38 protein-coding genes are annotated in these 45,575 nt (G+C 47.9%); 15 read left to right on the top strand and 23 right to left on the bottom strand.

What is annotated here, in order from left to right; genetic code table 11:
* Positions 1-107: zinc ribbon domain-containing protein (locus ACR2PX_RS12725; protein ID WP_433999696.1), on the top strand; the 107-nt coding region annotated here is incomplete at its 5' end.
* A gap of 48 nt (positions 108-155) precedes the next feature.
* Here the strand turns inward: ACR2PX_RS12725 and ACR2PX_RS12720 are convergent.
* From ACR2PX_RS12720 to ACR2PX_RS12695, 6 genes are all read right to left on the bottom strand, one after another.
* On the bottom strand, positions 156-1,058 hold the full coding sequence (locus ACR2PX_RS12720; RefSeq protein WP_433999732.1) for an SPFH domain-containing protein: 903 nt from the start codon (positions 1,056-1,058) through the stop codon (positions 156-158).
* A gap of 144 nt (positions 1,059-1,202) precedes the next feature.
* Positions 1,203-2,396 carry a quaternary amine ABC transporter ATP-binding protein gene (locus ACR2PX_RS12715; RefSeq protein ID WP_433999731.1) on the bottom strand — a complete coding sequence of 398 codons (1,194 nt, stop codon included), beginning with the start codon at positions 2,394-2,396 and terminating at the stop codon, positions 1,203-1,205.
* Positions 2,389-3,285 (bottom strand): ABC transporter permease, encoded by an 897-nt coding sequence (locus tag ACR2PX_RS12710; RefSeq protein WP_433999730.1) that lies wholly within the window; start codon positions 3,283-3,285, stop codon positions 2,389-2,391. The genes ACR2PX_RS12715 and ACR2PX_RS12710 overlap by 8 nt, the downstream gene beginning before the upstream one ends.
* A gap of 12 nt (positions 3,286-3,297) precedes the next feature.
* A complete protein-coding gene (locus tag ACR2PX_RS12705) occupies positions 3,298-4,305 on the bottom strand; it encodes an ABC transporter substrate-binding protein (protein ID WP_433999733.1) in 1,008 nt (335 codons plus the stop codon).
* Between the two features lie 242 nt (positions 4,306-4,547).
* On the bottom strand, positions 4,548-5,555 hold the full coding sequence (locus tag ACR2PX_RS12700) for an ABC transporter substrate-binding protein (RefSeq protein WP_433999729.1): 1,008 nt from the start codon (positions 5,553-5,555) through the stop codon (positions 4,548-4,550).
* A 249-nt stretch (positions 5,556-5,804) separates the two neighbouring features.
* Positions 5,805-6,284 carry a MarR family winged helix-turn-helix transcriptional regulator gene (locus tag ACR2PX_RS12695; protein ID WP_433999728.1) on the bottom strand — a complete coding sequence of 160 codons (480 nt, stop codon included), beginning with the start codon at positions 6,282-6,284 and terminating at the stop codon, positions 5,805-5,807.
* Between the two features lie 196 nt (positions 6,285-6,480).
* Between ACR2PX_RS12695 and ACR2PX_RS12690 the strand changes: the two genes are divergently transcribed.
* The gene (locus ACR2PX_RS12690; RefSeq protein WP_433999727.1) at positions 6,481-8,442 is read left to right on the top strand and encodes a BCCT family transporter; all 1,962 of its coding nucleotides are present in this window, start codon (positions 6,481-6,483) and stop codon (positions 8,440-8,442) included.
* Between the two features lie 49 nt (positions 8,443-8,491).
* On the opposite strand, the gene ACR2PX_RS12685 is transcribed toward ACR2PX_RS12690, so the two are convergent.
* The 10 genes from ACR2PX_RS12685 to ACR2PX_RS12640 form a co-directional block, all read right to left on the bottom strand.
* The gene (locus ACR2PX_RS12685; RefSeq protein ID WP_433999726.1) at positions 8,492-9,325 is read right to left on the bottom strand and encodes a heme ABC transporter ATP-binding protein; all 834 of its coding nucleotides are present in this window, start codon (positions 9,323-9,325) and stop codon (positions 8,492-8,494) included.
* Positions 9,325-10,374 carry a FecCD family ABC transporter permease gene (locus tag ACR2PX_RS12680; RefSeq protein WP_433999725.1) on the bottom strand — a complete coding sequence of 350 codons (1,050 nt, stop codon included), beginning with the start codon at positions 10,372-10,374 and terminating at the stop codon, positions 9,325-9,327. The genes ACR2PX_RS12685 and ACR2PX_RS12680 overlap by 1 nt, the downstream gene beginning before the upstream one ends.
* A gap of 35 nt (positions 10,375-10,409) precedes the next feature.
* On the bottom strand, positions 10,410-11,324 hold the full coding sequence (locus tag ACR2PX_RS12675; protein WP_433999724.1) for a heme/hemin ABC transporter substrate-binding protein: 915 nt from the start codon (positions 11,322-11,324) through the stop codon (positions 10,410-10,412).
* Entirely contained in the window at positions 11,321-11,749 is a 429-nt protein-coding gene (locus ACR2PX_RS12670; RefSeq protein ID WP_433999723.1) for an ExbD/TolR family protein, read from the bottom strand. The genes ACR2PX_RS12675 and ACR2PX_RS12670 overlap by 4 nt, the downstream gene beginning before the upstream one ends.
* Complete coding sequence (locus ACR2PX_RS12665; RefSeq protein ID WP_433999722.1) at positions 11,746-12,432, bottom strand: MotA/TolQ/ExbB proton channel family protein; 687 nt, start codon at positions 12,430-12,432, stop codon at positions 11,746-11,748. Before ACR2PX_RS12665 ends, ACR2PX_RS12670 begins: the two co-directional genes overlap by 4 nt.
* 66 nt (positions 12,433-12,498) lie before the next feature.
* The gene (locus ACR2PX_RS12660; protein ID WP_433999721.1) at positions 12,499-13,212 is read right to left on the bottom strand and encodes a TonB family protein; all 714 of its coding nucleotides are present in this window, start codon (positions 13,210-13,212) and stop codon (positions 12,499-12,501) included.
* A gap of 541 nt (positions 13,213-13,753) precedes the next feature.
* On the bottom strand, positions 13,754-15,163 hold the full coding sequence (locus ACR2PX_RS12655; RefSeq protein WP_433999720.1) for a sodium:solute symporter family protein: 1,410 nt from the start codon (positions 15,161-15,163) through the stop codon (positions 13,754-13,756).
* 258 nt (positions 15,164-15,421) lie between these two features.
* A complete protein-coding gene (locus ACR2PX_RS12650; RefSeq protein WP_433999719.1) occupies positions 15,422-17,422 on the bottom strand; it encodes a TonB-dependent hemoglobin/transferrin/lactoferrin family receptor in 2,001 nt (666 codons plus the stop codon).
* Between the two features lie 372 nt (positions 17,423-17,794).
* Positions 17,795-19,837, bottom strand: coding sequence for a TonB-dependent hemoglobin/transferrin/lactoferrin family receptor (locus ACR2PX_RS12645; RefSeq protein WP_433999718.1), 2,043 nt, complete (start codon positions 19,835-19,837; stop codon positions 17,795-17,797).
* A 299-nt stretch (positions 19,838-20,136) separates the two neighbouring features.
* Positions 20,137-21,234 carry an outer membrane beta-barrel protein gene (locus ACR2PX_RS12640; RefSeq protein WP_433999717.1) on the bottom strand — a complete coding sequence of 366 codons (1,098 nt, stop codon included), beginning with the start codon at positions 21,232-21,234 and terminating at the stop codon, positions 20,137-20,139.
* A 166-nt stretch (positions 21,235-21,400) separates the two neighbouring features.
* Between ACR2PX_RS12640 and ACR2PX_RS12635 the strand changes: the two genes are divergently transcribed.
* The 9 genes from ACR2PX_RS12635 to ACR2PX_RS12595 all read left to right on the top strand — a co-directional run bounded on the left by ACR2PX_RS12635 (position 21,401) and on the right by ACR2PX_RS12595 (position 30,725).
* Complete coding sequence (locus tag ACR2PX_RS12635; RefSeq protein WP_433999716.1) at positions 21,401-21,838, top strand: hypothetical protein; 438 nt, start codon at positions 21,401-21,403, stop codon at positions 21,836-21,838.
* Complete coding sequence (locus ACR2PX_RS12630; protein ID WP_433999715.1) at positions 21,771-22,802, top strand: amidohydrolase family protein; 1,032 nt, start codon at positions 21,771-21,773, stop codon at positions 22,800-22,802. Before ACR2PX_RS12635 ends, ACR2PX_RS12630 begins: the two co-directional genes overlap by 68 nt.
* Before the next feature lie 140 nt (positions 22,803-22,942).
* Positions 22,943-23,986, top strand: a complete 1,044-nt coding sequence (locus ACR2PX_RS12625) for an endonuclease/exonuclease/phosphatase family protein (RefSeq protein ID WP_433999714.1) — start codon at positions 22,943-22,945, stop codon at positions 23,984-23,986.
* Positions 23,987-24,259: 273 nt separating this feature from the next.
* A complete protein-coding gene (locus ACR2PX_RS12620; protein WP_433999713.1) occupies positions 24,260-26,488 on the top strand; it encodes a TonB-dependent hemoglobin/transferrin/lactoferrin family receptor in 2,229 nt (742 codons plus the stop codon).
* 393 nt (positions 26,489-26,881) lie between these two features.
* Positions 26,882-28,378 (top strand): heme anaerobic degradation radical SAM methyltransferase ChuW/HutW, encoded by a 1,497-nt coding sequence (gene hutW, locus ACR2PX_RS12615; RefSeq protein WP_433999712.1) that lies wholly within the window; start codon positions 26,882-26,884, stop codon positions 28,376-28,378.
* Between the two features lie 189 nt (positions 28,379-28,567).
* Positions 28,568-29,074, top strand: a complete 507-nt coding sequence (hutX, locus tag ACR2PX_RS12610) for a heme utilization cystosolic carrier protein HutX (RefSeq protein WP_433999711.1) — start codon at positions 28,568-28,570, stop codon at positions 29,072-29,074.
* A 26-nt stretch (positions 29,075-29,100) separates the two neighbouring features.
* The gene (locus tag ACR2PX_RS12605; protein ID WP_433999710.1) at positions 29,101-29,484 is read left to right on the top strand and encodes a nitrous oxide-stimulated promoter family protein; all 384 of its coding nucleotides are present in this window, start codon (positions 29,101-29,103) and stop codon (positions 29,482-29,484) included.
* Entirely contained in the window at positions 29,481-30,326 is an 846-nt protein-coding gene (locus ACR2PX_RS12600; RefSeq protein WP_433999709.1) for an NAD(P)-binding domain-containing protein, read from the top strand. Before ACR2PX_RS12605 ends, ACR2PX_RS12600 begins: the two co-directional genes overlap by 4 nt.
* Positions 30,327-30,725, top strand: a complete 399-nt coding sequence (locus ACR2PX_RS12595; RefSeq protein ID WP_433999708.1) for a YbaN family protein — start codon at positions 30,327-30,329, stop codon at positions 30,723-30,725.
* Here the strand turns inward: ACR2PX_RS12595 and ACR2PX_RS12590 are convergent.
* From ACR2PX_RS12590 to ACR2PX_RS12580, 3 genes are read right to left on the bottom strand one after another with little or no spacing between them, the layout of a single operon-like run.
* Positions 30,718-38,514, bottom strand: coding sequence for an RING-HC finger protein (locus ACR2PX_RS12590; RefSeq protein WP_433999707.1), 7,797 nt, complete (start codon positions 38,512-38,514; stop codon positions 30,718-30,720). The genes ACR2PX_RS12595 and ACR2PX_RS12590 overlap by 8 nt on opposite strands.
* A 57-nt stretch (positions 38,515-38,571) precedes the next feature.
* The gene (locus ACR2PX_RS12585; protein ID WP_433999706.1) at positions 38,572-38,745 is read right to left on the bottom strand and encodes a hypothetical protein; all 174 of its coding nucleotides are present in this window, start codon (positions 38,743-38,745) and stop codon (positions 38,572-38,574) included.
* A gap of 2 nt (positions 38,746-38,747) precedes the next feature.
* Entirely contained in the window at positions 38,748-39,236 is a 489-nt protein-coding gene (locus ACR2PX_RS12580) for a hypothetical protein (RefSeq protein WP_433999705.1), read from the bottom strand.
* A gap of 360 nt (positions 39,237-39,596) precedes the next feature.
* Between ACR2PX_RS12580 and ACR2PX_RS12575 the strand changes: the two genes are divergently transcribed.
* Genes ACR2PX_RS12575 through ACR2PX_RS12565 form a run of 3 tightly spaced genes read left to right on the top strand, consistent with a single transcriptional unit; the run spans position 39,597 to position 41,265 of the window.
* Positions 39,597-40,196: a YceI family protein gene (locus tag ACR2PX_RS12575; RefSeq protein WP_433999704.1), complete on the top strand. Its 600-nt coding sequence runs from the start codon at positions 39,597-39,599 to the stop codon at positions 40,194-40,196.
* A gap of 59 nt (positions 40,197-40,255) precedes the next feature.
* Entirely contained in the window at positions 40,256-40,765 is a 510-nt protein-coding gene (locus ACR2PX_RS12570) for a DUF2878 family protein (protein WP_433999703.1), read from the top strand.
* Positions 40,762-41,265 (top strand): chalcone isomerase family protein, encoded by a 504-nt coding sequence (locus tag ACR2PX_RS12565; protein ID WP_433999702.1) that lies wholly within the window; start codon positions 40,762-40,764, stop codon positions 41,263-41,265. The genes ACR2PX_RS12570 and ACR2PX_RS12565 overlap by 4 nt, the downstream gene beginning before the upstream one ends.
* Positions 41,266-41,289: 24 nt before the next feature.
* On the opposite strand, the gene ACR2PX_RS12560 is transcribed toward ACR2PX_RS12565, so the two are convergent.
* The 4 genes from ACR2PX_RS12560 to ACR2PX_RS12545 all read right to left on the bottom strand — a co-directional run bounded on the left by ACR2PX_RS12560 (position 41,290) and on the right by ACR2PX_RS12545 (position 44,759).
* Complete coding sequence (locus ACR2PX_RS12560; protein ID WP_433999701.1) at positions 41,290-42,120, bottom strand: hypothetical protein; 831 nt, start codon at positions 42,118-42,120, stop codon at positions 41,290-41,292.
* A gap of 349 nt (positions 42,121-42,469) precedes the next feature.
* Positions 42,470-43,174, bottom strand: a complete 705-nt coding sequence (locus tag ACR2PX_RS12555; protein ID WP_433999700.1) for an HAD family acid phosphatase — start codon at positions 43,172-43,174, stop codon at positions 42,470-42,472.
* The gene (locus tag ACR2PX_RS12550) at positions 43,175-44,299 is read right to left on the bottom strand and encodes an HAD family acid phosphatase (RefSeq protein WP_433999699.1); all 1,125 of its coding nucleotides are present in this window, start codon (positions 44,297-44,299) and stop codon (positions 43,175-43,177) included. It abuts the gene before it with no gap.
* 271 nt (positions 44,300-44,570) lie between these two features.
* Positions 44,571-44,759, bottom strand: coding sequence for a hypothetical protein (locus ACR2PX_RS12545; protein WP_433999698.1), 189 nt, complete (start codon positions 44,757-44,759; stop codon positions 44,571-44,573).
* A gap of 429 nt (positions 44,760-45,188) precedes the next feature.
* Here ACR2PX_RS12545 and ACR2PX_RS12540 point away from each other — a divergent pair, with 429 nt between their 5' ends.
* Positions 45,189-45,479, top strand: a complete 291-nt coding sequence (locus ACR2PX_RS12540) for a hypothetical protein (protein ID WP_433999697.1) — start codon at positions 45,189-45,191, stop codon at positions 45,477-45,479.
* Positions 45,480-45,575 lie beyond the last annotated feature (96 nt).

Raw genomic sequence — 45,575 nt, 5'->3', positions numbered from 1 at the left:
GGGTCTGTTCAGAGTGCGGAGCTGAACATCTGCGTGACGTAAACGCAGCAAGAAACATTCTTGCGGTCGGGCATGACCGTCTAGCTGTAGGAATCCCCGTCCTTTAGGGCGGGGAGGATGTCAAGTCCCTGAAGATTGAAGCTTTGATGAGCGGATCATTGACCTGTTTTTCTGACTTCTTTTTCAAATATCGCTTGCTGAAGGCCTAACGTGCCCAGTGCTTCAACGGGAATAAATACTTTATTGTCAGAACTGGCCATCTTATCCAGAACTTCCAGCCCGCGATAAGCAAGGAACTTGTCGTCTACTGATTTGGCCAGAATATCATTGACCTCTCTGGTGGCTTGAGCTTTCTCCTTCTCGATAGCTCTTAACATCTTGGCTTCTTCCAACTGCCTTTCCAGCTGAATTTTCTGGATTTCGAACTGAGCCTGTTCTCTGGAGATTTGCTCTCTTCTTTCTGCTGCCGCTTCTTTTGCCCGGGTAATAACCTCGGGGAACTGAACATCGGCCAATCCAAATCGCTTGACCATCAAAGGTGTGCCTTCCAAAGCTTTTGAAACACCATCGAAAAGTTCACCACTGATTTTTTCACGGCTGGAGGCTACTTCGTTGATTTGATATTCAGCCACGATCTGTCGAACGACATCACGGATAATAGGCTGAGCATAAGTCAGATAGATTTTGTTAAATGGAATCCTGTCATTATTGGGAGGAATGCGATCAAAAATTTTGTCGATCATTCGGTTATCCACAGAGACCGTCATTCGAACTTCAAACTCCATGTTCAGCTGATCTTTCGGCATAAATAGCTTGAATCGCTCAGCCAGTCCCTGGTCGGATACTTCCAGTAAAATCATTCTGTCGCAGTAAGCAATACAGGCATCCAGTCGAAACTTGGATGGACTGACATTAGTGCTTTTATAGCCGTTTTTAGTGAGAATCTTGCCAACATGTGCCGGTGGCACTTCAACTTTCTCACCAATAAGATAGCAACCACTCAAGGCAAGAGTAGACAATATCAGTAAGGAGAATCTGATCAGCTTGGTTAAATACATACCTGTCCCTGTGACTTCTTTTTATAGTATCGAGCGCTGGGGGAGGTTACTAAAAAACAGTACAGTTTGGGAAGTTTTCACAAAGCAGCTATTGGTAGCCGGGTTGGCTGCCAATAGCTGAGGTTTTGAGAATAGAGTGTGGTATCAGGCGGCCTGACTGGACGTTTCTCCCAGTACTTCTATGAGGCTGGAGCGCGACAGTTCACCCTGTAACTCTCCTTCTTCATCGACCACGGGCAGTGGATACTCTGTTTCCAGGGTGTCGGGAATCACACTTTCCAGAATGGCATCGGGTGAAACGGCTTCCAGTTCTTCCACCATCTCTTCTCCCAGTGTGTCACCGGCATTGGTTTGAGCCGCTTCCTCCAGAGTATCCTGAAGAACAACCCCCTGATACCCCTCATCGGAGACATAATAGCCGTATCTTTCCGGTAGCTTTTTCATCTGCTCCAGCGCACCTCCAATGGTGCTGGCGCTGATCCGGCAGACAGGGGGTTGCATGACGGTTTCTACAGTAAGCGCTCTCGCACGATTTACGTCTTTAACAAAGGCTTCAACATATTCTGTAGCGGGGTTGAGCAGAATTTCTTCCGGTTTGCCCAGCTGGACCAACTCACCATCTTTCAGAATGGCAATGCGATCCCCGAGACGCAGCGCCTCATCCAGGTCGTGGGTAATAAAGACGATGGTTTTCTTGAGTTTTTCCTGTAGCTCAATCAGTTGATCCTGCATTTCACTGCGGATCAATGGGTCAAGGGCAGAAAACGCTTCATCCATGAGCAGGATTTCTGCATCGGTGCACAGGGCTCTGGCTAAACCAACCCGTTGTTGCTGACCTCCGGAGAGCTGAGAAGGGAACTGTTCTTCGTAACCTTTCAGGCCTACTGTTTCCAGCCACTGTCTGGCTTTTTGAAGACGCTCATCTTTTTTAATGCCCTGAACTTTCAGACCGTAGCTGACGTTGTCCAGAACGGTGCGATGAGGCAGTAACCCAAAGCGTTGGAACACCATAGACATTTTGTGACGTCTGAATTGTTCGAGCTCCTTTTTACTGAGCTTCATCACATCCACACCGTCGACAATGATCTCCCCTTCAGTGGGATCAATCAGCCGGTTGAAATGTCGAATCAGGGTGGATTTCCCTGAGCCTGACAAGCCCATGATGACGAAGATTTCCCCTCGATCAATGGTCAGATTGATGTCTTTCAAGCCCAGACTGTGACTGAACTGATTCATCAGTTCATCTTTGCTCTGGCCTGCCTTGACCCGTTCTACAGCTTTCTCGGGCGATTTGCCAAAGATCTTATAGAGGTTGCGTACCGAGATCAGCTCAGACATGGGAACCCTCACGATATTGTTGGCTTCGTTTTGCCCAGGCTTGGGAAACTCGGTCAAACATGATGGCCAGGGCCACAATGGCCAGACCATTCAAGAGGCCAAGAGTGAAGTATTGGTTGGTGATGGATTTCAGAACAGGCTGCCCCAGTCCTTTAACACCGATCATGGAAGCGATGACGACCATGGCCAGAGCCATCATTATGGTCTGGTTGATACCAGCCATGATGTTTGGCATGGCCAGTGGCAGCTGAACGCCTACCAGACGCTGCATAGGGCTGGCACCAAAAGCAGTGGAGGCTTCCAATACTTCTTTGTCCACCAGTCGTATACCCAGATTGGTCAGGCGAATGACGGGTGGAATAGCATAGATGATGACGGCAATCAGTCCCGGAATTTTGCCAATACCCAGCAACATCACCACCGGAATCAGATAGACGAAGGCTGGCATGGTCTGCATGACATCGAGTATGGGGGTGAAAATCTTCTGTACCCTGTCAGAGCGGGCCATCAGTATGCCGATGGGGATGCCCAGCATGATGGCCAGTACCGTACAAACGGTGATCATGCTGAGAGTCCGCATGGTATCTTCCCACATGCCAAAGTAACCAATGGCAAGCAGAGAAAGAGCGATGGCTCCGGACAGTTTCCATGAACGACTGGCAGCAAAGGCCAGACCGGTAATCACAGCCAGTACCAGCCACCAGGGCGAATTCAGCAGTAACTGTTCAAATCCGGATAGGAAGCTCAGTAGAGGATCAAAGAAAGCCTCTATTGAGTCTCCATAAGCGCGCGAAAATTCCCGGTAGGCACCGTCCAGCGTTTTTCTGATCGAAATAAGGTCGCTGCGATCCATTTCTGGAAATTCAGTCAACCAGGATTTTTCAGCCATAGTTTGTTTTCCTTAAAGGCGTGACAGAGCTTTATTAACTTTTTTAGCGGTGGCTTCTGAAACCCAGGCCTGCCATGCCTGTGGATAATTTTTCAGAAAGTGTTCCATCGCCATTTCTCCGTCCGCTTGATTGTCTTCCATCCAGGCCAGCAGCTTGTTCATGTCTGCATTGGTGAATGATCTTTGTTGTATGTATTGATAAGCCTCAGGGGCTTTACTGGCAAAAGACTCAGTGGTGACAGAATGAACTGGCAGGGGTGGATACATGGTGACTTTGGGAGCCTTGCAGTCAACCTTAGTCGTGCAATTCTTGTATTCGTCAAAATGCACGCCACTGCCGAAGTCGACCTTCACCATCTCGTATTTTCCAAGCACCGGTGTGGGTGCCCAGTAATAACCAAACCAGGGTTCCTTGCGCTCGTAAGCTCTGGCCAGTGATGCGGAAAGGGCTGCACCTGAGCCTGGGTCAATCAATTCAAATCCTTTGTCTTCCAGCTTCAGGGCTCGGAACAGGTTGTCTACAGTGATCTGGCAAGTCCAGCCTGCAGGGCAGCCATAAAATCCAGACATACCCGATTCTTCTGGGTGTTTGAACAAGGACGCATTCTTGATGATGCCCTGAATGGTCGCCAGAGAAGGGTCTTTGTCGACCATATATTTAGGGACCCAAAAACCTTCTTCTCCACCCTCAGAAAGAGATGCTCCGGCAATTCGCAGGCGTTTTTCCTCTACGCCTTTATCCAGAGCGTCCTGAATGAAGATAGTCCAGAGTTCAGGGGCAATATCCGGCTCACCTTTCTCGGTCATGGAGGTGCTGGTGGGCATGGAATCTCCAGGCACGAGTTCTGCATCACAGCCAAAACCATTGTTAAGGATGAACTGGTCAACATGGGCCAGCAGAGTGGCTGAATCCCAGTTCATATCTGCAATGGAGAGCTTGCCGCAAGTATTGGCAAGAACAGCAGTGCTGGAAACAGACAGAAGAATAGTGGCCCCCAGAGTCCGGATGGCTTTTTGCATTGTGGTGATACCTGGATGATTAGAAATTAGACGTTGTAATCTTTGCTGGTGGAGACGATGAGGTGCTTTTGTGGGGTCAAATAGGTGCATTTTCAGCACTTGCCTACAGCTTATAACATCGTTCGGCGCAAATAGATTACAGACCTGATTCCAATAGTTCAAACCAGTCAATGGCCAGGTAGTTTTATTGTTGCCCATGGCTGTTACAGGCATCGTGCTAGTTACAGCCATGGAGAACTCCATTAGAGACTGGACAGGGCTTTCTTAACTTTCTTGGCGACAGGCTCTGACACCCAGGACTGCCAGATTTGTGGGTAATTCTTCATAAAATGTTCCATCGCAATCTCACCATCGGCCTGGTTGTCTTCCATCCATGCCAGCAGTTTATTCATGTCGGCATTTGTGTAGGCGCGTTTGCCAATATACTCGAATGCTTCAGGCGATTGAGAGGCAAAAGACTCAGTGGTAACCGAATGAACGGCTGAGGGTGGATACATGGTGACGGTTGGAGATTCGCAGTCCGCCTGGCTGGTGCAACTTGTAAATTCTTTTTTATCTATCCCGCTACCAAAGTCGACTTTGACCATTTCGTATTTGCCAAGAATAGCGGTAGGTGCCCAATAATAGCCGAACCAGGCCTCTTTGCGTTCGTAGGCTTTTGCCAGTGAGCCTGACAGACCGGCACCTGAACCGGGATCGATCAATTCAAAACCTTTGTTTTCCAGATCCATTGCACGAAACAGGTTGCTGGCGGTAATCTGGCAGTTCCAGCCCGCCGGGCAGCCGTAAAAAGCACCCAGGTCAGAATTTTCCGGGTGTTTGAATTGTTTTGCCTTTTTTACGATGCCATCAATGGTGGACAGGGATGGGTCTTGATCCACCAAGTACTTGGGAACCCAGAAGCCTTCTTCTCCACCGTCTGAGAGAGCGATCCCGGCCAGGCGCAGACGTTTTTCTGATACGCCTTTTTCCAGAACTTCCTTGACGCCATTGCTCCACAATTCAGGAGCGATATCCGGCTCACCCTTTTCTGCCATAGAGGTACTGGTAGGCATGGTATCGCCTGGTACCAGCTCGGCATCGCAGCCATAACCATGGGTGAGAATGAACTGGTCAACATGAGCCATCAGGGAGGCTGAGCTCCAGTTCATGTCGGCAATGGAAATATCTCCGCAGGAGGAAGCAGAAACCGTTGTGCTGGATAGCGAAATAAGAAGGGCTGCACCCAGAGTCTTCGCGGCTTTTTGCATTGAGTTATACCTTTAATTCTTATTTTTTAAGGCTTTCATCATTGGTGAGATGAAACATCTTTGTCTGCATTGGCCTATTAAGATGGATAGGTCTATGCATTTAAGGCTTTACAAGCTGTTCTACCGCAGTTAATCCACATACGGGTAACTTGATTGAAAACGACACTTTTTGCCTATAAACAGGTTTTATTATAAATATCGGGCATATAGGTTACAGCTCTAATGATAAGAGTTCAAACTAACTGGCTTTCAAGAAGCCAGTGTTCCAACATCGAGAACAGGTGCAGCATCAATGCTTTCTGCGTCCATCATGGTGGCTACCCGTTGCAGGGCAGAGAGTAGCTGTGTTTTTTCCCAGTCTTCCAGAGACTCAAAACGCTCGATGAATTTTTCATGGAGTAAGGGGGGAGTGGTTGCCAGTACACTGCGTCCTGCCGTCGTCAGGCGAGCGTTAACAATGCGTTTGTCTTTGGTACTCCGGACTCTCTCGATATACTCCCGATCTTCCAGACGGTTAAGAATGGTCGTAACGGTAGCCTGGCTTAGCGACACGTTCTGAGAAATTCTTTTGACAGTAACGTCGCCCAGGGTTGCTATTGCCCTGAGTACCATGACCTGAGGGATGGTCAATCCGCATACTTTGATCATTCGCTTTGAATGAAGGTCTGTAGCCCGGATGATTTGCCGCAGTGAAACAAGAACATCGTTCCAGTAACAGGATTCGGACATATTGATCTCTTGATGTCATTAGATATTTGATCCGCTTATTTGCCATAAATTGATCAAAAAAACAAACATGGTTTGACCACTAAACATTAGACATATAATATTTTTCGGCTATCTCGTCTGAAATTGTCTATTGTTGTTACTACCTCAAAGCCTTCAGTCAAACGTTGTACCCTGACTCCAGGAGCTTCCCATCTCTATGTCTGACCCTTCAGAATCTCGTCATAGTCTTAATTTGCCTGTCTTTATAGGCGCAGCCAGCATCATTTTGCTGGTAGTGGCCTGCACGGCCCTGTTTCCTGAACAGGCAGAGCGTTATTCCACAGCCCTGCAGAGTGGCATAATGACCAATGCCAGCTGGTTTTATGTGGCTTCTGTAGCGATTATCCTCATTGGTGTTGTTGTCGTTGGCTTGTCTCGTTACGGTGATATCAAGTTAGGCCCAGACCATTCAGAGCCGGATTTCAGCTTTGGTTCCTGGTTTGCCATGCTGTTTTCAGCAGGTATGGGCATAGGTCTGATGTTTTTTGGCGTGGCAGAACCTGTCATGCACTTTCTCTCACCGCCTGTGGGAGATCCGGCATCCATTGAGTCTGCCCGCGAAGCCATGAGAATCACCTTCTTTCACTGGGGGTTTCATGCCTGGGCTATCTACGCCATTGTGGCTTTGATCCTGGCATTCTTTGGTTATCGCCATAATCTGCCCCTCACTTTGCGGTCTGCCCTTTATCCCGTTGTCGGTGATCGTATTCACGGAGTGATTGGCCACGTCATTGATATCTTTGCCATTCTGGGCACAACTTTTGGTGTGGCTACAGCACTGGGATACGGTGTACTCCAGGTCAACTCAGGCTTGAATTATCTGTTTGATATTGAGGTCAGTACCAATGTTCAAGTTGTTCTGATTATAGTGATCACCGGACTGGCTACATTGTCAGTAGCCTCTGGGCTTGATAAGGGCATTCGTCGTTTATCTGAGATCAATCTGCTGCTGGCGCTGTTGCTGATGGCCATGGTCATTATTCTTGGGCCAACCATTTTGCTGCTTCAGTTACTGGTGCAAAATATCGGTGGTTATCTCTCTGACATTGTGGATAAAACGTTCAACCTGTATGCCTATGATCCCACCGACTGGTTAGGCGGCTGGACACTGTTCTACTGGGCCTGGTGGTTGTCATGGTCACCTTTTGTCGGAATGTTTATTGCTCGTATTTCCAGGGGCAGAACCATTCGCGAATTTATCAGTGGCGTACTGTTTGTACCTGCAGGTCTGACCTTTATCTGGATGACAGTATTCGGAAACACTTCCATCGATCTGATTATGAATCATGGTGCGACAGATCTGGCGGAAATTGTTCAGGACGATGTCTCTCTGGCACTCTTCAAGTTTCTTGAATACTTCCCTGCTACAGACTTCCTGTCTGGAATAGCGATCATCATGGTGGTGGTTTTCTTTGTGACTTCTTCCGATTCCAGCGCCATGGTTATTGATATGCTGGCTTCCAAGGGGGAGGGGAAAACACCCGTCTGGCAGCGAGTATTCTGGTCTACTCTGATCGGTTTGGTTGCTCTGGTACTGATGCTTGCCGGAGGACTTAAGGCGCTTCAAACGGCAACAATTGCAACGGCTTTGCCATTCGCTGTGGTGTTAATGGTGTCTGGCTATGGACTGTTAAAAGCCCTGGCTATAGACGCAGCGAAAAGAGAGAGTCTGTCCCAGACGACTCTGGCTCCCAGTGGAGGGCATACCGGTATTCCCTGGCAGGATCGCCTGCAGAATATTACCCATTTTCCAGAGCGGAAAAGTGTTCGGGTGTTCATGAGAAGCAATGTGCTTCCAGCGCTGAAATCCTTGTCTCGAGAATTGGAAGAGCAAGGTGTGGAGACTGAAGTCGCTTTTGACAAGACCAAGTTTGTTGCGTCTCTGACCGCTTTTCATGGTGAAGAGCAAGACTTTGTCTATAAAGTGATTCCACGATCCTACTCTCAGCCCAGCTTTGTCATTGATGACGAAGAGGACAGTAAATATTACCGGGCTGAAGTGTTCCTGAGAGAAGGGGGTCAGGATTATGACATCATGGGTTGGTCAAAAGATCAGGTGATCGGCGATATCATCGATCAGTACGAGAAACACATGCACTTCCTGCATATGGTTCGCTGATCTATCAAGCCTGCCGGACAGTTTGTCTGGCAGGCTATGAACTGCTTTCTTAGTTGTTGATAACCAAAGGACAGTGATGGGCAGGATGCTCAGAGATGGTGACATCGACATTGAATACGGCTTTTACCGTTTCAGTCGTAAGCACTTCATGAGGTGTTCCTTGAGCGGCAATGCCTCCCTCCTGTAAAATGACCAAACGGTCTGAGTAGCGGGCTGCCAGGTTCAGGTCATGCAATATCACCAGAACACCTACCCCTTTTTCAGCCTGCTTTCGGGCCATTTTCAGAGTCAGTTGCTGATGAGCAGGGTCAAGTGCCGAGGTAGGCTCGTCCAGCAACAGATAGCGTTTACCAAAATCCGGTTCATCCCAAATCTGGGCGAGCACCCGTGCCATATGAACCCTTTGTCGTTCACCACCTGACAGGGTTGTGTACTGACGATCTTTCAAATGCAGGCCGTCAACTTCACCCAGGGCTGCTTCAACAATCGCAAGATTTTCTGCCCGATCTGTCGCACAGGGAATACGTCCCAGAATGACGACTTCTTCAACTGTGAATGGAAAGCTCAAAGAGGAAGATTGAGGTAATACTCCAAGCATCAAAGCCTGTTGTTCCAGCCCCCAATCCGTTCTGTTATTCAATACAACGTTGCCTGAAGAAGGCTTTTGCTCACCACTGATGACTTTCATCAGTGTACTTTTACCGGCACCATTCGGGCCCAGTACGGTCACTACTTCACCGGGAGCGACTGAAATACTGACATCATTGAGCAGTATTTTTTCACCTATACGAACGCTAGCGCCTCGCACTTCGAGCCGGTTTTTTTCCGGAGCCTTCTGCTTCTCTTCATAAGGAGCCTTCCGCTTCTTGTCATAAAAAGTCATCAGGCAATCCTCTTGCGTTGTTGCCACAGCAAAGACATGAAGAACGGGGCACCCATCAGAGCAGTGACAATACCGATCGGCAGTTCTGCAGGAGCAACAGCAGTTCTGGCAACCATATCAGCCGCCAACAACAGAATACCGCCCAGCATGGCTGAGGCAGGTAACAGCGTTCTGTGGTCCGGGCCAACCATGATGCGAATAAGGTGAGGCACCACCAGGCCAACAAAGCCGATAATACCGGCTACCGAGACAGAGACACCCACTGCCATGGCCGTGACCAGGATCAGTTTTAGTTTGGTTTTCTGGACATCAATTCCCAGATGTCTGGCTTCTGATTCACCCAGTAACATGGCGTTGAGAACCTGTCCGTAACGACAGAGCATGAAGATGACAGGGCCCAGCAAAGTAAAGCAGAGCAGAACCGAGTTCCAGTTGGCTCCACCAATGCTGCCCATTTGCCAGAAGGTCAGATTTCTGAGGGTAGCATCATCCGCTATATAGTTGAGAATGCCCATGCCGGCACCGGCGAGAGCCGATATAGCGACACCTGCCAATAACATCGTGGCTACCGAAGTGCCGTTATTGGTTGTGCCCATCTTATAGACGATCCAGGTCGTTAAGACACCGCCGGCGAAGGCAAACAGTGAGACGCTGTAGTCCAGTAAGAGAGTATTGGATACGCCCGAAAATAGAACACCGCCCAGAACAATCGCGATACCCGCTCCCAGAGCCGCACCGCTAGAAACACCGATGATACTGGGGTCTGCCAGAGGGTTTCTAAAAAGTCCCTGCATTGAGGCACCGGCCACGGCCAGTGAGCTACCAATCATTACGCCCATAAGCGTTCTTGGCAGGCGAATAGACTCGACAATCAGGCGGGTTTGATCAGTAACCGAGCTGCTGGTGATGCCCAGTCGATCAAGAAAGATAGAGACAATATCCATGGGCGATATGGCAACAGGTCCAGTACCAATGGACAGCACAATTACGGCTGGCAGGGCCACCGCCAGCACGGTCAGTAACAGCGCCGATTTACGACTACGGTTCATTCTTTTTCTCAGAAAGTTGTTCTCAGTGGCGGTGATCAGGATTCTGGATAGAAGGCCTTGGCCAGGTTGAGGGCCGTTTCACCTGTTCTTGGACCCAGTCCACCCAACAGCAGACGGCCGTCCACAGTAATGACACGGGCATTCTTTCCTGCCGGAGTCTGCTTCAGGACTGGCTGGCTGTCCAGTAGTTGCTCCATGGTCAGACCCCGACCGCGATCAGAATAGATGATGATGTCCGGAGCCATGATCAGTAAAGACTCGTTAGAAAGAGGCTTGTAGCTGCTGAACTGTTCTTCAGCCGGGTTGAAACCACCGGCCAGTTTGATCAGTGCGTTGGCTTCAGTACCTGAACCAGAGACTGAAGGTGTCCTTCCTTCCATTGCTAACAGAAACAAAACTTTGGGCTTTTTCTTGCCCTCTGCCAGTTCTTCAGCGGCTTTCAGATCGCTGCTTATGGACTGCCAGAGTGCTTTTCCTTGCTCTTCTTTGCCCAACAGAGTCGCCATTGAGCTTATACGCTTGTGGATATTCTCAGCAGAATTACTGGTGCCGTAAGACTCAACTTCCAGACCCGCCATCTCCAATTGGGTGATGGTTGATTTGGGTCCCATATCGTCTGTACCAATCAACATGTCTGGTTTCAGGGCGAGGATACCTTCTGCAGAAAGCTGTTTGTGGTAACCCAGCTTGGGCAGTTTATTGACCTGGGGAGGGTAGTTGCTGGTCAGATCCACAGCAACTAGTTGTTCACCAGCGCCCAGTGCGTAAATAATTTCAGTGATACCGTTGCCTGCAGAGATAATGCGTTTTTCTTCAGCAACACTGCTTTCCTGAGGAGCATTGATCACTGTTGCCATTGCTGATAGTGGCATTAATAGTGGCATTAATAGTGGCATTAAGACAGCCATCGCCAGAGGTGCCAGAAGTTTCTTTCCAAGAGCTTTGTTCATGGACTTTTCTCCTCCATAAGGACTTGTGCAGCAGTGATTTCGTGCTCACTTAAAAAAATCATCAATTCAACCAGATTGCCCAGGGGGGCTGCCTGGTCACCTGCCACCAATACGGTGGTGTCAGGAGCTTCCTTGACGCTGGTCAGCAGGTCCTGACTGAATGTCTCGAAAGTGTCGTATTTTTTCTCTTCCAGCGCCCAGGGCTGACCCTTGGCCAGAATGCTGACCGTCAGGGTTTTAGGTTCCTGGGTCAGAGTGGCTTCCTCGCGACTGGCTTCAGGCAGGTTCACTGGCAGGCTTAAAGTTTGCACATTGGCCGTGAACAGCAGGAAAACCATAACGATGAAAACGACGTCCAACAGAGGGGTCAGATCCGCAGCAGTAAAAGACGCGCTGGTTTCTTCGTTGTCGGAGATACGAATCATGCTGGTACCGCCTCGGGGCAGGCACCGGTCTCCTGGGTGAGAGCAATGCCATCGTCGTTCATTCTCAGACCTTCCAGCAGCAAGTTGGCATGATTCAAGGCAAACTCCAGCTTGGAGACATAGTGGTTAGCCCAGATGCCAAAGCTGTGAGCTGCCGCCAGAGAAGGAATAGCGACCATCAGGCCAAAAGCCGTGGTGAACATGGCTTCCCAGAGACCACCGGCCAGAACGTCTGGTGTGACCGGACCCTGAACTTCAGAAATACCCTGGAACATGCCAATCAGACCCAGTACGGTGCCCAGAAGGCCCAGCATCGGGGCCAGAATGCCGATCAGCATCAGCGGTTTTAGCCAGGCTTGCAGGGCATTTTTCTGCTTAAGAAGCCATAAACCGGCTACTTCTTCACGCATTTCTTTTTCACAGTCATTGTGGCTCAGCAAAATAGCGACACCCTTGCGAACCCCTTTGCCAGCGACAAGATTCTTGCAGAGCTTGTTTTGGCTGTTATTGCAGTGAGAGCAACCACGAACTTCATTGAGCAGGGTCTGCATGCTTTTTTTGTTAAGGCTGGGCAGCAGGATAAAAGTAACCAGTCTTTCCAGAATCAGAGCCAGGCTGATGCAGGAAACAATGGCCAGGGGCCAGCCCATAAGTCCTAAGGAAGATATCTGTTCCAATAACATCAATTAATACCTGCTAATAATCTTGAAAATCTTCTATCGCTCACGGTGGGTGTTAGCCACAAGCGGTTAATTTAGTTGGAATGCCACGGGGATATGGACCCGGGAGGCTACCAGTTGGTTATTGCGCTTCTGGGGCTCGAACTCCCAATCTTCAACAGCGGCTATGGCGGACTTATCCAGAATGGTGAAGCCGGATGATTCCAGTACTTTTATGTTCATGGCATTGCCTTCGGTATCCACGACCACTTCCAGCATGACAATACCCTGCTGATTTCTTCGTTGAGCAATGCGAGGGTAATTGGGCTGAATGGACTTACGAATGGCTGGCTGAGAGACAAAAACAGGCTCATTACTGACACCTTCTACTTTTGTTTCTTCAGTGGCAGTTTTGACTACCTGAGTTTCTGCTGGAGGCTCTTTCTGGGGCTGCTGGGGTTCAGGCTCTTTCTTAACCACCGGCTTTGGTTCTGGCTTTATTTCAGCTGAAGGCTCTTTTTTGACTTCAGGTCTGGGTTCGGGCTCAGCTATCTTGACGACATTTTTTTTGGGTTTCTCCACCGGCTTTGGTTTTTTCTTAACGGGCTTGGGTGTTTCCCTGACCGGTTCTGGCTCAGGCTGAGGCGCCGTCTGTTGTACCGAGGAGAAAGTCATGCTGATGGGGGCCTTGATGCTACCCATGGCAAGCTTATGTTGCTGATCTTCTTGCTGACCATTGTATACCGCCACTGCGACATGGGCGGCAATGGAAATAATCAATGTGAGTATCAGCGTTCGAGACATAATGAATGCCCATAGCGTAAGAAAATATTCTGCATTACCTCATTCCTTATGAAACAGTCAGAGATAATGTTTTCAATAAAAAAGTACTTGTGCATTAGCTGGTGAAGAGTACTGCAACTTTAAGTCGTATTCAATAAACTAAATGATAATAATTCGCATTTATTTGATGTTGAACAATAAAGCCCAACTGGCTGAAAAGATTGAAATTTCAGTCATAGAATGGGGTCAGAAGGTTTATGTTTCCTGACTTGAGGAGCCTTGATCAGACGCCTGGCCTTCCAAACCGGATTGTTCTTGCTGTTTTTTTACAGCGCTATTATTCATCAGATGTGAATGATTGGGGTATCAGGACATCATCACTTTGCATAGACAGAATCCGAAGTATTGCTGATGACTGGCAGGCTCTGACTGGTTGAGATTGTGATATCTATCCAGGCAGTCCGGTGTTTCCACCGGAACAGGCTTCAGAGCCAGGCTCCCTCTGACTCTGCTTTTTTAGAAAGTCCGAAGACTTTGAAGGTGGTCGGGCGGACTTCGTTCATTACTGGACAAAAGCCGCTTTTTTTGGAGTGCTTCGTCTCTGGATCATGACCAGCAGAAGGCTGCACAGGCTCGATACCAGTACCAAAGGAACCACCGGTGCAATGCCGGTGTTTAGAATGGAGTAGTCTGCAAAGCCCTTTACCAGTGCATGCATAAAGAAACCCAGCCAAAGAACGACAATCACAGCCAGACTGGCGTTAAAGAGAATCTTGTTAACAGAAGTCTGACGTATACAGACCATCAATAAAGGAGTCATTGCCGCAAAACCGGTTAATGACCAGACACCCATCTGGAAAATACCACCGGTTGTACAGATAGCTAATGCGTAGCAAAGCAAGATCATGATAGCCAACGGCATTTTGTCGATGCTTTTGCGACTTTTCTGGAAGATCATACTGGCGCTGAGCAGCTGGGAATCCAGTGATGACATAATAGCCGCCAGAACACTCACCGCAATGGCACCGGCCACAAACTCGTTATTCAGGCTGCCGATCAGGGCAATGATTACCGGGTCGTCAGGTTTTTGAGAAAACTCCAGATTGGACAACATGCCTATAAAAGAGCTGCTTAACCACAGAATGATAATGCAGGCAGGATACAACCGAATGCTGCGATTGAAGCGATCAGGGCTTTTTGCCGTACACCAGTGACTGAAAATATGAGGGAAGGCTCCAACAGAGAGAGCGAGAAAGGTCAGAGAGATCGTGTTACCCGGATTGGCCAGGTAATCAGAAGGACTGAAAAACTCAGCTTTCTGTGATTGCAGTAATTGCAGACTATTAGAAAAACCACCCCATTTTGAAAACAGATAGGTAGCTATATAGACGGCGCCCGCCATAAAAATAACCGCCTGGATCGAATTGATTTTTGAGGTGGCATTCATTCCGCCAAAAAAAACATAACCAAAGACCATCAGTGCAATCATTCCGGTGCTCAGGTATTCCGGAATGGCCAATTGATACGAGGAGAAAATCAGAGACAGGACATCGCCTCCGCCCTTCAGACCAATAATGATGTAAGGGATCAGAAACAAAATGGAGATCGAAGAAATCATGGCTCCACTGGATTTTGAGCCGGTTTTGAGATGAACCAGGTCACCCTGGGTCAGGAATCCGTGCTTTTTGGATTGCTCGCAGACCCTTCGCCCCATGGTGCTGAACAATAAAGGGACAATGAAGGCTGTGGAAAGGCCCATGGAGATAAACACCATAAAGCCAGAATCAAAAGCCTGGCTGGGTACACCAATCAAACTGATGGATGTCATATTGGTCGCGAACAGGGTGAGCAGTAGAACCCAGGAGCCAGTCCTTCTTCCGCCACTGAAAAACTCTTCTCTTCGTGCACCTTTCATGGAGCCATAAGCAACTATCGACAACATGGTCAGATAGAGTGCCAGTAAAATTAACATGATAAACGACTTTATACTTCTTAATCGGTGCGCGGATTATCAGGCAAACGGGGTCGAATAAGAAAGACTGATTTTAAGATATCTGACGATTTGTTCTTTTGAAGGATATGTGGGAGGAATTTCTGTAATTGCTCCAGCGTTATTGAGATACCATACGTCCATGTCTATAAATGCCGGACAGGTGTCCGGCATTTACAGGTGGATCTATTAGCTCAAGGTTCTCTACCAGCTCAAGGTTCTCTACCAGCTCAAGGCTGTTTAGAACATGTAGCGAACGTTAAGCTTCACATTGCGACCTGGTTCGTAAAGTTTTTCCCAGGCGCTGACGTAGTACTCATCTGTCAGATTGTTAACAGTCAGGTCGGTCTTAATACCTTTGAGAGCACCACTAGCCGGTTCATAGCTGACGTAAAGGTCAACTAGGTCATAGCTGCCGTAGGAATCAATGTTGTCAAAGTCGTAATCATCACGGATGTCATCCTGAGCTCGAACATGGGTGTAGCGAGAACCTATTTTCAGATCACCCTGCAACATTAGGTAGGTAACGTCTGCAACGACTTTGTCGGCTGGGATATTATCCAGATACTCACCAGCCTTCTTGTCTTCACCACGAGTTTGGCCATAGGACAGGCCAAACTGCATATTCTGATAGCGGTACTGACCGGCCAGTTCAAAGCCCTTCAGTCGAGCTTCATCAACATTTTCCCAAGTAGTGGTGGTACCTGAAACGATCTGATTGATGAAGTTATCTACATCGTTCTGGAAGACATTGGCAGTAACGGTGAGTTCGTCATCGCCCAGAATATCAACGAAATTCATCCGGGCCGAAAATTCCTTGTTCTTGGCTTCTTCCGGTTTCAGGTCTGGGTTGGGAACAAACCGGTTGATGAAGGGGCCTGCAGCAAAGTGAGTGCCTGTCGAGAACATTTCTTCCATGCTGGGGGCACGGAAAGCTTCGTTGTAGCTCGCAGTCAGGGTCAGCCAGTCTGTGGTATCCCAGATCAGGGCAACAGAAGGTGATACAGCATCGTCGTTTTGCTTTTTCTCTTCAATGTCTGAGTCAGGGCGGTTGTCCTTGGCTTCAAAACGGTCATAGCGAACACCTGTCTGAAGAGTCCAAGCTTCAGCCAGTGGCACATCGGCCTGTACAAAAGCGCCTACGGTTGTGGACTCTCCATCCAGGTTTTCGGGACGGTTACCTTCGTTACCGGTGTCGTCCCGTTTGGTCTCAATAGTATTCTTGTAAGCATCCAGACCATAGGTCAGGTCAAAATAATTCAGCTTGGATTCGTTAGTAAAAGCTGCGCCCAGCGTTTTATAACGAGTATTGTCTGTTTGTTTGTCTTCAATGCGATATTCATCGAATTCAGTGTCGTTGTAGAACAGCTGGAACTTGCTATCGACCAGAGCACTGTCTGGATTAAAAAGATAAGCAGCAGACAAGTTAGTGTTGGTAGATTCCTGAATAATCAGAGGGGAGTCGGTATCAACTGCCGTTGATGGGTTGCTCGGAACTTTGGCGTTGGTTTGAGCCTGTTGAGCTTTGAACTCAAGACGACTGTCGTCATTCAGTTGCCAGCCCAGTTTGGCCATGCCGCCCTGTTCTCGGGAGCCGGAGTTTTCTACTTCGTCACCATTGCCTTTGCCGCTGGTACCCGTTTCATAGTTACCACCATCGTTGTAATAGCCGTTGAGCAACCAATCGAAGTTATCAGTCACACCATAGAGTGAGGCACTGGTCCGAGATTCATTATTATTACTCTGGAACCCCTGGGATATGTAACCGCCAAAGGTTTCTCCAGGTTCCAGCAGTTCTCCAGCCGTTTTTGTGTTCTGTACAACAACACCGCCAATTGCGCCTGAGCCCCACAGGTTACTGGATGGGCCTTTCACAACTTCGATGGATTTCAGCAGTTCAGGATCAGTGAAGTAAGTGCCACGATGACCGTTGTTGAAGTTCTGACGAGCGCCATCAACGATCTGAAGAACCCGGGTGCCTTCCAGGCCACGAATGTTGATGCTCTGAGAGTTGGAGCGAGGCCCACCACTGACGGAAACGTTTGGAAGAGACTTGACTGCTTGAGCTACAGATTCCGGCTGATCCTGCTGGATCTGATATTGATCTACGACTTCGATGGTCTGGGCAACATCATTGATATTTTTTTCGGATCGGGTGGCAGTAACTGTCACCTGATTAAGGAGAGTTGTGTCAGCTTGTGGTGCATTATCTGCGTATACAACACCGGAAGACACTGCCATTACAGCAATTGCCAGTCTACTTCTGGTAAACATCATTGTTGGCCTATATGTACTGCTTGATGGGTCTGAATAAAGTCATTCACACAAGCGCGATATTTTGAAACCCCGAAGCGCTTGTGTTGACGGGGTTAGATAATATGTAAAACACAAGCTAAATACAAATCATTATCATTTGGTTTTTTGAGTTAAGTCAAAAAATGATCTGTTCGGCAAACCGTTCTTTTGACTTATGCCCGTAAAGGAGTAGCGGGATTGGCTGAGTTTGTAACTGATTGCATTAGAGACTTTTGATCATTCGTCGCACTCAGATTGCGGTGAATAGTCTTTCACCCCTGTTGAGATGAAAGACTATTTCTGTCGCTTAATAGCGGTTTAGAATTGATAGCGAACATTCAGTTTGATATTGCGACCCGATTCGTAGAGCTGCTCCCAGGCTACCCGGTAGTACTCGTTGGTCAGGTTATTCACCGTGAGGTCTGTCTTGATCCCTTTCAAGGCCCCGGTGGCAGGCTCATAACTCATGTAAAGGTCGATCAGGTCATAACTGCCTGAGTTTTCTGGTCCGGTGTAGCTGTCGCTGACTTTATCCTGAGCCTTGACGTGGGTGTAACGCGAACCAAATTTGAGATCTCCCTGGAAAACCAGGTACGCAATATTGGCCACCACTTTATCCGCTGGAACGTTTTCCAGATAGTCTCCAGATTTTTTGTCTTTGCCTCGTGTCTGACCATAGGAGAGTCCCAGCTCGACGTTCTCATATCGATAGTCACCAATGATTTCAAAGCCTTTCAGGCGGGCTTCGTCCACATTGTTCCAGGTGGTTGTGGTCATGCCGACGGTTTGCTGGATGAAGTTATCAATATCGTTCTGGAAAATATTGGCTGTCAGAGCGAGTTCATCATTACCCAGCAGATTGGAAAAGTTCATCCGGGCTGAAATTTCTTTGTTTTTGGCTTCCTCGGGCTTTAAGTCCGGATTGGGCACAAAGACATTGCTGAAGCTGAAGCGAGGGGTAGCCACATGAAAGTGAGTGCCCGTTGAGAACATTTCTTCCATACCAGGAGCGCGAAAAGCTTCGTTATAGCTGGCGGTCAGAGTCAGCCAGTCATTGGTTTCCCAGATAACGGCAACAGAGGGAGATGCGGCACTGTCACTCTGCTTTTTATCCATTACATCTGATGATGAACGATTGTCTTCAGATTCAAAGCGGTCATAGCGCACGCCGGTTTGCAATGTCCATGTTTCAGCCAGTGGGATATCAGCTTGGACAAAAGCACCCATGGTCGTGGATTCACCGTCCAAGCCTTCAGGGCGATTGCCCACATTGCCGGCGTCGTCCCGTTTCGTTTTAATCGTGTTTCTGTAGACATCCAGACCGTAGGTCAGATCAAAATGGCTCAACTGGGATAAATTGGTGAGAGCAGCGCCGATCGTATTGTACTCAGTATCGTCTCTTTGCTTTTTCTCAACCCGGTATTCGTCAAACTGGGTGTCGTTGTAAAAGACCTGAACCTGTCCGTGAACGAGAGGGCTTTGTGGGTTAAACAGATAACTGGCTGTTAGATTGGTGTTGGATGATTCCTGGTTGATCAGCGGCGAGCTTGAGCCAACAGAAGTAGCCGGATTGCTAGGGACGCTGGCATTGGTTTGGGCATGCTGGGCTTTAAATTCCAAACGGCTATCGTCGTTCAGTTGCCAGCCCAGTTTGGCCATAGCGCCCTGGTCACGAGTACCAGAGTTTTCAATATCGTCGCCTTTGCCCTCGTCACTGTTGCCTGTTTTATAGTTATTGCTGTCGTTGTAATACCCATTAAGCAACCAGTCAAAGTTGTCTGCAATGCCGTAAAGAGAGCCACTGGTCAGGGAGTTATGATTATTGCTGTGGTAGCCCTGAGCAACATAACCACCGAAAGTCTGACCGGGTTCAAGCAGGTCTTCTGCTGTTTTGGTATTTTGGACAACAACACCACCGATAGTACCTGAACCCCAGAGAGTACCGGCGGGACCTTTTACGACTTCGATGGACTTGAGCAATTCAGGGTCCATGAAATAGGTGCCACGGTGGCCGTTATTAAAGTTCTGACGGGCTCCATCAACAACCTGCAGGACACGATTACCACTCAGACCACGAATATTAACATTTTGGGAGTTGGCTCTGGGTCCACCGTTGACTGTGACGTTGGGCAGGGATTTTAACGCTTGGGCAACGGAGTCGGGTTGATCCTGTTGAACCTGGTACTGGTCAACGACCTGAATGGTCTGGGCAATATCACTGACCTCTTTTTCAGCTCGAGCTGCAGTGACCGTCACCTGGTTGAGAAGCGTGGTGTCGGTCTTGGGTTGGTTTTCTGCATAGACGAACCCGGAAGATATCGTCATTACAGCAATAGCCAGTCTGCTTCTGGTAAACGTCATTGTTATCCTGCGTGCGTTTTATTAGTTTTATTGGTATTCAGATCGTGTGCTTTATGGGTGACACGTCCTGGCCAGTGCTTACATCATTGTTTCCGAACACTGGGCGCTATTGGAACGGGATGATATTTAAAAATTAATATAAATACAAATCGTTATCATTTAGATTAAATGATTTGATAAGAAGAATAATAAAAATTCCGGCATCTCAACGCCCCCTAACGACCAATAGTGCCGAGAGGAGTAGATGGGTATGGGTTGGAAAAGAGGAGGGAGAACCAGAGAGGTGCTCCCTGGAGGAATTATTGCTTGATCTTATGTTTCAGAGAGGCTTCAACCCTGCGGTTGGTAGCACGTCCTTCAACGGTTTTGTTGCTGGCAACAGGCCGGTCTTCGCCATAACCGATGGCTGTGACACGGTCGCCTTCTATGCCATAGTCATCGATGAGAATATTGCGCACGGAATCTGCACGACGCTGTGACAGATTTTTGTTGTATTCAGCAGAGCCGGTGTCGTCGGTGTGACCTGAAATCTCTACGGGTACTTCAGGGTAGGCTTTCAGGAACTGAACTACTTCATCAACGTTATCAATGTTGCCGGTCACTTCGGCAGAGTTGGCAGCAAAGTTGACACTGAGCTTCATGCTGATGTCTTTGACCAGTGCCAGCTTGCAACCATTGTCGTCGACTTTAGCGCCTTTAGGGGTGCTTGGGCATTGATCTTTATAATCCGGAACACCGTCTTCATCGCTATCCAGTGCGCAGCCTTTGGCATCAACCGGTGCACCGGCTGGTGTATCTGGGCAGTTGTCACGACGGTCTGGAACGCCGTCCTGATCCGTGTCTGCTTCAACAGGCGCTGGAGCTGGAGCTGGAGCAGGTGCTGAACGGCTTCCAAAGGCATAGCTGATACCTACGTTTATCAGGCTGTCCCAGGTATTGTCATCGGTTCCATAGATACCTCGAACATCTCCGCGCAGTGACCAACTTTCGTTTAAGGCATAACGTATACCAATACTCGCATTAGCCTGGGTTTCCTGAGAGTCATTAAGCTTGCCGTCAAGCTCTGCATGACCCACACCCAGAATGGCAAAAGGTTGCCATTTGGCTGTCATGGGTTTGAAGTAATAGAGGGCGTCGAGGTAATACTGGTTAACGTCCGTGTCCCCGGTTTTTCCGTCCGCCTGGCTGTCCAGGAACCTCAGTTCAGTGGCCCAACGGTCGTTATAGCGATATTCACCGCCCAGAGTCAGTGTGGTGGCATCATCCAGATTTCGTTCAGAATCAAAGTTCTGAAGACCAATGGCAGGATTAATATACCAGCGTCCTTCATCAGCAGATGCTGAAGTGGCTAACCCGACGGAAATCATAAAAGCCAGCAATTGTCGTTTTTTTTGCACGTCTGCATTCCATGGTGCGCTTAGTGTAAGCAAAGTGTACCGAGTTAATGCGTTCGTGTTAAATATCGTATTGTGTCAAATGAGATTTCTACCAATGTTCGAAAGCAAGGACTTGCGAATATGCTGAAGGCAATCAGAATCACGGCAAAAAATACTCTCGTTCACTATGGCGTTGTTACTTGCGCTGGCTGCCGCTGTTGTAACCATACAGATTCAGTTACCGGCTCCTCTGATTTCTCCCGAACTCGGGTTAAAGCTCAGTCATGTCGAGCTGGTGATTCCCGGAGAACCGGAAACGGCTCCGATCAGTCTTGAGGTGAAAGGCCAAACCATTTCCAGAATCGAAAAGGCTGAAACCGATAAAAATGACCCCTACGCCGGAATGTTTGTGATGCCCGGCTTGATCGATATGCATGCCCACTGGAATCACCTGCCGTTGCCGGATCAAAATGAACTGTTTGCCTTTTTGCATCTTTATCATGGCGTTACCACAATCCGAACCATGGGGGACATGAAACCGGGCCAATCCTCCGAAAATGCGTACCCTGATCTCAGAGGGAGAAATAGCAGGTCCGGATATAGTAAGTTGTGGTCGTATGATTGATGGCCCTGATCCAGTCTGGGACTCCTCTCTGATTGTTAAAAAGCCTGAAGATGCTGATCAGGTTGTTAAAAAGCTGTTCGAGCAAGGTAACCAATGCATTAAGGTATACGACCATGTGAAGCCTGATGTGCTGGACTCACTCCGCGTGGCTGCTCACAAATATAAAATGCAGCTGGTAGGTCATGTGCCCCATGGCATGAATGCCGCTGAGGCAAGGCTGGACGATGCTCAACATTTACGGGGCTTTCCCCCTGCTGCAAACAACCCGGATAACTACATTGAAGGACGCATGCAGTGGCTGAAAATGGACGAAAAACGCAGAGCAACCTTTGTAAAAGCGCTGGTGGAACAAGGCGGTGCTGTCACGCCAACACTGGTCACTATTGAGCGAGTGCTGGCCAGCAAGAATCAAGAAACCCTATTGGCGGACAAAGCCAACGAACTGCTGCCTCATTACTATCGGGATACGCTTTGGGATTCAGAAGAAGGCATGACTGCAGCACGCTTCATGAATGATGCCCAGATGATAGCCTTTGAAACAGTATTGAAAGAGATGCAGGCGACCGTGAAAGAACTGTATGAAGCGGGTGTACCCATTCATGCCGGGACGGACACTATGGCGCCTGGAGTGATTCCCGGTGCTTCGTTAATCAGAGAAATCGAGCTGCTTTCCGAGTCGGGTCTGGGGCCTGAGCAGGCGCTGGTATCGGCCACTACTTTACCAGCCCGCTCTCTTGGACAGCCTGTGCGTTTTGAAACCGGTGCGGGAGCCAATTTTGTGATCTATCGAGAGAATCCCAGGGAAAACCTTTTGGTACTGAATACCATTGAAGCCGTTGTGGCTCATGGGCGGCTCTATACCCGCGAAATGCTGGATGAACAAATATCAGGAGCGATACGATGCGTTTGTCCAGCAGCAAGTGGTTCAGCCAGCCTTGAAGTTGGGTGTCAATCATCTGGTTAAGCAGAAACTGAAAGAACAAAAGTAGCCGGGACTCTGAGTATCTATACTTGGTGCCCGTGATTGGTAACGGGGCCTGGCCGGGCATAGACAGCTCTGCCAGGCTTCGGCTGATCTGACGTTCACCCGGTCAGGGAGGCATTATGCCTTCAGTTTCGAAGACATCTTTTTTTCAGTCGTGGTTGATGTGGAGCGCTGTTCTCCTGAAATTGGGGCTTGGGGCCGGATTCGTTTTTGCCAAGCCTTCTGTTCAATGCACCGGAACACCGGAAAAGCTGCAAGTGGGTCAATCCATCAAAGTGATGACCTGGAATGTCCAGTTTCTGGCTGGGGGTATTTATGAGCTCTGGAATCCCCCTGAAACGAGGGAAGCACTGTCTCTGGAAAAACAACTTTCTGTATTTGAACAGGTTGCAGACCTGATTGAAGACGAAAATCCTGATATCCTGCTGCTTCAGGAAGTAGACGTAGATCCCCGAGTCAGGATGAACCAGATTCAATGGTTCAAAGACGCTTTGCCTGGCCGGTTTCATTGCAGCACTCACACTGCCTATACCTATCTGAACGGACATGCCAGAGCAAATATCCGCAAAGAGCCAGGTGGACTGCACCTGCTGACATTCTCCCGGTTTACTATTGAGAGTGCCATCAGGCATGACCTTCCGTCTATACCGAATCAGTCCATGCTACCTCTGACTTGTAACAGAGCCTTGCTGGAAACCAGAATCAATCTGGGCATGGATTCTTTGACGGTCATTAATACGCATCTGGATGCATTTGCCCAGGGGCTGGACATCATGCAAAGGCAGGTGAAGCAACTGGATGAACGATTAGATCAGCTGGGAGTAAAGTCACTTTGGATCACCGGAGGTGATTTCAACCTGATTCCGCAAGGGCAGTATCAACACCTCGATGACTCCGAAAAATTCTGGTATCAGAAAGATTCAGAGTTATCTGTGCTGACTTCAAAGTACGCAGTTATTCCGACACCGGAACAGGCAACGGGTGCAGACAAACAACAGTGGTTCACTCAAGCTACCCAGCCGGGTCTTGGCCTGGATAGAACACTGGATTACCTGTTCCATTCTTCCGGACTTGAACTGATCAAGGCCAGAGTCGTTCATGGTCGAACTGAGGCTTTATCAGACCATCTGCCTGTTGTAGCAGAGTTCAGACGGACGAAATAACCGGTGCTCCACTGTGCAGATTCAACCGGAAGTACGTACATTTCTAAACGATAATGATTTGTAATTAGGATGTTGTAGAAACTAACATTCTAATCAAGTTCCAGGGTGAACCCGGCTGTCTCCCCTCAATATTCAGCCTGGTTTGCCGTAGTTGGTCATTGACTCTGGTCACACGATGCCGATGGCAACACACACTGTGTCCGGGTCCCAAGCAGTACAGGCAGAACAATGAGCCTCCCCACAATTCAAAAAACACATTTGGTCCTGGCAGTCATGGCTGTAATAGCTGCCACAGCAAAGGCTGAAGAGGTTTCTTCTACACAAGCAACATTGCTGGATCAGGTCACTGTTTCGGCTACCCGAACTGAGCAAACACTGGATTCTGTCGCCAGCAGTGTCGATGTCACTACGGTGGATGACATCGAGAAAAGAATGGTCAACGATATTGACGATCTTGTGCGCTATGAGCCAGGAGTCAATGTATCCGACGATGGTCGAACAGGAGCAGGGAGCTTCAATATTCGTGGAATGAACGCCAATAGGGTCAAAATCACTGTAGACGGAGTGGATCAAGCCAAATCTTTCGATTCCACCAAAATGTTCCTGCGTTCCCAGCGTAATTACATTGATCTGGAATCCATCAAGGCGGTTGAAGTGGTAAAAGGTCCGGCATCCACCATTCATGGCAGTGATGCGATAGGGGGCGTGGTGGCTTTTATCACGAAAGATCCTGCGGACTTTCTTAAGCCGGAAGGCGATGATTCATACGGCTCTCTGAAAGGCGGATACTCTTCAGCAGACAGTGCTTTCACTGAAACTGCGACGTTTGCTAACCGCAGCGGTGATCTGGAAAGCCTTCTGATTTATACCCGCCGTGATGCCAAGGAAACACAAACCCATGGTGGCGCAGATGTTAATGGTGATGCCAGAGGAGAAGCTGATCCTAAAGACATTGGCGTGAACAATGTGCTGGGTAAACTGCAGTATCAGCTGAATGATGCACACCGTGTCGGGTTGACAGCAGAATGGCGAAAGCAGAATTCCGATACTGATCTGAAATCGCTGGTGGGAACACAGCCTAAAGGCAACCCATCTCCCTATAGTAAGTTTGAAGCAGAGGACTCAACCGAGCGTCAACGCCTGAGTGTGTTTCATGAATGGGAAGCTTTTGTACCGGCTTTCGATACGTTCAAGTGGACCCTGAACTGGCAGGAGACTGAGACGAATCAGGTCACCCATGATGAAATGCAGGTCAATACTATCTCTCCAAAGTGGGACACCCAGGGGCGAAACAAGGATTACGTCTATAAGGAAACCAGCTGGCAGTTTGATCTGAATATGACCAAAGGGCTGGATTTTAAATCAACCAGCCACCTCTTTAGTTATGGTTTGGAACTGGAGAGAAAAAAACAGGATAATCTAAACAAAACGATTTATGTTCAGAATCCTAAAGATGAGCCTGTTGAAATAGATCGTTATGCGCCCAAGGCAACCGTGGAATCAATCGGTATCTATTTTCAAGATGAGATCACGTTGATGGGTGATCGTCTGACAGTTACACCAGGTATCCGCTATGACAGCTTTTCCAGTATGCCAGAAACAGATGCCTACTTTACAAAAGAGTATCAAGATCAATCGTACGAAAGCTGGTCTGCCAAGATAGGTGCTGTTTATAAGTTCACAGAGGTTTTTTCAGGCTTTGCTCAGTACAGTCAGGGCTTTGGCACACCTGACATGTTTGCCATGTATTTTGAAGAAGATTTGAGAGGTATCGTTAAAGTCCTGCCAAATCCAGATTTAAAACCAGAGGAAAGTCAGTCCATTGAAGTTGGGTTAAGGGTTAATGGCAATGTGGGAAGTGCTGAGCTGACAGCTTTCTACAATCAATACGATAATTTTATTGAGCTGGTTTACGTCAAGTCTGACCCTATGTATCCGGCTGCCGGTGTGCACCAATATCAGAACCTGGATGAAGCTACGATAAAAGGAGTTGAGTTCAAAGGAAGTCTCTGGCTCGACGAAGTAATTGGAGCCCCTGTTGGTACGAGTTTAAGGACAGCAGTCGCTTGGAGTCAGGGGCGCGGAACAATGCCTGACAGTAATGGTGTTTTGCAAGAAGATTCACCACTAAATAGTGTTGCCCCGTTAACTGCTGTCATTGGTATTGGCTACGATGCTCCTTCTGAAAAATGGGGAGGAGAGCTTATGTGGACGCTGGTTGCAGATAAGGATAAGGGCGATATCTCCCAGAATGATACGTCTTCCAATGAAACAGAACCCAATGGTGATCAGTTCGCGGCCCCCGGCTATGGCATCGTAGACCTGACCTCCTACTATAAACCGATTAAAGATGTGACACTGACCGCCGGCATTTTCAATATTGCCGATAAAAAATACTGGCAGTGGGATGATGTGCGCGGCCTTTCCAGTACCTATCAAGGCCTTAATCGCTACACCCAGTCTGGTAGAAACTTCTCTGTCAGCGTGAAGTGGGAAATCTGATTACCCTGCTTTGATGAATACTGTCTGAAAAGGCAGTATTCATTGCCTGTCTCCACCCTCCTTTCATACTTCATCAGGAAGCGATGCTTTCGGCTTTTCCAAAAACGACAAGGGTCTGAATCACGGTATTGGCCAGGCAAACGTGATTTGATTTATGCCAGATATACAGTCTCGAATAAGTACATATCTAAATGATAATGGTTTGCATTAAGATGGCCTGAAAAGTAATATGTTAATTAGTTTATCGGGGTGACCTGGACCTCTGCAAACACTGCGAAGTGTTGTTTTTATCCTTGTAGACAGCTCCTGTCTTATAGCAGATCCAACGTTGCTTACTGATCTTAATAGCTCCAGTCCTTGTGGATGCGTTAAGGGTCAATGAATTATTTCTGAATGCTGTATGAAATTATGAACAAGCCCGTTCTATTAACAGAGTCCATGACTGGTCGCTCTGCGCCTGATCCACTACGCCACGCCTTTGATAAAAAGACCAACGCCCACAGTCGTGGAGCGGGTACCCCTTTGCCTGCGCATCAATGGCAGGAAGCCTGGGATCGTTTGATGGCGTTACCAGGCCAAGGTAAACGGGCTGCCTATTTTCATATCCCGTTCTGCAGAACAAAATGTTCCTATTGCGGTTTTTTCCAAAACACCACGAAAGAAGCTCAGGTAGAACGTTATGTCGACTATCTGATTCGTGAAATTGAAATGACGGCTGTGCTACCCAGAGTTCAAAGTGCACCTATTCACGCGGTTTACTTTGGCGGTGGAACCCCTACGGATCTAACTCCTGAACAGATTCGTCGACTGGGCAAAGTGATCAAGGCGCATCTGCCATTAGCCAATGACTGCGAAATGACCTTTGAGTCCCGCTTCAATGGTCTGACCGATGAAAAAATTGATGCCTGCATTGAGGCCGGCTTTAACCGTTTCTCTCTGGGTGTCCAGACTTTTGATTCGACTATTCGCCGTAAGATGAGCCGAATTGATCCACAGGAAGTGATTCTGGAGCGTCTTCAGAAGCTGATGTCGACCGATCAGGTGGCTGTTGTAGTGGATCTGATTTTTGGTTTGCCATACCAGACAACAGAAAGCTGGTTGAAAGATCTGGAGATACTGGTAGACAGTGGCATTGATGGTGCAGACCTCTATCAGTTGATCATAATGGGGCACACCCGTATGGCCCAGAGCATTGAAAAAGGTTCTATGCCAACCCCTGCAGGTACTGAAGAAAAAGCCGACCGTTTTCTGGCAGCCATCGAGTTCCTGAATAAAAAACACTTTCGTCGTCTAAGTGTCAGCCACTGGGGACGCAACTCGAGAGAGCGTAATCTCTACAATCATCTGTCTAAATCCGGGGCAGAAGTGATCCCTTTTGGTTCCGGTGCGGGTGGCAATGTGGGTGGCCACAGCATGATGCTGCAACGCAAGCTGGACGATTACTATGCCGACATTGATGCAGGCAAAAAGCCGGTCATGGGGATAGTGGCCCCCAGCCCCCTCTATAAAGCCTTCAATGCCGCAGGCGCTGCTTTTGATCTGGGTTTCCTCAACCTCAAGGAAATGGATGAAAGCGGCTTTGAATTCAGTCGTCTCTGCCGTCCTTTGTTTGAAGCCTGGGTTAACAATGGTCTGGCCGAAATGAATGGCGACTTTCTTGATCTGACGCTGGCGGGGCAGTTTTGGGCGGTGAATATGAACCAGGGGCTGCAGCAATATCTGCTGGCACTCTCTGTTGGCTATGGGCACCCTATTGGCTATGGGCACCCTATTGGCTATGGGCATCCCGGGGAAGAATCTGAGTCCGGAGTGTACATGGGAGGGCATGCAAAAAGAGCTCAAATGTCTGCCGGTGTACCTAAAGGTTGCCCACACCAAAAGTCGTCTTGAACTTAATACCGCACTGAGCTTATACCCATTGGATTTCAAGTTGCTGCTAGGCGGCAAGCTCGTGAAGCCCCAGGAGCCTACAAAAAGTAGGTGACTGGGGTGAGCGAGCGCTGACAACAACGTAGCAACTTGAAAGGCGATGGGTATATTACCGCTTTGCAGTAGAATTATTTATCTGGAGTAAACATCATGACATCCATCAGCAGCCAAGAGGCCGTTCGCGCTATCATTGCCGGGAACCCGGAAAAACTGCCAGCAGACATTGCTGCAGAGCTATCGGTTAGCGAGCTTGAGGTGGTCAGCAATCTGCCAGAAAATATGGTGACTTTGCTGGATGGCAGTCTTTTTGAAAAACTGACGGAAGAATTCCGTAGCTGGGGTGAACTGCTGACGGTTATCGACGTCGATGGTCATATTTTTGAACTGTCCGGACCTTTCCCAAAGGGTGGGATGAAGTTCGGTTACTACAACATGAGTGACAAGAATACGCCTTTGAAAGGTCATCTTAAGTTGGACGGGTACAGCAAAATTGCCTTGGTTTCCAAGCCTTTTCACGGCGTAGACACCAAATCCGTACAGTTCTTCAGCCACTCTGGAAACACAGTATTCAAGCTTTATATCCGTCGAAACAAGGATAAGAGCTTTGTCGCTGAGCAACTTGAAAAGTTTGAAGCGCTAAAGCAGCTTGCTGCCTGAACCGCTATGACTATACAACCTACTCTATGAGAAAAACGACAGAGCCCCTCACAGGGGCACTACTCTACGAGCATAAGACGATTATTGCCATGACGCGCATCTACTGTCGGGATCATCATTCCGACAGGGAGCGTGAACAGGGGCTTTGTCAGGAATGTGGCGAGTTTATTGAATTTGCCGGATTCCGTTTGAGTCAATGTCCTTATGGTCAGGTAAAACCGGTTTGCCAGAACTGTCCAATCCACTGTTATAAAAAGGATATGAAGGAAAAAGCCCGGATTATCATGCGTTACGGTGGACCCCGAATGCTGTTGAAGCATCCGGTTATGGCCATAAAACATTTACTGCATGCTCGAAAACCCAATCCTGAATTGCCAAAGAATAAGCGTGGCAGGGGAGAAAAGCCGTGAACACCCAACCCAGAATCAGTATCGTTGGCTACGGGCGAGTGGGCCTGCCATTGGCTGAAGTGCTTGTCGAGAAGGGCTTTGAGGTCAGTGGAACTGTTACCAGCCAGGAAAAGTGTAATAAGCTGAATGCCGCAGGAATGAAAACCTCGGTGTTGAAGTTTCTACCTGAGCCTGAAGGAGATCTTGATGCGGCTTTCAATACCGATATCCTCATCGTGACTGTGCCTCCATCCAGGGAGCCCTCAGCCAAAAAAGAGCCCTCAGCCAAAAAAGAGCCCTCAGTCCAATTTTCTGTCATTATGCAGCGCATCGCAGATGAAGCAGAAAGTCATAGTGTTCAAAAAGTCCTGTTGATCTCCACTACCTCTGTGTATCACCAGACCGGTGAAGTTGTTCGTGAGGACGATGCTTCTCATGACAGCGATGCTTTTCTGGGAATATCCTGGCTACCCATTGAAGAGCTTTTCACAGAGAGTGCTTCTTTTAGTATGACGGTCGTTAGGTTTTCTGGCCTGATGGGCAGAGGCATTAATCCAGGCTTGTACTTTTCTGGCAGAGAGCTCAAAGGGCCTGACAGTCTGGTTAACATGATTCATGTTGATGATTGCGTTGGCATCATGACGGCCATTATTGAGCAGGAAGCCTGGGGTGAAGTCTTTAACGGCTCAGCAGATGAGCACCCTGCCAAACGTGATTTTTATACTGAGGCCTGTAAGGTGTCGGGTTTGCCTGCACCTGAGTTTGTAAATGAGGCATCTCCTTATCGAATCGTGAACAGTGATAAGGTAAAAAGCCAGTTGGGTTATCGTTTTAAATTTCCTGATCCCATGAAAGGTTTTTGAATGCTTCGAGTGTTGTTGGCATTAATCGGTCTGCTGTCATTAGCAGCAGGTGTACTGGGCATAGTGTTGCCACTCTTGCCACTCTTGCCAACAACACCCTTCCTTTTGTTATCGGCCTTCTGTTTTGCCCGCTCAAGCCAACGTCTGCATCACTGGTTGTTGAATCACCGTCACTTCGGGGTATTGCTCAGTAACTGGGAAAACCATCGTGGCATGAAGGCCAGCCACAAGCGTCGTGCCATCCTTTTTACAATGCTGAGTTTCACGTTCAGTATTGTTCTTGCGCCTATGTGGGAAGTCCGGGTTTTTCTGATTCTTATGGCTGTTTGTGTATTGACTGGTATTTCCAGAATTTCAGTCATTCCTGATGAACAGAAAAGCCGTACGTTGATTACCTGAAATTTTCTAAGCCCTGCATGGGCTCTCTGCATTTATGACAGGGAAGTGGATCATTGGGGTGGACCCGTTTGTGGTTGTCCATAAGCCGCTGCAGGCATTCATTGCAGATAGCGTGCCCACAAGGCTTAAGTCGTACATCACTGATCTTGTCCATACAGATCGAGCAAACCTTGTCCCGCGCCATTTCCAGAGTTGCTCTGGCAAAAGTCCGGCAGAACTGTTCGGCATTGATTCTGCCTTCCATCAGCTGATTTTCTGAATCTCCAAGATAACTGTGCATCTCTTTCAATACAGTCTGTCCCAGCTGTTGAAGTACGGCTGCAGGAATCTCTGGCTGTGTTTTTTTATAACAGTCTTTTATGAAATCAATCAATTTCCCCACAGAGTAAGACAGCGGTTGGGGCAGATGAAAAGGTCGAATGTAGGGACATCCGGGTCTGAGTGCCTGATGGGCATACCAGGGATTCACCTGTCCAAGATAAGGAGTGATATTCAACTGGCACTGAGGGCATTCAATCTGACGGCTTTCCTGATTGTACTGAAAACCAGCCAAGGCGAGTTCATTGGCATTGATGGCTCTGTGACTGTTGAGCAATGAACTTCTGCGTAACTCCAGTGCGGCCCCATTCGGAGGGTGGTGAAGTCTTTGGTTCAGGATTGATTCAGAACAAAAGTCGGTTTCATCTTTCTGGCTGGATTCCGGACATACAAGACAATGGTTTAACAGAGGCCAGTTATGCACCTTGCCACAACCTGAGCAGTACCATTGGTGCCCATACCCCAGTGTTTTTTGTAAGAGTGACAGTGGAGTAAGAACCAATGGGTGATTCGGGTGGTTTAGCAGATACAGGGCTGAAGAAGGCTCTCCGGGGCTGAGAGATAGTGTCGGGTGAGGATGCGCGACAATGATGGAGCCCAGTGTCCCGTCGTGTATAGGCTGCAAAAAATGCAACAAGGCCGATGCCATATGCTCTGGCAGCAGAGGGTGACTCAGAATCAGAGAAAGATCAGCGGGTTGAATCTGATTTCGGTCCGGGAATATCTCCTGGCCTGCCAGTACCGATAGTGCAACGGTCAAAGTGTTGAGGTTAGAGCTTGTACCGGAGGTTTCTGTATAAAGGATACCGGCTGTTTCAATCCCCTGATCATTCTGAAACCGGACCAGTTGAGCCGCTTCAAAGTTCGGATATCTTCTCATCTGGTTCAGCGTCTGGAGCAGCGCTCTGAGTTGAATCAGGTATTGGGCGCGATCAGTATCTGGCCAATGGGTTGAGTGTTGTACGACGGGGTAAGCTTCACCACGGGTCTGATATTTCTCAGGAGAGCCCGCATCCTCAGATGGTTTTGCGACTGGACAGGCATACACTGAAACCCTGCGTGTCCGTGCTCCCTGTGAAAAATTCGCAGCAGTAAACAAGTGGCACTCTTCACTTAGAATGTCCATCTGACTGTTTTGCCAGACCAGTTTTACCTTATGTGTCTGGTCAGAGTCGGATACATGAACCACAAATAGACTGTTAGTATCATAGGTGGTCAGCAGTGGGTTCTCCTGGCTCAGTTGTTGCTGAGCAGCCAGCTGTCGGATCACTCTCTGGATCAGGAATCTTTGAGTCCAGCTGAATGCTTCTTCATCGACTATATGAGTCAGTCCCGGAATCAGGTTATGTCTACTCCAACTGTGCCGCTCCAGCGTATCCAGAGTTCCGGATGTTGAGCAGCCTGATTCCCGGCATTGATAAAAGGTATTACTGGCTGCTACAGCCAGAGATTCATGATCGGTATAGGGTAACAGGCTCAGCTCTTGTTTAGCCGCGCAATAAGGGCAGGTTTTGGTTGAACTGTCTTGAATGGCTGTGTTGATGCATTTAAGGCACAGTGTCGTTTCGCAACACTCCAGCCTTTTAGGTGACTTCAAAACAAGGTTGCAGTGCTTGCACTGGACGGCTTTTCCTCTGGTCTTCCCCTTATTGATCATGGCAATGGGAACGATCAGGCGCATCTCTGTATCAAACCAGCTGGAGTTCTCCCTGACATTTTCCACCATGTCCCGATAGTCTTGAGTCATTCGCTGCTGGGGAGGCTGCAGATGCCACTGATGAATCAGTTGGGCTAAAGCCTGCCGGTAATGGAAGCGGGATGCTGGCAATATCGGGCGGGTCCTGATCAGGCCTGCAATCAATTCCGTGCTTTGTGCAATCTGCATAGACTGGCTATGACTGAGATGGTGGCTACTGAATAGTCCCAGTAAACCTCGAGCTATGTCTGTGGAGAGAGGAACAGGACCCGGTTCGGTTTGCAGGTTTTTATAGAGTACGAATTGCAGGTAAGGGGTATGTTGATTCAGAGCTCCGGTTTCCAGACGAATAGAGACGTTGTCGGGCATTGGCTGGGCTTTTTGCAGATCAATCGCTGCGTTTTCTATCTGTTCAATGAGTCCGGGGAGAGTGCTCTGAAGTTGATCCAGAGGGATGATCCACCATGCCTGGACTTCACCGTCATAAGGCAAATGGCTAAATTGCCCGGAATATGGGGGATGACCGGAAGTTGTTAAAGCCTTTTGGGGCGGAGTTATCTCCGGAAGATGGAAGTGACTTCTGAGCTGCTGGTTCAAGGCTTCAATCAAGAAAGCTGGCTCAGCAATGCCACGAACATTACGCAGGTTTCTGTTTATCTCCGGGTGGAGAAGGCTTAAGGGCACCCAGTTCAATATATCCGTTTGATGGTGAAGGCGTTGATTGATTTGAGCCGCCAGAGTGGGGGTCACCAGGAATGATGAATCGATCAGGGTAATATCCATGGGGAAGTGCAGTAAGCGGCTGATCAGTCCCAGGCCGGAGTGACTGAAGACTGTGCCGAGAACTCTGGGATCCATGAAATGACCATTCTGATTGAGGAAAGCGTTTAGAGTGTCTCTTAGACGATCAATGTTGTTTTTCTTACGGGAAATCTTTTCAAGTGCTTTCGAGTCCAGTCCCAGAAAGTATCCGGTAACTGCCCAATACTCTGTCAGATTATGACGGTCTGCCAGAAAAATAATGCAGTCCACAAGGGATAGGGTCGAATCGTTGTGCTCAATGTCCGGAGCCAGAATCTTGCAGGATTCCAGAGAGTGGTGAAGGAGGCTGGGTAGAGTGGCTGGATGTTGCTCCTGTATGGCTGAAACCAAGGGGAGCCAGCTTGGTATACCGGCCGTTTGCCATTGAGTCAATTTACGCTGTTCCAGCTCCTGAATATCCAGCAGCCCCGGGTATTGCTGTAGAAAAAGGGCGTATTGATAGCTTAGCGATTGAACTTCCACAGTCGTTGATGACGGGTGCACAGGTTCTACCAGGTTATGAGTCAGCAGCGTATGAATCAGTGGCGTATCTGCTTGCTCCGTAGCCTGGATCATCATTGCGCGTGAAATAGCTTTCCCAGAGAACAGGGCTTTCAACAAATCCTGATTGTTATTCTGATGCTGCTGATAAGCCAGGACAATTTGTTCAGGCTGGATGCCTGTCAGCCAGGCTAGCAGCAGCCACTTTTCCTGAGCAGTATCCTGCTGAGCCAGCCAGTCCAGATCCTGTTTGGTCATACTGCCTTTCAACCATTTATCCTGATCAAACTTTTCTGAACAGAGCACCAGAAAGTCAGGAATATGCTGAAGAGCCACCGTGGGAATAGTCTGGTTTGCTTTGCGGCAGTTCTGACGTGAATTCAGCCAGTGTCTGAGGGTCAGGTCTTCCCAGACATGTCGGGTATGATCGAATGCGATCAGACATTGCGGACAGAACAAATGTTTTGCATTACAGCTCATTCCTGCTGCAGCCAGAATATCGGGATGGCAGTGCAGGGGTAAGGAGCAGAGAGCATCCAGTTTGGGTGGCGCGCCTCCTTCTATGAAATGGCTGGCTGAAGGGAGTTGAACCGATTGCAGGTTACGGTTCAGATTCTCAAGCTCTATAGCCAAAAGAGGCAGTAACTGTCGGGTTGTGATAGATGGGGCTGTATTGGTTGAGGGTAGCCAGTGCGCCATATTCATCAGTTCCAGAATAGGTCTGAGATAATAGGGCAACAGCTTCAAGCAGCTTTTCTCTAAAAGACTGATACTCTGCGCCATTCGAGGGTATTTTTCTTCCGGGAGCGGTTGTCCCGTCATGATTTCGAGAACCAGCTGGGCAAATGCTCCGGGATTGAAGTCCTGTACCAGACCTGGCTCAAGGAGAATACCGGGAGTTGTCAGTTCCGGATCAAAAGCAACCAGATGCTGTAAATGGAGAGGTCGTTGAAATGAAGGGTTCTCCTGAATCAGCTCAATTAAAGCCTTCAGGTATCGGACACGAGTCTTCAAAGGCCAGGCATTAAAGTCATGCAGTAGCGCTGTCAGAGTTTTCAAGCCCGGTTTAATATTGAAAAAAGCGACAGTAGACGGGTAGTTGCCATCGTACTGCTCTATATGAGAGTAATAATCGCCTGGCTCACCACCCTCCGAAGAAGCTACCGTGATAACTTTATTCTGCATAGGAGGGCCAGACCGTTGCAGAAGAAGAGAGGGCGCATCATGTAGCAGGGTGGAGTGGTGATTTGAAAGTACCATCAAGTATTGGGGAATCGCACCCGGTAAAAGCGCTCTGAGATTGTCGGGATGGGTGAGCCTCAGGAAGAGGAAGTGATCAGTGCTGCGCTCATTGATCATGGATTGCTTGGGCCACTTTTTTTCAGCGGTGGCATAAAGCCATTGGTGAATCAGTTCTCGAAATGTTAGATGAGGGTCTGTTACTTCGTTATTCCATTCATACACTGTGAAAGATCTTGATAGTTCCTCGAACTCAAAAGCGTATTGACTCTCATCTATAGCCACCAATTTAAAGAACATGGAAATAAAAGAGGAGAGATAGGTGCGGGAGGCCTCCCTATCAAGCTGCTTATAGGCCTGTAAGGCAGAATCGAACAGCAATGAACTTTCGGCCGGGGAAACCGGAGCCTGTAACAGCCACTCCAGCAGTAATTGTTTTAAGTTGCTACGAATGCTCAGGGTGTGTGGCGACGATTGTGGAACAGAATAAATGACCAGCTGACTGGCTTGTGTTCCTAATTCCAGCCACATACCCTGAAGAATGACATTGGCATGCTGGCCTTCGGAGATTTTTTGCAGGGTATGAAGAGCGTTGGTCACCACACTGAAGAAAATCATGGTATCGCTGAGCGAGTGACGCTGGCTTTCAGAAGGGATCATAGTGCCCATGTACCGGCTACCCAGAGGCAGTTTATTTGTATAGGCCGGATAGATCTCTTCTCTGACAAGAGAGGGGTTGGATATAAGCCGGTAAAAATTAGGTGCGGATTGTTGTGGGCTCAGATAGAGGGCATCATTAAGAACCGTTCGCCAAGTGTCGGGAAAATGCCCAATCAACAAGTGGTCGACTTGGGTATCCCAGTCTTTTACTGTCAGAACCACCTTTGCGTTGCCAATGCGCTGATGATCCAGAAGGCCGGATAACATCAGTTCAGCAGGCGTTTTGTAGGCTAAATCCAAAGAAGGTCGGTTGGGAAACATTCGGTCTCTGGTTGAGTCGAAGAAACGAATCAGCATCTCCGAAACCGATGCATCGCGGGGGTACTCGGGTAATTGCAGAATACTGGCGATGATGCCCAGTCCGCTTTCCCTTAGAGCCAGTGAGAGTTCCAGTGGATCCATAAAGCCATCCCGGAACTGGAGAGCCTCTTTAAAAATGGCATGAATGACTGACTGCCATTCTCCTTTTATTTCCCTGACTCCTGTTTTAAATGACTTGAATAGTTCAAGCACGTTTGAAGGAAGGCCCAGGTTATAGGCTAACAGGGGCCATTGTTCGTCCAGGTCGTACTGATCGATCAGATAGATGACAGCATCAATTAATTGCTGGGAAGGCGATTGATCGTCTTCCAGCTCCATGTCCAAATGGCCTGTAATAATTTCTAAGTGTCGTTTAAATAGGGGGCTGGAGTGTTTCAGGGAGTCCAGATTAACCTGACGCGTAAGAAGATCATGGGTTGATTGCAGACAGTCCATTACTTGAGCTGCACCCACTTCTACAGCAGGACATTGGTAAATAGCTAACCTGAAAAAGCTGATGTGTCTTCTCAGCTTTATACAGCGAGGGTCTTTGTTGCCAAAATGTTTACAAAGACCTGCAACCACTGTAGAAGGTTTCAGTCGAGCACCCGATCCGGGGGAATAAATTCCCAGTTGTTCAATAAGCGTGAACAGATCCAGGAAGGTGCCCGAAGGCATCATTTCATTAGCGCTGTTTTTTAACCATTTCATGGCAATTCGAGTCGGCGTTTCACGAGATACTTGAGCGTTGGCTTCCGGAAGGTCAATCCCCGTCAGGAAAAAGAAAGTAGCCCAGAGGTGTTTGGCGACCTGGGACATTGCCTGCAGTTCAAGATGATTGACCCGGTTAACCTCTATGGATTTGACCAGTGTGGAGAAATCGGGCAGTTTCGAAGGGTCTACTGATCCTGTTTTGAAGGGGGGCTCTTCCGGTTTTGCTTTGGGGGATGATTCTTCTTTATCCTGTGGATACGCAGCCGGAGGGGGTGGAGAAACCTTGTTTTGATTCTTTCCTTTTTTCTTTTTTTTAGGTGCCATCCAGATCTTTTTCAGTACATCTTCAAGGCTGATCCCGGCCGATTGAAAAAGTTGTTCTTTTGAACGCAGCACCTGCCAGTTACGAGACCATTTTCTCCGCAAGTAAGCATGACCGTCACTTCTACTGAAACCGTTGGCATTACACCAGTCCCGGTAGGATGAATTTCCTGAAGTACTTGGGGGCAGAGCGTAGCCGTTTCTATATACTTCAGGCGCCACTGTGGGAAAAAGTGGACCGTTGATAAATGCTTCCAGCTCAGCTTCGAAGGCAATACTGAGCTGCTGGTAAAACTCACGGGCGGTTATGCTGGTAATAGAGCCATCAGGCCACTTCAACAGGTAGACAACTTCACCATCTACTTCTGCGACCGCAACTAGCAGACCCATACTATAGAGCAGCTGACCTAGAGTATCCCGGGGCATTGAAAGCTCCAGTGCAATATCGGGGGTCGAGGTTGTTGGGGGCAGATAGAGTTTTAGATCGCTTAAGTGATCGACAGATAAGTCAGGCTCAAGTGATAAAGAACGAAACAGCTCATCAATGTCTCTATGAACGTTATGAATCATCAACCGTTGATCTTTAAAGCGCAGAATCAGTCTTAATTGAGGCTGCTTGACCTCAATGAAGTAAAACTCAGAACTTTGATCTGAGTCTTCTATAGGGATTGCCAGTATTTTTTCATGAGCGTTTTCCCCGGCAGGTTGATCCGGATTTGAATCAGGATCAAACTCCGGAGGATAAGGGTCATAAATAATGTAGTGTTTTTCGGTGTAGTCGTTCAGTGAAATGTAATCGTATTCAGCAAAAAGGGGGCTGGGTAACAGAGGCTTATCGGGTAAATAGAGAGGGCTGACATCATCATGAACGTGAAGGGTCAGGTTTTTTATGCAGTTGTAATGAATAATGGGAGGCGTTGTGGGATGCTCAGGTACCAGAAAATATCGAACCTGTTTTCCCGGAGGTGACGTCTGGGGTAACGGTTCTGGTAGCAAATACTGGGAACTGGAAACAGTCTGGTTTAAAGCGGGAGGTGCTTTTTGTAACTGATGCCATTGATTCGTCGCAATGACCAGACTGATCACGGATTCCATTGCATGAATTGATCCTGTTATAAAAAGCAGGAAGGACAGCAAGCTCTGGATAATTTTCATTTGCCAGTAGTTGGCTGTTTTCATTCAACTCCATCCTGAATGTCTCTGATTAAAATACAAAGAGAACTGTTTCGTGAAGGCTCAACCACTTGGGGGTAAGCCAAAGCAGCTGCGAATGAATCGGACAAAATCAAAAATCTGATGGTCGGCATAGTGTTCACTGATAAAGACAGAGAGAACAACGGCAGGGTGCTGAGTGGCTGCCAGGGTCTGTACTACCGAATCAACCGTTGTTGCCGGATGTTCTGAATCCACGGCTACATTGTGGGTATGGCGATAAGATGAAGGCCAGATGTTGAAGGATTCAGGTCGCTATTTATGGCAAAGTGCATTGTATTCGTTGCCAGAAAGTCGCCTACCAGTTTGTGGGTTGTATTACCTTGCTGGTGGGCATAACTGTATAAAAGATGCAGTTCGAGAATTTGCTGAGCAGTCAGTTCACCATACTTTACGGGTTCCGGTTTAGGGCCTGATGGATCGCGTGGTGGCTGGCTTCTCAGTTCTTCGTAGTCGTCCGGATGTTCATATCTGCCATCGATAACCCGGATTTCAGGGGGGGCTGCAGGTTTGTCCTGGTGTTGCCCCGAAGAGTCTGTGCTGCCACCACCATTGGCCGTTGTATAGAGAATGCTTGAGTCATTGAGTGGGGCAAAATGACCGCACTGTTGCTTAAGCTCTAGCGATTTGACGGTGAAAATGGCTCTGGTGTTGAGTTCCTCATTCCAGCGAGGAATCTTTTCAACCATAATTGTGATGCTTGAACTGGCCTGAACCTGATGGCATAAAACACTTAAAAATAGGACAGTTATCGTATATTTGAAATAGGCACCTGACAGGGCAATGGACTTCATGACAGGCCTCAACTCTGCTCTTCCAAGGTGCGTCTAAGGATAGACGCAGATTTGAATATTTCATTAAGACCGTTTTTATTCAGGTGAGAATTTAGATACAGAAGTTGATATAAAAGGCATCCAGAGAGAACCATAGGAAAATGTAACGTCAGTGTCTTTTTTTGGTCATATTTGACCCTTTGGGGGTTTTACAGTGGAAGTCACTGAAGATAGGATGCAGATTCAAGACGATAAAAAGAAGAATCAGGGAATCTTATGAAGTTTGCCAGCATTTTAAGGGCAATTGCTCTATCGGGACTGTTGATTGGCAGCGCTCAGGCGCAATGGAATCTTGATAAAGGTCATTCCGAACTCTATTTCACTTTCATTAAAGCAGCCCAGGTTGGTACGGTGGGGCACTTTGAATCCATTGACGGCAGTATCTCTGATTCTGGTAAAGCAACACTGACCATCGAACTCGCCAGTCTGAATACCGGTATTGAAAAGCGGGACGGCCGGCTCAGGGATGTTTTTTTCCAGACTACCCGATACCCCACAGCAGACATTGAAGTGACACTGAGCAAAAACCTTCATGAGCGTCTTGAAGTCGGTGAAACCGAGAAAGTTCGGGTAACGGCGAAAGTTACCCTGCATGGCAAGACAAGACGGTTACGGGAATTATTGAATGTCACCCTATTGAAAGACAAGACTGTCGAGGTGGCTACTGCCAAGCCTCTCCTGCTGGATGTCGGCAAGTTTGGCCTGATGCCGGGTATTCAGGCATTGATTGATCTTGCTGGAGTGAAAAGTATTTCCCAGTCTGTCCCGGTTACTTTTAAGTTACGTTTTAATCAAGAAACAGAAAGCCAGGGCTAATCATGATCCAATGAGGGATCTGTGCCGTAGAATTCAAAAAAGTAATGGATTTTACGGCTATGAAATCGAACGGAAGACTGGTGCTGATTGGAATTCTGTTTAATCTGTTCTGGCTATTGTTGGTGTTGGGGCAAGATAAATACCTTTGGCTAGGTGCATTTTTCCTGCTGTTAAACGGGTTTATCTTTCCACGTAGTATCCTTTTTGCAATCCTTCTCGCTGCTCAAGGTATTCTCATGGACACTGTCCTTGGGTGGCTTGGCCTGTTCCAGTTCGACACTGTCTTTATTCCGTTGTGGCTCATCATTCTCTGGTTGGGTTTTGCTTCTTTCGTCTGGCACATTCAGGAACAAATTCTTGGGCGAGCTCCAGGGTTAATACTGTTGCTGGGCGGTATTGGTGGGATGTTGAGCTATGTGGCCGGAGCCCGGCTCGGAGCGGTTGTTCTGCCGATGAACTTCTACCTGACCGCTTCAGTTCTATTTTTGTGTTGGGTGCTTTTTTCAGTATTAGTGCTGTTCTGGCTCAAGAAATACAAAGAGCGCTCAGGCATGGAGGCCAGCTCATGAAAGGGTTGATTCAAATTGTTTTCTTATGGTTGTTAAGTTATCAGGTATCAGGCAGTTCAGCGGTCTGGAATGATTGGAAAACCGTAGGTGCCAGTCAGCTTACCTGGGGGTTCTGGGTTATTTATGATTCTGAGCTGCGCACACCCGAAGGTATTTACTCATCAGGACAGGATCAACTGGCACTGAAAATCACCTATCGCAGAAACATCAAGAAAGGAGGTCTGTTGCAGGCAACGGACGACCAATGGCAGCACCTGGGTATAAAAGAAAGTCGTCGTAAACTATGGCTGTCTGAGTTGGAAGCTATATGGCCAGATATTCGTAAAGGGGATCATTTATTATTTGTTCTCAATGATGGACGAGGTTTTTTTTATCAGGCAGGTCAGTTACTGGGTACCAGTATAGGGACAGAGCATGCTAGAGCTTTCATTAATATCTGGCTATCCCCTGATACTGCTTATCCGGAGTTAAAGGATGAATTGTTAGGGACTGGTGACTAAGCTGATCCTTTATTGAATCCTAGGCTAAGAGGCCGATGCACATAAATCCAAAAGAGTGTCTATTGAGCTTGTTTCTGGAGTCTCAGCAAGAAGACGATTGGCCTCTATCATGACTTCATTGACTTCCAGGTCATCCTTTACTCGTTCTGGATGATCAATCAGTACAAGGAACATACCTCGAATCTGACAGGTTACGGAGTTTTTGGGAAGGACGCCTGTTATTATCAGATCTGAAAAATCTTTCATTTTCCTGATCAGCTCACGTTTCGGGTGTTGGATGTGGTTGATGCGCTCAGGTTTGGCAAGAATTTTCTGTAACTGTTCTTCAGAGGTTTCATCAGCACATAGATAATTGATTCGTTGTACCAGTAGTTCTCCAAGCTTAATTTTATCGGCTTCAGAATCCCTTCGCATACTATCCAATTCATCATAGGATAGATCAAACGCACCGGCCATTTCGGTGACGAAAGCATGGGCAATACTTCCCATTAGAGGCATCAGAATGGGTTTGTCAGGTGATTGTTTTACCGCCTTAATCAGCTTGACCAGCAGGTGGAAGTCACTCATGGAGAAACGATTTTCCGGATGGTAAGACAGCTTGGATAGAAAAACTTGCTGACAGATATCGTCATCTTGACTCGCTTGGGCTGACTGCCCATGTTTCGACAAGGTATAGGCAGAAATCTTGATATTACTAACAAGATTGCTCAGTGAGTGGGGGTCGGGCTGAAGTTTCTCTAAATCATATCTTAGCCGTTCAGGTGTTCTGAAGTAGTCTGCTACAGGGGGAAATTGAGAGATGGTCACTTTCTTTCCTCTTCTTCTGCTAATGGTTGCATAGGGATTCTGGGACATATCCCTATCCAGGCATGGGGCCTGACTGTTTCTTTTGGAGCCTGCAGATGAAACCTGTCTTTTACTAAAGATGGCAGACATTCTATTTGAGGAGGGGGATGCTCCTTCTTCAACTTTTAATGATGATTTTCTTTGTGGGGGGAGCGCACCTTCCATAATTACCTTTATGCATTGATAGATTAGACCCAATGTCCTGCGTTGATTTCAATCAGAAATAGGGTCTGCCATCCCTGGCTTTGACTCAATCCAAACCTGAACATGAAGTTATTAGAGCCTGGAAACACCTATCTTGTAGTGCTTTGAGTCTGTTTTACGCATTAAGTTTCAAAGTGGTTAGCCATACTGACCGTTATGATATTGGCTGGTCCGGCGCAATCACCTTTTCCAATTGTCTCAGCACGTGCAGGTTATCTTCGGCAATTTCTGCCTTCGTTCTCCAGCGTATCAACTCCAGCTTGGTTCTTGCTGCTTTTGCCAGATCACTCGAAAGCTCGGGCTTGTTATCCTGTTTTGCCCAATGTTTTACCAGCGACTGATGCCAGCCACGATAAAAGATCGGATTGGGCATGAGAATACGACGGCTACCGATTTCTGAAGATTCTTCTGAGGGCCAGTGATCACAGTTGATGTCATGATAAGGTTCGGCATCCGGTTCAAGATCTGCCGAATCATCACCCACATACTGAACAATTCTGTTTCTGCCAGGGATAACGCGTCCGTGTCTTATGGCTTCAAAACGCCCTTTCTTACAGCGCTCCGTCTCTCCTTTTGGCGTAAAACCCTGACAATCACCTTTCATCAGGATCACATCACCTTCCTGAAAGAGACCGTGTTGTTCCAGTTGTTTGCGAGTGGCTTCTCTGATTTTATTGTCAGAGGTTTTCGAATCCGGATTGGGTTCTCTGTTGGTTACCCAGACGACAGGTATATTTTGTTTTCGATAGTGCTGTACCAGCTCTTTAACGCCTTCAATGGCCGGTGCGTCTCCCGATAATACGTAGCGATGCAGTGAGTTCTGACTGCTGAGTTGTCCTTTTGCACACAACCCAGCCATTCACCGACTGTTATTCACAGCGGTACCATCGATGTCTATTACGACGACCTTATCCGATGTGTTCTGATCGTTTATCTGTTTTTCAAACTCTGCACCTGCCCGTCTGCAGGTTTGCAAAGTCAGGGCATCGTAAGACGGACTCTGCATATAGAGCAGTGCCTGCTGCATTTGTTGAGTGAGTGCCGCTGGAGGAGTTTGGCAGGGGAGTTCTGGATCATCCCAGGTTTGTAATGTTTGCTGCCTTTTTTCCTGCTCTTGGGAGGCTGTGGCTTTATAGGGAGTATGAGTAATACCTTCCCAGGAAGGGCCATAGACAGGATTGGTGACAACAAAGTAATCGTTACCCCAGTGCTCCCGGGTCTCTTTTCGGATGGTTTCTCTAAGCTGCTCGGGGCTGACGGATGTATTGATGCCCGAGTCGCCCAGTTTGTCACCAATAAACATGGCTTTCTGACACGTTTTGCTCACGTCTTCAATATGATCGGATTTACTTTTCAACCTATGGGCAATTTTTACGGATGTCTGAGAGACATCCGGGAAGTCGAAAGCTTTCAGCATGGTTATGGTATCAGCCTGAAGAGAAGGGTCAGATCGGCTGGTCAGGTAACAGATTTTCACTTTGCCAGTTGAAGTCGCCTGTTTAAGAAAGTCCTGGGCTCCACACAATGCATAGGAACGCTTGGCCTGAGCTTTCCACCAGGTTGAACTTCTTTCGGGCGTCATATGGTTGCGGCTGCCTGTCAATCCGGAAAAGTAGGGCGTGCTTTCAACCGTTCCGTCATCCAGATCGACAAAGAGAGCCAGCTGCTCTCCTTCTTTCAGATCTGAGATGGCTTCATTCAACGCTTGTGTGGCATGAACAAAGATCTGTTTTAAAGCGATGTGACCTGCTGCAGAAAGCTGTTTCCAGGCTAGACCCATAATCAGGGTTTGAAACAGATCGCAGTGTTCTATTTCCCGGCTGATCAGGCGTTCGGATGGATGAAAGCCGGTTTTAGCCAGTGTTTTCATAGCCTCTGTACTCAGGAAATTATCCAGAACAAGGGCGCGTATCCGCTGAGAAATGGCTTTGACGGAGTCAAGGGTGCTTTGGGCAACTGAAGTGGTGCTGGGAGAAACCTGCATTCTTACATCCTTATAAGAGGGTTGATTCCAATAAAGATAAGACTTGCAGGTGTCTGGAAGGTTCCATGCGTCAAGAGTGTATAAATCGTGTTGTTATCTTATCAACCCCTATGGAGGCATTAGAAAATATATAGAGGGTATGAAGGCAAATAGTGAGGGCTCAGCCAAAAATAGTTTGAAGACTTGAGCTATTTGCGTCTGACTTTTTTGTTACTACCCATATATGGATGGGTTTTAGTGCTGATTTTTCAGATACTTTTGCACTGATTCTTCAGCCTGTCTCTCTTCTTTGGTCTTCGTCTTTTTCATGCTCGTCACTCAATTCCTCGGGATCGGGTGAAAAGATCTTATCTGGATCACCTGTGTAGGAGGGTTCATTCTCAATGAACATTTTGTCTTTCTTGAATGACTCACGCAGCTTTCTGCGGATTTCCTCGAGTTTTTCTTTGTTGGGTTTCATATTCAGTCCTCCACATTTTTATAGAGGTAGGTCGGGTTCATGTCCGTTCCGGCTCCTGCCACGAAGGTATAATCCAATGAGGCATAATAGCCTAAAAGCTTTGATCGAGTACTAGCTTTGCAGCTTTAAATTTAAATTCTTCTTTTATAACTGACGATTTCTTGCCATGAAACACCTTTTCTAAGGTGGCAGTAATACCACCTAATGATCATTAGACCACTGCAGTATGACTGTGTCAGCTGGTTGTATGGTTTGCTCTGTTCTGAATGCTTCAGAGTGAGTCGGAAGAATGCAAAGTTGAAAATATCTCTGTAGTGAACAACAGTCATCTGTAGTAGATTGATCTCGAATAAGAACAACAGCCTGAAAGGGTGTTAGGTTGAGTAGCCAACTAAGCCAGCCCTTTCTCAGAACAAGCAGGACGTTAGAATGCTGGCAAGCCACGAAGATGCAGAGCGACGTTATGACTGTATTCGAAAGGAAGCAATACGAGTCGCGAACGAGATACTTCAAGAAGATTGCTCAGGTGTCAGTCTGAGCACCATAAACAATAAAGCACTGAACGACTCAAAACTCTGGGATAAGTCTAAATCCCGTGCTGTGGACTGGGATTGGGTAGAGGGTTACAGCATATTCAGATTTCGTTACCCCAAGCGTTTTGAAATGGCTCTCTGGGAAAATCAGAGGTTGATACTCGATTCTGCAGTTTTTAGCGTTTGACGAAGGAAGATTCTTGTGGACTGCGGAACCAGTCTACTACTGTGACTCTTGTGCCAAGCCTAGCGAGGTACAATCAACATCACAGCAGCAGGCTGG

Source organism: Endozoicomonas sp. (assembly GCF_051008435.1).
Lineage (GTDB): Bacteria > Pseudomonadota > Gammaproteobacteria > Pseudomonadales > Endozoicomonadaceae > Endozoicomonas_A.
This window is presented reverse-complemented; position numbering and strand designations above follow the sequence as displayed.

What these genes read in the sequence shown, in the direction of transcription:
- ACR2PX_RS12655 (WP_433999720.1), bottom strand. Translation starts at nt 15,163, where the DNA reads ATGTTAATTTTACTGGCACTCTATCTGACCATGTTGTCGATAGTTGCT.
- ACR2PX_RS12660 (WP_433999721.1), bottom strand. Translation starts at nt 13,212, where the DNA reads ATGTCTCGAACGCTGATACTCACATTGATTATTTCCATTGCCGCCCAT.
- ACR2PX_RS12605 (WP_433999710.1), top strand. Translation starts at nt 29,101, where the DNA reads ATGAGAAAAACGACAGAGCCCCTCACAGGGGCACTACTCTACGAGCAT.
- ACR2PX_RS12580 (WP_433999705.1), bottom strand. Translation starts at nt 39,236, where the DNA reads ATGGTTGAAAAGATTCCTCGCTGGAATGAGGAACTCAACACCAGAGCC.
- ACR2PX_RS12690 (WP_433999727.1), top strand. Translation starts at nt 6,481, where the DNA reads ATGTCTGACCCTTCAGAATCTCGTCATAGTCTTAATTTGCCTGTCTTT.
- hutW (WP_433999712.1), top strand. Translation starts at nt 26,882, where the DNA reads ATGCTGTATGAAATTATGAACAAGCCCGTTCTATTAACAGAGTCCATG.
- ACR2PX_RS12575 (WP_433999704.1), top strand. Translation starts at nt 39,597, where the DNA reads ATGAAGTTTGCCAGCATTTTAAGGGCAATTGCTCTATCGGGACTGTTG.
- ACR2PX_RS12685 (WP_433999726.1), bottom strand. Translation starts at nt 9,325, where the DNA reads ATGACTTTTTATGACAAGAAGCGGAAGGCTCCTTATGAAGAGAAGCAG.
- ACR2PX_RS12695 (WP_433999728.1), bottom strand. Translation starts at nt 6,284, where the DNA reads ATGTCCGAATCCTGTTACTGGAACGATGTTCTTGTTTCACTGCGGCAA.
- ACR2PX_RS12715 (WP_433999731.1), bottom strand. Translation starts at nt 2,396, where the DNA reads ATGTCTGAGCTGATCTCGGTACGCAACCTCTATAAGATCTTTGGCAAA.
- ACR2PX_RS12630 (WP_433999715.1), top strand. Translation starts at nt 21,771, where the DNA reads ATGCGTACCCTGATCTCAGAGGGAGAAATAGCAGGTCCGGATATAGTA.
- ACR2PX_RS12665 (WP_433999722.1), bottom strand. Translation starts at nt 12,432, where the DNA reads ATGTTATTGGAACAGATATCTTCCTTAGGACTTATGGGCTGGCCCCTG.
- ACR2PX_RS12620 (WP_433999713.1), top strand. Translation starts at nt 24,260, where the DNA reads ATGGCTGTAATAGCTGCCACAGCAAAGGCTGAAGAGGTTTCTTCTACA.
- ACR2PX_RS12705 (WP_433999733.1), bottom strand. Translation starts at nt 4,305, where the DNA reads ATGCAAAAAGCCATCCGGACTCTGGGGGCCACTATTCTTCTGTCTGTT.
- ACR2PX_RS12545 (WP_433999698.1), bottom strand. Translation starts at nt 44,759, where the DNA reads ATGAAACCCAACAAAGAAAAACTCGAGGAAATCCGCAGAAAGCTGCGT.
- ACR2PX_RS12700 (WP_433999729.1), bottom strand. Translation starts at nt 5,555, where the DNA reads ATGCAAAAAGCCGCGAAGACTCTGGGTGCAGCCCTTCTTATTTCGCTA.
- ACR2PX_RS12670 (WP_433999723.1), bottom strand. Translation starts at nt 11,749, where the DNA reads ATGATTCGTATCTCCGACAACGAAGAAACCAGCGCGTCTTTTACTGCT.
- ACR2PX_RS12680 (WP_433999725.1), bottom strand. Translation starts at nt 10,374, where the DNA reads ATGAACCGTAGTCGTAAATCGGCGCTGTTACTGACCGTGCTGGCGGTG.
- ACR2PX_RS12675 (WP_433999724.1), bottom strand. Translation starts at nt 11,324, where the DNA reads ATGAACAAAGCTCTTGGAAAGAAACTTCTGGCACCTCTGGCGATGGCT.
- ACR2PX_RS12540 (WP_433999697.1), top strand. Translation starts at nt 45,189, where the DNA reads ATGCTGGCAAGCCACGAAGATGCAGAGCGACGTTATGACTGTATTCGA.
- ACR2PX_RS12720 (WP_433999732.1), bottom strand. Translation starts at nt 1,058, where the DNA reads ATGTATTTAACCAAGCTGATCAGATTCTCCTTACTGATATTGTCTACT.
- ACR2PX_RS12645 (WP_433999718.1), bottom strand. Translation starts at nt 19,837, where the DNA reads ATGACGTTTACCAGAAGCAGACTGGCTATTGCTGTAATGACGATATCT.
- ACR2PX_RS12570 (WP_433999703.1), top strand. Translation starts at nt 40,256, where the DNA reads ATGAAATCGAACGGAAGACTGGTGCTGATTGGAATTCTGTTTAATCTG.
- hutX (WP_433999711.1), top strand. Translation starts at nt 28,568, where the DNA reads ATGACATCCATCAGCAGCCAAGAGGCCGTTCGCGCTATCATTGCCGGG.
- ACR2PX_RS12650 (WP_433999719.1), bottom strand. Translation starts at nt 17,422, where the DNA reads ATGGCAGTGTCTTCCGGTGTTGTATACGCAGATAATGCACCACAAGCT.
- ACR2PX_RS12555 (WP_433999700.1), bottom strand. Translation starts at nt 43,174, where the DNA reads ATGGCTGGGTTGTGTGCAAAAGGACAACTCAGCAGTCAGAACTCACTG.
- ACR2PX_RS12625 (WP_433999714.1), top strand. Translation starts at nt 22,943, where the DNA reads ATGCCTTCAGTTTCGAAGACATCTTTTTTTCAGTCGTGGTTGATGTGG.
- ACR2PX_RS12550 (WP_433999699.1), bottom strand. Translation starts at nt 44,299, where the DNA reads ATGCAGGTTTCTCCCAGCACCACTTCAGTTGCCCAAAGCACCCTTGAC.
- ACR2PX_RS12565 (WP_433999702.1), top strand. Translation starts at nt 40,762, where the DNA reads ATGAAAGGGTTGATTCAAATTGTTTTCTTATGGTTGTTAAGTTATCAG.
- ACR2PX_RS12635 (WP_433999716.1), top strand. Translation starts at nt 21,401, where the DNA reads ATGGCGTTGTTACTTGCGCTGGCTGCCGCTGTTGTAACCATACAGATT.
- ACR2PX_RS12710 (WP_433999730.1), bottom strand. Translation starts at nt 3,285, where the DNA reads ATGGCTGAAAAATCCTGGTTGACTGAATTTCCAGAAATGGATCGCAGC.
- ACR2PX_RS12560 (WP_433999701.1), bottom strand. Translation starts at nt 42,120, where the DNA reads ATGTCCCAGAATCCCTATGCAACCATTAGCAGAAGAAGAGGAAAGAAA.
- ACR2PX_RS12595 (WP_433999708.1), top strand. Translation starts at nt 30,327, where the DNA reads ATGCTTCGAGTGTTGTTGGCATTAATCGGTCTGCTGTCATTAGCAGCA.
- ACR2PX_RS12590 (WP_433999707.1), bottom strand. Translation starts at nt 38,514, where the DNA reads ATGAAAACAGCCAACTACTGGCAAATGAAAATTATCCAGAGCTTGCTG.